Source organism: Streptomyces sp. NPDC048590 (genome assembly GCF_043199535.1).
In the GTDB taxonomy this organism is placed as follows: domain Bacteria; phylum Actinomycetota; class Actinomycetes; order Streptomycetales; family Streptomycetaceae; genus Streptomyces.
Genome location: NZ_JBICWC010000003.1, coordinates 685,846 through 742,159, shown reverse-complemented (window position 1 = coordinate 742,159; position 56,314 = coordinate 685,846). Strand labels below are relative to the sequence as shown.

General features: G+C 71.0%; 51 protein-coding genes (2 of these 51 running past the window's edge). 35 read left to right on the top strand and 16 right to left on the bottom strand.

Features of this window, described 5'->3' with window-relative positions; translation table 11 throughout:
- A protein-coding gene (locus tag ACGFNN_RS11640; RefSeq protein WP_393554895.1) for a PspA/IM30 family protein crosses the window boundary here: on the bottom strand, window positions 1-679 show its 5' portion. 35 nt of this gene lie to the left of the window's left edge; the window shows 679 of its 714 coding nt (coding positions 1-679); it begins with the start codon at window positions 677-679; its stop codon lies off the left edge, out of view.
- Between the two features lie 69 nt (window positions 680-748).
- Window positions 749-2,842 (bottom strand): TPM domain-containing protein, encoded by a 2,094-nt coding sequence (locus ACGFNN_RS11635; RefSeq protein WP_393555124.1) that lies wholly within the window; start codon window positions 2,840-2,842, stop codon window positions 749-751.
- Window positions 2,843-2,996: 154 nt separating this feature from the next.
- Here ACGFNN_RS11635 and ACGFNN_RS11630 point away from each other — a divergent pair, with 154 nt between their 5' ends.
- The 16 genes from ACGFNN_RS11630 (at window position 2,997) to ACGFNN_RS11555 (ending at window position 23,976) form a co-directional block, all read left to right on the top strand.
- Window positions 2,997-3,473: a MarR family winged helix-turn-helix transcriptional regulator gene (locus tag ACGFNN_RS11630; protein WP_393554893.1), complete on the top strand. Its 477-nt coding sequence runs from the start codon at window positions 2,997-2,999 to the stop codon at window positions 3,471-3,473.
- Complete coding sequence (locus tag ACGFNN_RS11625) at window positions 3,470-4,897, top strand: MFS transporter (RefSeq protein ID WP_393554892.1); 1,428 nt, start codon at window positions 3,470-3,472, stop codon at window positions 4,895-4,897. The genes ACGFNN_RS11630 and ACGFNN_RS11625 overlap by 4 nt, the downstream gene beginning before the upstream one ends.
- Before the next feature lie 77 nt (window positions 4,898-4,974).
- Complete coding sequence (locus ACGFNN_RS11620) at window positions 4,975-5,526, top strand: isochorismatase family protein (RefSeq protein ID WP_393554890.1); 552 nt, start codon at window positions 4,975-4,977, stop codon at window positions 5,524-5,526.
- A gap of 194 nt (window positions 5,527-5,720) precedes the next feature.
- On the top strand, window positions 5,721-7,991 hold the full coding sequence (locus tag ACGFNN_RS11615) for an ABC transporter family substrate-binding protein (RefSeq protein ID WP_393554888.1): 2,271 nt from the start codon (window positions 5,721-5,723) through the stop codon (window positions 7,989-7,991).
- A gap of 425 nt (window positions 7,992-8,416) precedes the next feature.
- Entirely contained in the window at window positions 8,417-10,324 is a 1,908-nt protein-coding gene (gene typA, locus ACGFNN_RS11610; RefSeq protein ID WP_362539160.1) for a translational GTPase TypA, read from the top strand.
- A gap of 441 nt (window positions 10,325-10,765) precedes the next feature.
- On the top strand, window positions 10,766-12,391 hold the full coding sequence (locus tag ACGFNN_RS11605; protein ID WP_393554886.1) for an ABC transporter substrate-binding protein: 1,626 nt from the start codon (window positions 10,766-10,768) through the stop codon (window positions 12,389-12,391).
- Between the two features lie 120 nt (window positions 12,392-12,511).
- Entirely contained in the window at window positions 12,512-13,441 is a 930-nt protein-coding gene (locus ACGFNN_RS11600; RefSeq protein ID WP_362539164.1) for an ABC transporter permease, read from the top strand.
- Window positions 13,434-14,378 carry an ABC transporter permease gene (locus tag ACGFNN_RS11595; RefSeq protein ID WP_362539166.1) on the top strand — a complete coding sequence of 315 codons (945 nt, stop codon included), beginning with the start codon at window positions 13,434-13,436 and terminating at the stop codon, window positions 14,376-14,378. The genes ACGFNN_RS11600 and ACGFNN_RS11595 overlap by 8 nt, the downstream gene beginning before the upstream one ends.
- An 11-nt stretch (window positions 14,379-14,389) precedes the next feature.
- Window positions 14,390-15,445 carry an ABC transporter ATP-binding protein gene (locus ACGFNN_RS11590; protein WP_393554883.1) on the top strand — a complete coding sequence of 352 codons (1,056 nt, stop codon included), beginning with the start codon at window positions 14,390-14,392 and terminating at the stop codon, window positions 15,443-15,445.
- The gene (locus ACGFNN_RS11585; RefSeq protein ID WP_393554881.1) at window positions 15,438-16,580 is read left to right on the top strand and encodes an ABC transporter ATP-binding protein; all 1,143 of its coding nucleotides are present in this window, start codon (window positions 15,438-15,440) and stop codon (window positions 16,578-16,580) included. The genes ACGFNN_RS11590 and ACGFNN_RS11585 overlap by 8 nt, the downstream gene beginning before the upstream one ends.
- 157 nt (window positions 16,581-16,737) lie before the next feature.
- Entirely contained in the window at window positions 16,738-18,366 is a 1,629-nt protein-coding gene (locus ACGFNN_RS11580) for an ABC transporter substrate-binding protein (RefSeq protein ID WP_393554879.1), read from the top strand.
- Window positions 18,367-18,551: 185 nt separating this feature from the next.
- On the top strand, window positions 18,552-19,475 hold the full coding sequence (locus tag ACGFNN_RS11575) for an ABC transporter permease (RefSeq protein ID WP_362673165.1): 924 nt from the start codon (window positions 18,552-18,554) through the stop codon (window positions 19,473-19,475).
- Entirely contained in the window at window positions 19,468-20,460 is a 993-nt protein-coding gene (locus ACGFNN_RS11570; RefSeq protein WP_362539178.1) for an ABC transporter permease, read from the top strand. Before ACGFNN_RS11575 ends, ACGFNN_RS11570 begins: the two co-directional genes overlap by 8 nt.
- Window positions 20,461-20,473: 13 nt before the next feature.
- Window positions 20,474-21,451 carry an ABC transporter ATP-binding protein gene (locus tag ACGFNN_RS11565; RefSeq protein ID WP_393554877.1) on the top strand — a complete coding sequence of 326 codons (978 nt, stop codon included), beginning with the start codon at window positions 20,474-20,476 and terminating at the stop codon, window positions 21,449-21,451.
- Window positions 21,441-22,649, top strand: coding sequence for an ABC transporter ATP-binding protein (locus tag ACGFNN_RS11560; protein ID WP_393554875.1), 1,209 nt, complete (start codon window positions 21,441-21,443; stop codon window positions 22,647-22,649). Before ACGFNN_RS11565 ends, ACGFNN_RS11560 begins: the two co-directional genes overlap by 11 nt.
- Window positions 22,650-22,851: 202 nt before the next feature.
- Window positions 22,852-23,976 carry a hypothetical protein gene (locus tag ACGFNN_RS11555; protein ID WP_393554873.1) on the top strand — a complete coding sequence of 375 codons (1,125 nt, stop codon included), beginning with the start codon at window positions 22,852-22,854 and terminating at the stop codon, window positions 23,974-23,976.
- 12 nt (window positions 23,977-23,988) lie between these two features.
- Here the strand turns inward: ACGFNN_RS11555 and ACGFNN_RS11550 are convergent, their stop codons facing one another.
- Complete coding sequence (locus ACGFNN_RS11550) at window positions 23,989-26,115, bottom strand: prolyl oligopeptidase family serine peptidase (RefSeq protein ID WP_393554871.1); 2,127 nt, start codon at window positions 26,113-26,115, stop codon at window positions 23,989-23,991.
- Window positions 26,116-26,281: 166 nt separating this feature from the next.
- Between ACGFNN_RS11550 and ACGFNN_RS11545 the strand changes: the two genes are divergently transcribed.
- The 5 genes from ACGFNN_RS11545 (at window position 26,282) to ACGFNN_RS11525 (ending at window position 30,691) form a co-directional block, all read left to right on the top strand.
- Entirely contained in the window at window positions 26,282-26,476 is a 195-nt protein-coding gene (locus tag ACGFNN_RS11545; protein WP_362539193.1) for a hypothetical protein, read from the top strand.
- Between the two features lie 95 nt (window positions 26,477-26,571).
- The gene (gene mshB / locus ACGFNN_RS11540) at window positions 26,572-27,483 is read left to right on the top strand and encodes an N-acetyl-1-D-myo-inositol-2-amino-2-deoxy-alpha-D-glucopyranoside deacetylase (protein WP_393554869.1); all 912 of its coding nucleotides are present in this window, start codon (window positions 26,572-26,574) and stop codon (window positions 27,481-27,483) included.
- Complete coding sequence (locus tag ACGFNN_RS11535; RefSeq protein ID WP_393554867.1) at window positions 27,480-27,941, top strand: DUF6113 family protein; 462 nt, start codon at window positions 27,480-27,482, stop codon at window positions 27,939-27,941. Before mshB ends, ACGFNN_RS11535 begins: the two co-directional genes overlap by 4 nt.
- A gap of 429 nt (window positions 27,942-28,370) precedes the next feature.
- Window positions 28,371-30,170 carry a hypothetical protein gene (locus tag ACGFNN_RS11530; RefSeq protein ID WP_393554865.1) on the top strand — a complete coding sequence of 600 codons (1,800 nt, stop codon included), beginning with the start codon at window positions 28,371-28,373 and terminating at the stop codon, window positions 30,168-30,170.
- A gap of 83 nt (window positions 30,171-30,253) precedes the next feature.
- Window positions 30,254-30,691: a VOC family protein gene (locus tag ACGFNN_RS11525; protein WP_393554863.1), complete on the top strand. Its 438-nt coding sequence runs from the start codon at window positions 30,254-30,256 to the stop codon at window positions 30,689-30,691.
- Window positions 30,692-30,781: 90 nt separating this feature from the next.
- Here the strand turns inward: ACGFNN_RS11525 and ACGFNN_RS11520 are convergent, their stop codons facing one another.
- The 3 genes from ACGFNN_RS11520 to ACGFNN_RS11510 form a co-directional block, all read right to left on the bottom strand.
- Window positions 30,782-32,572, bottom strand: a complete 1,791-nt coding sequence (locus ACGFNN_RS11520; protein ID WP_393554861.1) for a coagulation factor 5/8 type domain-containing protein — start codon at window positions 32,570-32,572, stop codon at window positions 30,782-30,784.
- 334 nt (window positions 32,573-32,906) lie between these two features.
- Window positions 32,907-33,758 carry a transglutaminase-like domain-containing protein gene (locus ACGFNN_RS11515; protein ID WP_393555122.1) on the bottom strand — a complete coding sequence of 284 codons (852 nt, stop codon included), beginning with the start codon at window positions 33,756-33,758 and terminating at the stop codon, window positions 32,907-32,909.
- Window positions 33,759-33,788: 30 nt separating this feature from the next.
- Window positions 33,789-34,790 carry a GNAT family N-acetyltransferase gene (locus ACGFNN_RS11510; RefSeq protein WP_393554859.1) on the bottom strand — a complete coding sequence of 334 codons (1,002 nt, stop codon included), beginning with the start codon at window positions 34,788-34,790 and terminating at the stop codon, window positions 33,789-33,791.
- Between the two features lie 117 nt (window positions 34,791-34,907).
- On the opposite strand from ACGFNN_RS11510, the gene fdxA reads away from it, so the two are divergent.
- Together fdxA and ACGFNN_RS11500 are read left to right on the top strand one after the other, a co-directional pair.
- Window positions 34,908-35,228 carry a ferredoxin gene (gene fdxA, locus ACGFNN_RS11505; RefSeq protein ID WP_014154250.1) on the top strand — a complete coding sequence of 107 codons (321 nt, stop codon included), beginning with the start codon at window positions 34,908-34,910 and terminating at the stop codon, window positions 35,226-35,228.
- A gap of 120 nt (window positions 35,229-35,348) precedes the next feature.
- Entirely contained in the window at window positions 35,349-36,452 is a 1,104-nt protein-coding gene (locus ACGFNN_RS11500) for a bifunctional succinyldiaminopimelate transaminase/glutamate-prephenate aminotransferase (protein WP_393554857.1), read from the top strand.
- An 86-nt stretch (window positions 36,453-36,538) separates the two neighbouring features.
- On the opposite strand, the gene ACGFNN_RS11495 is transcribed toward ACGFNN_RS11500, so the two are convergent.
- Together ACGFNN_RS11495 and ACGFNN_RS11490 are read right to left on the bottom strand one after the other, a co-directional pair.
- The gene (locus tag ACGFNN_RS11495) at window positions 36,539-36,856 is read right to left on the bottom strand and encodes an ATP-binding protein (RefSeq protein ID WP_385035612.1); all 318 of its coding nucleotides are present in this window, start codon (window positions 36,854-36,856) and stop codon (window positions 36,539-36,541) included.
- A 308-nt stretch (window positions 36,857-37,164) separates the two neighbouring features.
- Window positions 37,165-38,064 carry a hypothetical protein gene (locus ACGFNN_RS11490; RefSeq protein ID WP_393554855.1) on the bottom strand — a complete coding sequence of 300 codons (900 nt, stop codon included), beginning with the start codon at window positions 38,062-38,064 and terminating at the stop codon, window positions 37,165-37,167.
- A 61-nt stretch (window positions 38,065-38,125) separates the two neighbouring features.
- On the opposite strand from ACGFNN_RS11490, the gene dapE reads away from it, so the two are divergent.
- Together dapE and ACGFNN_RS11480 are read left to right on the top strand one after the other, a co-directional pair.
- The gene (gene dapE, locus ACGFNN_RS11485; RefSeq protein WP_393554854.1) at window positions 38,126-39,205 is read left to right on the top strand and encodes a succinyl-diaminopimelate desuccinylase; all 1,080 of its coding nucleotides are present in this window, start codon (window positions 38,126-38,128) and stop codon (window positions 39,203-39,205) included.
- Window positions 39,206-39,290: 85 nt separating this feature from the next.
- Complete coding sequence (locus ACGFNN_RS11480) at window positions 39,291-40,076, top strand: TIGR00730 family Rossman fold protein (RefSeq protein ID WP_362556292.1); 786 nt, start codon at window positions 39,291-39,293, stop codon at window positions 40,074-40,076.
- 243 nt (window positions 40,077-40,319) lie between these two features.
- Here ACGFNN_RS11480 and folP read toward each other — a convergent pair whose 3' ends face one another.
- On the bottom strand, window positions 40,320-41,192 hold the full coding sequence (gene folP, locus ACGFNN_RS11475; protein WP_362556290.1) for a dihydropteroate synthase: 873 nt from the start codon (window positions 41,190-41,192) through the stop codon (window positions 40,320-40,322).
- Between the two features lie 114 nt (window positions 41,193-41,306).
- On the opposite strand from folP, the gene ACGFNN_RS11470 reads away from it, so the two are divergent.
- Together ACGFNN_RS11470 and ACGFNN_RS11465 are read left to right on the top strand one after the other, a co-directional pair.
- Entirely contained in the window at window positions 41,307-41,699 is a 393-nt protein-coding gene (locus ACGFNN_RS11470) for a DivIVA domain-containing protein (protein WP_362556299.1), read from the top strand.
- Window positions 41,696-42,280, top strand: a complete 585-nt coding sequence (locus ACGFNN_RS11465; RefSeq protein WP_362556288.1) for a DNA-3-methyladenine glycosylase I — start codon at window positions 41,696-41,698, stop codon at window positions 42,278-42,280. The genes ACGFNN_RS11470 and ACGFNN_RS11465 overlap by 4 nt, the downstream gene beginning before the upstream one ends.
- A 60-nt stretch (window positions 42,281-42,340) precedes the next feature.
- Here the strand turns inward: ACGFNN_RS11465 and ACGFNN_RS11460 are convergent, their stop codons facing one another.
- On the bottom strand, window positions 42,341-43,153 hold the full coding sequence (locus ACGFNN_RS11460; protein ID WP_393554851.1) for an enoyl-CoA hydratase/isomerase family protein: 813 nt from the start codon (window positions 43,151-43,153) through the stop codon (window positions 42,341-42,343).
- A 374-nt stretch (window positions 43,154-43,527) separates the two neighbouring features.
- Here ACGFNN_RS11460 and ACGFNN_RS11455 point away from each other — a divergent pair, with 374 nt between their 5' ends.
- On the top strand, window positions 43,528-43,695 hold the full coding sequence (locus ACGFNN_RS11455; protein WP_003966491.1) for a DUF3117 domain-containing protein: 168 nt from the start codon (window positions 43,528-43,530) through the stop codon (window positions 43,693-43,695).
- Window positions 43,696-43,836: 141 nt separating this feature from the next.
- On the opposite strand, the gene ACGFNN_RS11450 is transcribed toward ACGFNN_RS11455, so the two are convergent.
- Window positions 43,837-44,502: an O-methyltransferase gene (locus ACGFNN_RS11450; RefSeq protein WP_362556284.1), complete on the bottom strand. Its 666-nt coding sequence runs from the start codon at window positions 44,500-44,502 to the stop codon at window positions 43,837-43,839.
- Between the two features lie 178 nt (window positions 44,503-44,680).
- Here ACGFNN_RS11450 and sigE point away from each other — a divergent pair, with 178 nt between their 5' ends.
- The 5 genes from sigE (at window position 44,681) to ACGFNN_RS11425 (ending at window position 49,711) form a co-directional block, all read left to right on the top strand.
- Window positions 44,681-45,442 carry an RNA polymerase sigma factor SigE gene (gene sigE, locus ACGFNN_RS11445; protein WP_393555120.1) on the top strand — a complete coding sequence of 254 codons (762 nt, stop codon included), beginning with the start codon at window positions 44,681-44,683 and terminating at the stop codon, window positions 45,440-45,442.
- Window positions 45,439-46,386 carry an anti-sigma factor family protein gene (locus ACGFNN_RS11440; protein ID WP_393554848.1) on the top strand — a complete coding sequence of 316 codons (948 nt, stop codon included), beginning with the start codon at window positions 45,439-45,441 and terminating at the stop codon, window positions 46,384-46,386. Before sigE ends, ACGFNN_RS11440 begins: the two co-directional genes overlap by 4 nt.
- A gap of 88 nt (window positions 46,387-46,474) precedes the next feature.
- Complete coding sequence (locus ACGFNN_RS11435) at window positions 46,475-48,358, top strand: trypsin-like peptidase domain-containing protein (protein WP_393554846.1); 1,884 nt, start codon at window positions 46,475-46,477, stop codon at window positions 48,356-48,358.
- Window positions 48,359-48,478: 120 nt separating this feature from the next.
- Window positions 48,479-48,922: a sec-independent translocase gene (locus ACGFNN_RS11430; RefSeq protein WP_362556278.1), complete on the top strand. Its 444-nt coding sequence runs from the start codon at window positions 48,479-48,481 to the stop codon at window positions 48,920-48,922.
- A gap of 126 nt (window positions 48,923-49,048) precedes the next feature.
- On the top strand, window positions 49,049-49,711 hold the full coding sequence (locus ACGFNN_RS11425; protein WP_362556276.1) for a hypothetical protein: 663 nt from the start codon (window positions 49,049-49,051) through the stop codon (window positions 49,709-49,711).
- A gap of 64 nt (window positions 49,712-49,775) precedes the next feature.
- On the opposite strand, the gene ACGFNN_RS11420 is transcribed toward ACGFNN_RS11425, so the two are convergent.
- Genes ACGFNN_RS11420 through ACGFNN_RS11410 form a run of 3 tightly spaced genes read right to left on the bottom strand, consistent with a single transcriptional unit; the run spans window position 49,776 to window position 52,776 of the window.
- Window positions 49,776-50,909: an Mrp/NBP35 family ATP-binding protein gene (locus tag ACGFNN_RS11420; RefSeq protein WP_393554844.1), complete on the bottom strand. Its 1,134-nt coding sequence runs from the start codon at window positions 50,907-50,909 to the stop codon at window positions 49,776-49,778.
- Window positions 50,910-50,933: 24 nt separating this feature from the next.
- Window positions 50,934-51,512, bottom strand: a complete 579-nt coding sequence (locus ACGFNN_RS11415; RefSeq protein WP_393554842.1) for a DUF1003 domain-containing protein — start codon at window positions 51,510-51,512, stop codon at window positions 50,934-50,936.
- On the bottom strand, window positions 51,502-52,776 hold the full coding sequence (locus ACGFNN_RS11410) for a magnesium transporter MgtE N-terminal domain-containing protein (RefSeq protein ID WP_362674797.1): 1,275 nt from the start codon (window positions 52,774-52,776) through the stop codon (window positions 51,502-51,504). Before ACGFNN_RS11410 ends, ACGFNN_RS11415 begins: the two co-directional genes overlap by 11 nt.
- Before the next feature lie 172 nt (window positions 52,777-52,948).
- Between ACGFNN_RS11410 and ACGFNN_RS11405 the strand changes: the two genes are divergently transcribed.
- The gene (locus tag ACGFNN_RS11405) at window positions 52,949-53,701 is read left to right on the top strand and encodes a hypothetical protein (RefSeq protein WP_393554840.1); all 753 of its coding nucleotides are present in this window, start codon (window positions 52,949-52,951) and stop codon (window positions 53,699-53,701) included.
- Window positions 53,702-53,709: 8 nt separating this feature from the next.
- On the opposite strand, the gene ACGFNN_RS11400 is transcribed toward ACGFNN_RS11405, so the two are convergent.
- The gene (locus ACGFNN_RS11400) at window positions 53,710-54,228 is read right to left on the bottom strand and encodes a hypothetical protein (RefSeq protein ID WP_393554838.1); all 519 of its coding nucleotides are present in this window, start codon (window positions 54,226-54,228) and stop codon (window positions 53,710-53,712) included.
- A gap of 12 nt (window positions 54,229-54,240) precedes the next feature.
- Window positions 54,241-55,356: a magnesium and cobalt transport protein CorA gene (locus ACGFNN_RS11395; RefSeq protein WP_362555694.1), complete on the bottom strand. Its 1,116-nt coding sequence runs from the start codon at window positions 55,354-55,356 to the stop codon at window positions 54,241-54,243.
- 412 nt (window positions 55,357-55,768) lie between these two features.
- Here ACGFNN_RS11395 and ACGFNN_RS11390 point away from each other — a divergent pair, with 412 nt between their 5' ends.
- Window positions 55,769-56,314: the 5' portion of a suppressor of fused domain protein gene (locus tag ACGFNN_RS11390; protein WP_362674800.1), read on the top strand. Its footprint extends 39 nt past the window's final position; the window shows 546 of its 585 coding nt (coding positions 1-546); it begins with the start codon at window positions 55,769-55,771; the stop codon falls past the right edge of the window.

Sequence of the window (56,314 nt, the reverse complement as noted above, 5' to 3'; positions counted from 1 at the left end):
CGATCTCCGCGCTGTCCCCGAGGCTGTCCAGCTGCTCGAACTGGGCGTCCAGGGACGACGCGGCCAGCTCCTGCTTCCCCACCGCCTTCGCCTCCTCGCGCCGCACCTTGTCCTCGAAGCGGGCGAGCTCGCTCGTCGGGTCCATGACGTCGATGCTCTTGACGGCGTCCATCATCCGGTTCTGCGCCTGCGCGGAGGCGGCCCGCGCGACCAGTTCGTCGCGTTTCGACTTGAGCTGGTTCAGCTTCTCCTTCATCTGGTCCAGGCCCGACTTCAGCTTGTCCACCACCACAGTCTGCGAGGCGATGGCCGGCTCGGCCGTCCTGGCCTCCTCCTCCGACCGGAGCTGGCGGCCCAGTGCCACCTTCGCGAGGTTGTCGAAGGTGTCGGCCTCGGCGGCCGCGCCCCCGGCCCGCAGCTCGTCGGCCTTCCTGCTGGCGGCGAGCGCCTTCTGCCCCCACTCCCTGGCCGCGTCCACGTCCTCGCGGTGGTCCTCCTCCAGCAGTCTGAGGTTGCCGATGGTGGCGGCCACCGCCTGCTCGGCCTCCGCGATGTTGTCGGTGTAGTCGCGGATCAGCTGGTCCAGCATCTTCCGGGGATCCTCGGCCTGGTCCAGCAGTGCGTTGATGTTGGCCCGCGCCAGCTGAGTGACGCGGCCGAGGACGGTCTGCTTGGTCATGGCACCTCTCCTTGTGCGTGATTCGTGGTGGGAAGCGGGCCGGGGGAGGGGGAGCGAGGAGCCGGCGCGTCAGAAGCGGCCGCCGCCGCCCCTGCGGCCGCGTGTCCCCCCGCCGCCGAAGCTCCCCGGCCCTCCGAAGCCTCCGCCGAACCCCCCACCGGGACGGCCGAAGCCGCGCCCCATGCCTCCGCGCCTGCCGCCGCCCAGCAGCCCGCCGAGGAGGATGCCGCCCAGCACCGCGCCACCGGCACCGCCCCCGCCGCGCGGGCCGCCGTAGCCGCCCTGGCCGTGGTAGCCGCGTACGTCCTGCTCGGCCAGGCTCCTCGCCTGCGCGGCAAGGGCGTCCGCCTGCTGCGCCTCGGCCAGGGCACCCTGCGGGTCGTTCGCCTCCGTGAGCTGCCCCGCCCGCTCCCAGTGCCGCTGCGCCTCCGCGAGCCGGGTGCGCGCCTGGCTGCCGACCGCGCCCCGGTTGGTGGTGATGAAGTCTGCGGCGGCGCCGATCGCGGCACGGGCGGTGAGCATCGCCTGGTCGAGCAGGGCACGGGCCCGCCGGCCCCCGTGCTCCTGTTCACGGGCCCCGGCCAGCGCCTCGTCGAGCGCCGCGTCGGCCTCCTCCACCCGGCGCAGCGCGTCGACCGGGTCGTACGGGCCGGAGCCGATCTCTCTCCGTACGTCGCCGACCACCGCCTCCGTGCGAGCCACCCGGCCCCGCAGGTCCGCGGTGGACACGCCCTCGGGCGTGCCGCCGAGCAGGCCCCCGGCGTCGGCCAGATCCGTCTCCGCCTCCGTCAGCGCGCCCGGCAGCCTGTCCGCCGCCTCGGCCAGCTCCCCGGCCCGGCGGCCGACGGCCTCGACGAGCGTGGTCACCTGCCTGATCGCCCCCTCGGCGGCCCGTACGTAGACGGCGGCCGCGGCGTTGTCCCCGCCGTCCACGGCCTGCCGCGCCCGGCCGAGAGCCGAGGTGGTGAAGGCCAGCCGGTCCTTGGCCTGTTCGACGTCCCCGGCCGAGGGGGCCACCGCCGACTCGGCGTACCGCTCGCGCATCTCCGCCAGGCCGGCCTCCGAGGCGGAGACGCGAGCGGCGAGATCCCGGAAGGCGGTCTCGGCCGTCGTCACGGCCTGCGGGGCGTTCTGTTCCAGGGCGCGCAGACGGTCGAAGTCCTCGGACACCGCGTCCAGGCGGGCGTTGGCGTCCGCGCACCGGCTGACGATCTCGTCGAGCATCCGGCGCCTCGTCGCGTCGTCCTCCGGGTAGGCGTCGTCGAGCTGCTGCCTCAGCCGGAAGGCCTCCGTCAGCTCGGACCTCGCGTGGCGGACCGCCTCGGCGAAGGGGGCGGCGGTCTCCTCGCCGAACTGGGCCGTGGCGAAGCCGAGCTCCTCGTCGCTGGTGCGTACGGCGTCGTCCGTGTCGACCAGGTCCGCCTTCGCCCGCGCGTCCAGCTCCGGCAAAGGGGCGAGCGGCGCCGCCGGGGTGCCGTCCCCGCCGCCCCATCCGGTGGCGGCCGGGGTGGTCCTGGTCGCCGCGCGCCGTCTGCGGCGGGTGAACGCGTACACGGCGACCGCGGCCACGACGACGAGCAGCGCCACCGGCACGAGCAGGCCGGCCGAGACACCGCCGTCCCCGCCACCGGGGTCCGCCGGGCCGGGGGTGATCGCGGGGGCCGGGACGGGTTCGCCCGCGAGCACCGCGGCGTAACCGTCGGCGGCGCCGATCGCCGCACCCGCCCAGTCGTTCTGCCGCAGGGCGGGTTCGATCGCGGTGTTCGCCACATCCAGCAGCTGGGCGTCGGTGAGCCGCGATCCGCGGTCCACGGAGTACGCGTACTGCCGGTCGTGCGTGGCCACCGCCAGCAGCACGTCGTCCTGGCCGAGGCCGTTGCGGTTCGCGGTCTCGTCCGCCCAGGTCTGGGCGGAGCGGCCGGAGAAGTCGCGTACGTACACCACGAACAGCTGCACCCGGTGCTCTTCGTACAGCCGGTCGAGGGCTTCCCCGACCTGGGCCTCCCGGTCCCCGAGCGCGTCCACCCGGTCGGTGACCTGCCCGTCCCGGGAGAGCGGAACGGGGTTCTCGGCGAGGGCGGCACGGCCGCCCGCCGGAGCGATCCAGAAGAGCGCCGCCAGCGCGGCGACGAGGACCCTGCCGGGTATCGGAAGCCGGGACATCCCGGTACGGCTCGCAGGCGACGTCACACGTCGGAGGCTATGTCCGCCTCCGGCCGCCCGCGACCGGGGCGCCGTGCGGGCCTCCGTACCCGGCTTTGCCGAGAAATGGGCAGGGCAACTTGCAAGGTGCCCTGCCCATCTTTACGGTGGAGGCATGTCCGAAACGTCCCGGGGCTCCGCACCCCTCCCGCCGTCGTCCCCCGCCGATCCCGGCGTGGAGAGCGTGGCCGCCGATCTCGCGGCCGTGGTCGGAAGGCTGCTCAGGAGGCTGCGCAGCTCCTCCGCGGACAGTCTGCTCACCCCCTCCCAGCGCTCGGTCCTCGCCCGGCTGCAGGACGGCGGCCCCGCCACCACGGCGGCGCTGGCCCGCGCCGAGCTGGTGCGGCCCCAGTCGATGAGGCTGACACTCGGCGCCCTGGAGAGCCAGGGCTTCGTCACCCGCGCCCCCGACCCCGCCGACGGCCGCAAATCAGTCGTCTCGATCACCGAGGACGGCAGCATCACCCTCGCCGGGGTACGCGCCGCCAAGCGGAACTGGCTCGCCGAGGCCATCGCCGCCGAGCTGGACGGCACCGAGCGCCGCACCCTCGCCGAGGCCGTCGAGCTCATCGGCCGTCTGGTCGACAAGTGACCCGGTACGCGACGAAGCCGGCGGAGACGGCCGCGGGAACCCGGGAGCCCGTCCACCAGGCGGAGCCCGAGCGGGGATTCGGCGCACGGCTCACCGCGCCGCTGCTGATGGGCTCCCTGCTCAACCCGCTGAACACCACGATGATCTCCACCGCCCTGGTGGCCATCGGGCACTCGTTCGGCATCGGGGCCGCCGACACGGCCTGGCTCATCTCCGTGCTCTACCTCGCGAGCGCCGTCGCCCAGCCGGTCCTCGGCAAGCTCGCCGACACCCTGGGACCGCGCCGGGTCTTCCTGGCGGGCCTCCTCGTCGTGATCGCCTCAGGGCTGGTCGGTGCCCTGGCACCCGGATTCGGAACCCTGATCCTCTCCCGGGTGCTGCTCGGCATCGGAACGTCGGCCGCCTATCCGGCCGCCATGGCCGTCCTGCGTGACGAGTCGGCGCGCCTGGGCCGCCCCACTCCCCGCCCCGTGCTCGCCCGGCTCTCCTTCGCGGGTCTCGGCAGCGCCGCCGTCGGCCCCGCGCTCGGCGGGCTGCTGGTGTCGGTCGTCGGCTGGCGCGGCATCTTCGCCGTCAACGTGCCGGTCGCGCTGATCGCCCTGGGCGCCGCGCTGCTCTGGGTGCCCGCCGACCCGCCACGCGGGCGTACTCCGGCAGGGGGCGCGCCGAGGCTGTCCCTGGACCCCCTGGGCATCGGTCTCTTCACCACCGCGCTGACGGTGCTGGCCTTCTTCCTGCTCGACCTCGCCGACCCGCGGTGGTGGCTGCTCGCGCCCTTCGCCGTCCTGACGGCCGTGCTCGTCCGCTGGCAGCTGCGCGCCCCGCGGCCCTTCATAGACCTCAGGATGCTGGCCGGCAACGGACCGCTGCTGCGTACGTACGCCCGTCACGGCCTCGGCTATCTCCTCGTCTACTGCGTGATGTACGGCTTCACGCAGTGGCTGGAGGAGGCGCGAGGCTTCTCCTCGGGCCAGGCCGGTCTGCTGATGCTGCCGATGTCCGTCACCGCCCTCGTCTGCTCGCTGCTCGGGGCCCGCACGAAGGGCCTGCGCGGACCGCTGGTGACGGCGTCGACGCTGCTCGCCGTCGGCGCGGGCCTGCTGCTGTTCCTCCAGGACGACACCCCGACGGCCGTCCTGATGCTGGCCGGTGCCTGCTTCGGCGCCCCGCAGGGGCTGATCGGCACGAGCAACCAGGCGGCCGTGCAGGCGTACGCGCCGCCGGAGGACATCGGAGCGGCCGCCGGACTCCAGCGCACCGCCCAGTACATCGGGGCCATCACGGCGTCCAGCCTGATCGCCCTCGCCTACGCGGACGCGGCGACCGACGCCGGACTGCACCTGATGGCGGCGGTCTCGGTCGTCCTGGCCGTCCTGCTGACCGTCCTGACCCTCACCGACCGCGCCCTGCGCGCCCGTACCTGACCTCACCCCCCTCGACTTATCCCCCCGCGCGCCCCGCGCGGACGCACCTGATCGACAGCACCTCAAGGAGTACGCACATGACCGCCACCACCCTGGACCCCCGCACCGCGCTCGTCGTCGTCGACCTGCAGAAGGGCATCGTCGCCCTGCCCACGGCGCACCCGGCGGCCGACGTCATCGCCCGCTCGGCGACCCTCGCCGACGCCTTCCGGGCCAAGGGCCTCCCGGTCTTCCTGGTCCGCGTGACCGGTGGGGCCCCCGGCCGCACCGAGGGTCCCGCCCGCTCCGGGCAGCCCGCAGCGGACTGGGCCGACATCGTTTCCGAGATGGGACCGCGAGAGGGCGACACCGTCGTCACCAAGCAGCAGTGGGGCGCCTTCCACGGCACGGCGCTCGACCTCGAACTGCGCCGCGCGGGTGTCACCCAGGTCGTGCTGACCGGTATCGCGACCAGCATCGGCGTCGAGTCCACCGCCCGCGCCGCCCACGAGCTCGGCTACCACGTCACGATCGCGACCGACGCCGTCACCGACATGGACGCGGACGCCCACCGCAACAGCGTCGAGAAGATCTTCCCGAGGCTCGGCGAGACCGACACCACCGACGCGATCGTCAAGCTGCTGGGCTGATCGCCGCAGGGCCGGGAGCCGGGGCCGCACGGGTGATGTGTGCGGCCCCACCGGCCGCGCCTCCCTCCGCCCGTGCGCGCCGGTGCGTTCAGTGGATCAGCGGATCAATCTGATCAACTGCAAATGCCACCAGAACGCATCATCCGGTCCATTCCGGTACGGGGTGGACCGGGCCGGCCCCGGAGGTATCAGCCATGGCCCACGTCGGCGTCCCCAGCGGGACGGCCCGAAAGCGCCGCTCGGTCGCGCTCCTGGCGACAGGCGTGCTCACGATCCCGGTCCTGGCGGGCTGCACCTCGGACAGCGAGGAACCCACCTCGGTGGCCGTCCAGCAGGACATCGCCCCGGCCTCCCGGGACCGGATCGCCGACGGCTCCACGCTCGACTGGGCGATCGACGCGGTGCCCGCGACGCTCAACGCCTACCAGGCCGACGCCGACAGCGCGACGAGCCGTGTCACCGGCGCCCTGCTGCCCTCGCTCTTCCCCCTGGACGCGCAGGGGGAGCCCACCCTGAACCCCGACTACCTGGAGTCGGCGAAGGTCATCGAGCGGGAGCCCAAGCAGGTCGTCCTCTACAAGCTCAACCAGCAGGCGGTGTGGAGCGACGGCCGGGAGATCGGCGCCCCCGACTTCGTGGCCCAGTGGCGTGCGCTGAGCGGCAAGGACTCGGCCTTCTGGACGGCGCGCAACGCGGGCTACGAGCGGATCGAGAAGATCGAACGGGGCAAGGACGACCTCCAGGTCCGGGTCACCTTCTCCAAGCCCTACGCCGACTGGCGCTCGCTCTTCTCCCCGCTGTACCCGAAGGAGGTGACCGGTTCCCCCGCCTCCTTCAACGACGGCGCCAGGACCACCCTCAAGAACACCGCCGGTCCCTTCCGGCTGCGCAGCGTGAGCAAGGCCAAGGGCACGGTCGTTCTCGACCGGAACCCCCGGTGGTGGGGCGACAGGGCGAAGCTGGAGTCCCTGGTGTTCCGCGCGGTGAAGCCGGAGGACCGCACCGAGGCGCTGACCAGGGGCACGGTCGACGTCGCCGACGTCGACGCCGCGGCGGCCCACAGCGTCACCCTCGCGGCCCGCTACCGCGGCGGCAACGGGCAGCCGCCCGCCCACGGCCCCGGGTCCGACACCACACCGGCCTCCGCCCTGAGGTCCTGGGCGCTCGCCCACGGCTCGGACGAGGAGGCCGCCGAGGCCGCCCAGGCGGCCCGGGAGAAGAACCGGGAAGCCATCGCGGTGTACGCCGCCGACCAGAAGGCGCTGAGCGCCTTCGCCGTACGCAAGTCCCTCGAGCCCGCCTACACGCAGCTAGCGCTGAACGGTGAGTCGGGGCCCCTCTCCGACGACCGGGTGCGCCGGGCGATCGCCCGCACCCTGGACCGCCAGGAGCTCGCCGACACGGTGCTGAAGCCCCTCGGCCTGCCCGCGAACCCTCCCGGCAGCCACCTGGCCCTCGCCGGCCAGCCCGGCTACAAGGACGGCAGCGGCGCACTGGGTGACCGCGACACCAAGGAGGCGCGGGCGCTCCTGGCCGACGCGGGATGGACCCCGGGCGGCGCGATCCGAAGGACCGAGGACGTCAAGGCGGGCAGCGAGGCCGAGAAGACCGGCAAGGACGCGAAGAAGGACGCGGAGGACGAGGCGTCCGAGGCGAAGAAGTCTCCGAGCCCCAGCGCCTCCGACAAGGCCGGCAAGGAGAAGGGCGCCGACAAGGCGGAGAAGGACGACAAGGCCTCGCGCGACGAGGGGACCTACATCGTCGGCGACGACAAGCCGGGGGAGCGCCCGGCCGGTGACTCCGAGGTCAACGCCCAGGACAGGCAGACCGGCGGCGCCGCGGGCGCCTACGCCCCTGCGGGCACCGCGGCCCCCGCCGCAGGCTCCGCCAAGACCCGCCTGGGCAAGGACGGCAAGCCCTTGACCCTCCGCTTCGTCCTGCCGTCGGGCCCCGGATCGCAGTCGCTGCGCGCGGTCGGCGACCGGATCGTCGCGATGCTGGACTCCATCGGCATCAGCACCCAGATCACCAAGGTCGACGACGACAGCTACTTCAAGGACCACATCGCGTCCGGGGCGTACGACATGGCGCTGTACTCGTGGCCCGCCACCGCCTACCCGGCGACCGACGGCCGCCCGATCTTCGCCAAGCCGGAACCCGCCACCGACGGTTCGCTGCTCGTCGAGCAGAACTACACGCGGGTCGGTTCCGACCACATCGACCAGCTCTTCGACCGGGCGGTGGCCGAGCTCGACACGGACGCCTCGCGGGACCTGCTGAAGCAGGCCGACGCCCGGATCTGGGCAGCGGCCGGATCGATCCCGCTCTACCAGCGGCCGCAGCTGGTCGCCGTCGACAAGAAGCTGGCCAACATCGGAGCCTTCGGCTTCGCCTCACCGCGCTACCAGGACATCGGCTTCATCGGCCAAGAAGCGGCAGGTTCCCCCGCGAATCGGAAGAAGTAGCAGGTCAAAGCCGCAATCGAAGCTCAGATACAGCTCAATTCCCTTGCCCGCCGGTGTCCCCGGCGGGCAAGGTGTTGTCCGCCCAGACCCGGGCCGCTCCTTACACCCCACACCCCCGAGGCCGGTCGTCGCACCCCGCCGTCACCGACGAAGACGGCCTCCCCGGACGTCCTCCGGCCGACCGGGCCCCCCAGGCACGGCTCCGCCCGCCCGGTCCGCCGGGCTCCCGGAAGAATGGCGCGGACCAGCTGAACACCGGCTGAATTGTTGCGGTGCCCGAGCCCCGGACACCGGGCCGGGAAGCCCCGCACTCGTCGGGCCCGTACGATGGGACTAGCCGTGGCGTGCCGCCCGGCGGGCGTACGAGGACTCGAAGACCGACTGAGACGCCTGATCCCACGATCCGAGAGAAGCGCAAGCCACCCATGCCCACGCGCCACGACATCCGTAACGTAGCCATTGTCGCCCACGTCGACCACGGCAAGACCACGCTGGTCGACGCCATGCTCAAGCAGGCCGGCTCCTTCGCCGCGCATGCCGCCGAGTCGCTCGACGACCGCATGATGGACTCGAACGACCTGGAGCGTGAGAAGGGCATCACGATCCTCGCCAAGAACACGGCGGTGAAGTATCACCCCAAGGACGGCGGGGACCCCATCACGATCAACATCATCGACACCCCCGGCCACGCCGACTTCGGTGGCGAGGTCGAGCGCGGTCTCTCGATGGTGGACGCGGTCGTCCTGCTCGTCGACGCCTCCGAGGGCCCTCTGCCCCAGACCCGCTTCGTCCTGCGCAAGGCGCTGACGGCCAAGTTGCCGGTCATCCTCTGCATCAACAAGACGGACCGCCCGGACTCCCGCATCGCCGAGGTCATCGACGAGACGTACGACCTCTTCCTCGACCTGGACGCCGACGAGGACCAGATCGAGTTCCCGATCGTCTACGCCTGCGCCCGTGACGGCGTCGCCTCGCTGACCAAGCCGGAGGACGGCACGGTCCCGGCCGACAGCGACAGCCTGGAGCCGTTCTTCTCGACGATCCTCTCCGCGGTCCCGGCCCCCGAGTACGACGAGGCCGCCCCGCTGCAGGCCCACGTCACCAACCTGGACGCCGACAACTTCCTCGGCCGTATCGCGCTCTGCCGCGTCGAGCAGGGCGAGCTGCGCAAGGGCCAGACGGTCGCCTGGATCAAGCGCGACGGCAGCATCAGCAGCGTGCGCATCACCGAGCTCCTGATGACCGAGGCGCTCACCCGCAAGCCCGCCGAGTACGCCGGCCCCGGTGACATCTGCGCCGTCGCCGGTATCCCCGACATCATGATCGGCGAGACGCTGGCCGACCCGGAGAACCCGATCGCGCTGCCGCTGATCACGGTGGACCAGCCGGCCATCTCCATGACCATCGGCACGAACACCTCGCCGCTGGTCGGCCGCGGCGGCACGGGCAAGGGCGCCGCCGCCAAGTCGGGCGTCAAGGACCGCAAGGTCACCGCCCGTCAGGTCAAGGACCGCCTGGACCGCGAGCTGATCGGTAACGTCAGCCTCCGGGTGCTGGACACCGAGCGCCCCGACGCCTGGGAGGTCCAGGGCCGCGGTGAGCTCGCGCTCGCCATCCTGGTCGAGCAGATGCGCCGCGAGGGCTTCGAGCTGACCATCGGCAAGCCGCAGGTCGTCACCAAGCAGGTCGACGGCAAGACGCACGAGCCGGTCGAGCGCCTCACGGTCGACGTCCCCGAGGAGCACATGGGCGCCGTCACGCAGCTCATGGGCGTCCGCAAGGGCCGCATGGACAACATGTCGAACCACGGCTCCGGCTGGGTCCGCATGGAGTTCGTCGTGCCGTCGCGAGGCCTCATCGGCTTCCGTACGGAGTTCCTCACCAACACCCGCGGTACGGGCATCGCCCACTCCATCCACGAGGGCCACGAGCCGTGGTTCGGCACGCTGACGACCCGTAACAACGGTTCGCTGGTCGCCGACCGCGCCGGTGCCGTCACCGGGTTCGCGATGACGAACCTCCAGGAGCGCGGTGTGCTGTTCACCGACCCCGGCACCGAGGTGTACGAGGGCATGATCGTCGGCGAGAACTCCCGCGCCGACGACATGGACGTGAACATCACCAAGGAGAAGAAGCTCACGAACATGCGGTCCTCGTCGGCCGACTCGTTCGAGGCGATCGTCCCGCCCCGCAAGCTCTCCCTGGAGCAGTCCCTGGAGTTCTGCCGCGACGACGAGTGCGTCGAGGTGACCCCGGAGGCGATCCGCATCCGCAAGGTCGTCCTGGACCAGAAGGAGCGCGGCCGCTCGGCCTCGCGCGCCAAGCACGGCTGACAGCCCTGAGCGGGGCCTGAGAGCCCCGTCAACCGCCTGCACGAGCCATTGACACGAGGCCCGGCCCCCCGCGGACACTGTGGGGGACCGGGCCTTTCGTCAACGTCATTTCCTGACCGACGTGTCCGGATATCGGGCAGCGCTCTCCGGAACATGTGTTAACAGTCCGTTTCGGGGGTGTCTGTCTGGGATCACTTTGTCCGGATTTCGGGCAACAGGGCCTTCCTGATGTTGTCAAACCGAGACCCTTTAAGTGTGGTTTACAGCCCGGGGTTCCTTAATAGTTGGCTCCGTTGAGCTCGGGTCAATGGGTCGTCGCACTGTGGGGAGTGCGGACTCACGAGCACACTCGGGGCACTGAAAACGATCGCCGTCAGGGGTGTCGGTGGATCTCTCCAGTGCCCTCTTGAAGTCAAAAGTGGACTCATGAGGAGGAAACCCATGCGCGGTGCCAAGAGCGCCAAGTGGGTCGCGGGAGCGGCAATCATCGCCCTGGCCGCGACCGCCTGTGGCGGGGGCGACAGCGACGACAGCAGCAACTCTGCTTCGAAGGAGAAGGGCAAGCCCGCGGGCTACGTCTCCGTCGACGTCGGTGAGCCGCAGAAGCCGCTGATTCCGGCCGACACCAACGAGTCGCTGGGCAGCTACGTCATCCAGGCCGTCTTCACCCAGCTGCTCGAGTTCGACGGCGAAGGCAAGATCGTCTACACGAACGCGGAGTCCGTGAAGTCGGACGACAACAAGACGTGGACGGTCAAGCTCAAGCCGGGCTGGAAGTTCCACGACGGCACCCCGGTCACCGCCGAGTCCTACGTCAAGGCGTGGAACTGGTACGCCAACATCAAGAACAACCAGCAGAACGCCTTCTGGTTCGAGGACATCGCCGGCTACGCGGACGTCCACCCGGAGAAGGGTGACCCGAAGGCCCAGGAGATGTCCGGGCTGAAGGTCGTGGACGACAACACGTTCACCATCGAGCTGACCAAGCAGGTCCCGTACTTCGAGTACAAGCTCGGCTACTACACCTTCGCCCCGCTGCCCGAGGTGTTCTACAAGGACACCAAGGCGTTCGGTCAGGCCCCGGTCGGCAACGGTCCCTACATCTTCGAGAAGTGGGACCACAAGAAGCTGATCCGCGTCAAGGCCAACCCTGACTACCAGGGTCCGAACAAGCCCAAGAACAAGGGCATCCTGTTCAAGAACTACGCGACCGTCGAGGCCGCGTACCAGGACCTGCTCTCGGGCAACCTGGACATGATCCGCCAGATCGGCCCGAAGGACCTGCCGAAGTACAAGCAGGACCTCGGCGACCGCACGGTCGACCAGCCGTACGCGGCCGTCCAGTCCCTGGTCCCGACCTTCTACTCGAAGACCTTCAAGGGCATCGACCCGAAGGTCATCCAGGGTCTGTCCATGGGCATCGACCGTGACACGATCACCAAGACCGTGCTCAACGGCACCCGTGAGCCCGCCACCAGCTTCACGCCCCCGGGCGTCGCGGGTAACCAGCACCTGGACACCGACGTGTTCAAGTTCAACCCGACCGAGGCCAAGGCCCTCATCAAGGAGGGTGGCGGTGTCCCGGACAACAAGATCTGGATCCAGTACAACGCCGACGGTGGCCACAAGGAGTGGGTGACCGCGGTCTGCGAGTCCATCCGCAACTCCACCGGGGTCGACTGCATCCCGGACGCCAAGCCGGACTTCCAGACCGACCTGGAGGCTCGTGACAACGACCAGGTCAAGTCGATGTACCGCGGTGGCTGGGTCGCCGACTACCCGCTGAACGTCAACTTCATGCGCGAGCTGTACGGCACGACCGCCGAGGCCAACAACGGCCGGTTCTCGGACAAGGAGGTCGACGCCGAGTTCAAGAAGGGCGACAACGCGGCCTCCCTGGACGAGTCGATCAAGGCGTACCAGGAGGCGGAGAAGCTCGTCCTGCAGAAGATGCCGGCGATCCCGCTCTGGAACTACAAGATCAACGGTGGCTACGGGAAGAACGTCGACAACGTCGCGATCGACTTCCGTGGTGACTACGTCATGACCGACGTCACCGTGAAGTAACCACGCCTGAGGGCCTACTCGGCCATCAGCCCGCCCATACAGGCACGTAGGTCCCGGGGGCCGCGCTCCGCTATCCGGAGCGCGGTCCCTGGGCTGCATTCCCCCCAATCGGAGGCAAACATGGGGCGTTACGTCGCGCGGCGACTGCTCCAGATGATCCCGGTCTTCCTCGGGTCGACCTTGCTGGTCTTCGCCATGATGTACGCGCTGCCCGGCGATCCCGTGCGCGCGCTCGCAGGTGAACAGACCGTCGACCCCGCGCAGATCGCGGCCATGAAGAAGCACCTCGGTCTCGACCTGCCACTCTGGCACCAGTACTGGAACTACCTCACAGGACTCTTCCAGGGGGACTTCGGTACCCAGATCGCCAGTGGGCGACCGGTGGCCGACATCATCTCGGAGTCCTTCCCGATCACGATCCGGCTGGCCCTGTTTGCCTTCCTGTTCACGGTCCTCGTCGGTATCTCCATGGGTGTCTTCGCCGGCCTGAAGGCCGACACCCTCCGCGACCGCGGACTGCTCATCATCACGCTCCTGCTCATCTCGGTGCCCTCCTTCGTGCTGGGCTTCCTCGGGCAGTACTTCTTCGCCTTCCAGCTCGGCTGGGTCGACCCCAACGTCAGCCTGGAGGCGAACTCGAGCGAACTGATCCTCCCGGCCGTGGTGCTGGGGTCCCTGTCACTCGCGTACGTGGCACGGCTGACCCGTACCTCGGTCGCGGAGAACCTCCGCTCCGACTACATGCGCACCGCCGTGGCCAAGGGCCTCCCGCGCCGGCGCATCATCGGTGTCCACCTGATGCGCAACTCGATGATCCCCGTGGTCACCTTCCTCGGTACCGACCTCGGTGCCCTGCTCGGCGGCGCCGTCATCACCGAGGGCATCTTCAACATCAAGGGCGTGGGCTCCGCGGTCTTCGACGCGCTCCGTCACCGTGAGGGCGCCACCGTCGTCGGCATCGTGACGCTGATCGTCATCGTGTACCTCGCCGCCAGCCTGATTGTCGACCTGCTCTACGCGGTCCTGGACCCGAGGATCCGGTATGCCTGAGACGCTCAAGGAAACCTCCGCGGACGCCTCCGCACCCATCGCCGCCGTGCCTGCTCCCACGGCCGAGGTCGGCAAGCCCCGCAGCCTCTGGTCCGACGCCTGGCACGACCTGCGGCGCAGCCCGCTCTTCGTGGTCTCGGCGATTCTGATCGTCTTCCTGCTGGTCATGGCGATATTCCCCGGCCTGTTCACCAGCGCGGACCCGCGCTACGCGGACCTGGCCCACCACTACCTGCAGAAGCCCAAGTGGGGGAACTTCTTCCAGCCTGACTGGTTCGGCTACGACATCCAGGGCCGTTCGATCTACGCACGTGTGGTCTACGGCGCCCGCGCCTCGATCACCGTCGCCGTGGTCGTCACCGTCCTGGTGACCGTCCTCGGCACCGTGGTCGGCATGCTCGCCGGGTACTTCGGCGGCTGGATCGACACCATCCTGTCCCGGGTCACCGACATCTTCTTCGGCGTCCCGTTCATCCTCGGCGCGATGGTCGTCCTGACCTCGTTCGAGGAGCGGCACATCTGGGTCGTCATCCTGGCCCTGGCCTTCCTCGGCTGGACCCAGGTCGCCCGAGTCGCCCGCGGCTCGGTGCTGACGATCAAGCAGGCCGACTACGTGATGGCGGCCAAGGCGCTCGGCGCCTCGACCACCCGGATCCTGATGAAGCACATCCTGCCCAACGCGATCGCCCCGGTGATCGTCGTCGCGACCATCGCGCTCGGCGGCTACATCTCGGCGGAGGCGTCCCTGTCCTTCCTGGGCATCGGCCTCGCCGAACCGACCGTGTCGTGGGGTGTCGACATCTCCTCCGGCCAGGAGCAGCTGCGTAACGCCGCGTTCGTGCTGATCATCCCGTCGGTCATGGTGTCGATCACCGTTCTGGCGTTCATCATGCTCGGCGATGCGGTGCGCAACGCCCTCGACCCCAAGCTGCGCTGAGGGAGGCGTACATGACCATCATCGACAAGACGGCGGATGTTCCTGCTCCGCGTGGTTCGGACGAGAGCGGCCCGCTGCTCGAGGTCCGCGACCTGCACGTGGAGTTCCACACCCGCGACGGCGTCGCCAAGGCCGTCAACGGCGTCAACTACAGCGTCAGCGCGGGCGAGACCCTCGCTGTGCTCGGCGAGTCCGGCTCCGGCAAGTCCGTGACCGCCCAGGCCATCATGGGCATCCTCGACATGCCCCCCGGCCGCATCCCCAAGGGCGAGATCTTCTTCCGCGGCCAGGACATGCTCAAGATGTCCAACGAGGAGCGCCGGAAGATCCGTGGCCAGAAGATCGCGATGATCTTCCAGGACGCCCTCTCCTCGCTCAACCCGGTCCTCTCCGTGGGCTACCAGCTCGCCGAGATGTTCCGCGTGCACCAGGGCCTCTCCAAGAAGGAGGCCAAGGTCAAGGCCATCGAGCTGATGGACCGCGTGCGGATCCCGGCGGCCAAGGAGCGGGTCAACGACTACCCGCACCAGTTCTCCGGCGGTATGCGTCAGCGCATCATGATCGCGATGGCGCTGGCCCTGGAGCCCGACCTGATCATCGCGGACGAGCCCACCACGGCTCTGGACGTGACGGTCCAGGCGCAGGTCATGGACCTGCTCGCGGAGCTCCAGCGCGACTTCAACATGGGTCTGATCCTGATCACCCACGACCTCGGCGTCGTCGCCGACGTGGCGGACAAGATCGCCGTGATGTACGCGGGCCGGATCGTCGAGACCGCCCCGGTCCACGAGATCTACAAGCGCCCCGCGCACCCCTACACCAAGGGGCTGCTGGAGTCGATCCCGCGCCTGGACCAGAAGGGCCAGGAGCTCTACGCGATCAAGGGCCTGCCGCCCAACCTGCTGCACGTGCCGTCCGGCTGCGCCTTCAACCCGCGCTGCTCGATGGCGCAGGACATCTGCCGTACCGAGATCCCGGCGCTGCGCCCGGTGACCGAGCAGGACGGCACCGAGCTGGCCGGCCGCGGCAGCGCCTGCCACTTCTGGAAGGAGACGATCCATGGCTGAGCTCGACAAGAAGTCCGTGGACGCCACCCCTAACGTCACCGAAGTGGCGACCGTCAACGCGGGAAGCGAGACGGAGTCCGTCGCCGCCCTCGACGTCCCGGTGTCGCGTGGGGAGCCGATCCTCCAGGTGCGCAACCTGGTCAAGCACTTCCCGCTGACCCAGGGCATCCTCTTCAAGAAGCAGGTCGGCGCGGTCAAGGCCGTGGACGGGATCTCGTTCGACCTGTACCAGGGCGAGACCCTCGGCATCGTGGGCGAGTCCGGCTGCGGCAAGTCCACGGTCGCGAAGCTCCTGATGACGCTGGAGCGGGCCACCGCCGGCGAGGTCTTCTACAAGGGCCAGGACATCACCAAGCTGTCCGGCCGCGCCCTGAAGGCCGTACGCCGCAACATCCAGATGGTGTTCCAGGACCCGTACACCTCGCTGAACCCGCGTATGACGGTCGGCGACATCATCGGGGAGACCTTCGAGATCCACCCCGAGGTGGCCCCGAAGGGCGACCGGCGCCGCAAGGTGCAGGACCTCCTGGACGTCGTCGGGCTGAACCCGGAGTACATCAACCGGTACCCGCACCAGTTCTCCGGCGGTCAGCGCCAGCGCATCGGGATCGCTCGCGGTCTCGCGCTCAACCCGGAGATCATCATCTGCGACGAGCCGGTCTCCGCGCTCGACGTGTCGGTGCAGGCGCAGGTCATCAACCTGATGGAGAAGCTGCAGGACGAGTTCAACCTCTCCTACCTCTTCATCGCGCACGACCTGTCGATCGTCCGGCACATCTCCGACCGGGTCGGCGTCATGTACCTCGGCAAGATGGCCGAGATCGGTACGGACACGCAGATCTACGACCACCCGACGCACCCCTACACCCAGGCGCTGCTGTCGGCGGTCCCGGTGCCGGACCCGGATGCCCGTGAGGGCCGCGAGCGGATAATCCTCGCCGGGGACGTCCCGTCGCCGGCGAACCCGCCGTCGGGCTGCCGCTTCCGCACCCGGTGCTGGAAGGCACAGGACAAGTGCGCCACCGAGGTGCCGCTGCTGGCGATCCCCGAGCGCTTCAAGGCCTCGGACACGCCCGCCGCGCACGAGTCGGCGTGCCACTTCGCCGAGGAGAAGGACGTCGTCCACGCGGCGTAGCACCTGATCGGCACCAGGAGGACGCCCGGCACCCGAGAGGGGGCCGGGCGTCCTCGCGTTCCGGCTGCCTCGTACGGCGGACGAAGACATGCGACGGAGTGTCATATGGGGTGATATGAGGCATTGAGCCACTCAAGGGAACCCTAGGAGGCACTCGATGCGCGGAGCCACACAGGCCAGGTGGGCCGCATGCGCCGTCGCCGTGGCCCTGACCGCCACGGCTTGCGGCGGAGGCGACAGCGGCGGGGGCGGTGGCGACGACGGGATCGTGAGCTCCTCATGGGGGGACCCGCAGAATCCGCTGGAGCCGGCGAACACCAACGAGGTCCAGGGCGGCAAGGTCCTCGACATGGTCTTCCGGGGCCTCGTGCGCTACGACCCCAAGACCGGCGAGGCCCAGAACGAGATCGCCCAGAAGATCGACTCGTCGGACTCGCAGAACTTCACCGTCACCATCAAGGACAACTGGACCTTCAGCAACGGCGAGAAGATCACGGCGAAGTCCTTCGTGGACGCCTGGAACTACGGCGCCGCGCTCAAGAACAACCAGAAGAACGCCTACTTCTTCCAGTACATCGACGGCTACGACAAGGTCCACCCCGAATCGGGCTCCGCCTCCGCCGCCACGCTGTCCGGCCTGAAGGTCGTCAACGACACGACCTTCACGGTCAAGCTGTCCCAGAAGTTCTCGCTCTGGCCCGACACCCTCGGCTACGCGGCCTTCGTGCCGCTGCCCAAGGCCTTCTACGACGACCACGACGCCTGGCTCTCCAAGCCGATCGGCAACGGTCCCTACACCATCGAGAGCTACGCCAAGGGTTCCTCGATGAACCTGCGCAGGTGGGACGACTACCCCGGTGCGGACAAGGCGCAGAACGGCGGCATCGACCTCAAGGTCTACACCGACAACAACACCGCCTACACCGACCTGACGGCCGGCAACCTCGACCTCGTCGACGACGTACCGGCCTCGCAGCTCAAGAACGTCGAGGCGGACCTGGGCGACCGGTACATCAACACCCCCGCCGGGATCATCCAGACCCTCGCCTTCCCCTTCTACGAGAAGGCCTGGGACACCCCCGGCGCGGTGAAGGTCCGCCAGGGGCTGTCGATGGCGATCAACCGCGACCAGATCACCGACCAGATCTTCCAGAAGACCCGCACCCCCGCATCCGACTGGACCTCGCCGGTCCTCGGCGAGGAGGGCGGCTTCAAGAAGGGCCTCTGCGGGCCCGCCTGCGTCTACAACAAGGCGGAGGCCAAGAAGCTGATCGAGGAGGGCGGCGGCATCCCCGGAGGCCAGCTGAAGATCTCGTACAACGCCGACACCGGCTCCCACAAGGAGTGGGTCGACGCGGTCTGCAACAGCATCAACAACGTCATGGGGAACAACAAGGCGTGCGTCGGCGGCCCCGTCGGCACCTTCGCCGACTTCCGCAGCCAGGTCTCCACCCAGAAGCTGACGGGCGCCTGGCGCGCCGGATGGCAGATGGACTACCCGCTGATCCAGAACTTCCTCCAGCCGCTCTACTACACCAACGCCCCGTCCAACGACGGCAAGTGGAGCGACAAGAAGTTCGACGACCTGGTCGACAAGGCAAACGCGGAGAGCGACAAGGCCACGGCGGTCAGCACCTTCCAGGACGCCGAGAAGGTCCTCGTCGAGCAGATGCCCGTCATCCCGCTCTGGTACCAGAACGGCAGCGCGGGCTACTCGGACAGGGTCGAGAACGTCTCGCTGAACCCCTTCAGCGTCCCGGTGTACGACCAGATCAAGGTCAAGTGACCCCCTGAGGCCGGGTGGCCGGTGCCGCACACGCACCGGCCACCCGGCCTTCCGGTCCCTCCGCCCGCCCACCCGAGGGGTGCCCTGCCGGGCTCGCGTGCCCCGGTGCCGCGCCTCGGCCCCCGGTCTCGCCCGGCCAGGGGAGGCCGATTCGCCAGACACCCCCGAGACCCCCGGAGCCCCACATGGGACGTTATGTGATCCGGCGGCTGCTGCAGATGATCCCCGTCTTCTTCGGCACCACGCTGCTGATCTTCCTCATGGTGAACGTGATGGGCGACCCCATCGCGGGCCTCTGCGGCGACCGCCAGTGCGACCCGGCGACCGCCGCCCAGCTGCGCAGCGAGTTCGGCCTCGACAAGCCGGTGTGGCAGCAGTACCTGACCTACATGGGCAACGTCTTCACCGGCGACTTCGGCACCGCGTTCAACGGTCAGAAGGTCACCGAGCTGATGGCGACCGCCTTCCCCATCACCATCAGGCTCACCATCGTCGCGATCGTCTTCGAGATCGTCATCGGCATCACCCTCGGCGTCGTCACCGGCCTGCGCCGAGGCCGGCCCATCGACACCACGGTGCTGATCCTGACCCTGGTCGTCATCTCCGTGCCGACGTTCGTCACCGGACTCCTGCTGCAGCTCCTCCTCGGCGTCGAGTGGGGCATCATCAAGCCGTCCGTCTCCTCCGAGGCGCCCGTCGACGAGCTCATCGTGCCCGGGCTCGTCCTCGCCTCCGTCTCGCTGGCCTACGTCACCCGGCTCACCCGCACCTCGATCGCGGAGAACGCCCGCGCCGACTACGTCCGCACCGCGGTGGCCAAGGGACTGCCCCGCCGCCGGGTCGTCGTGCGCCATCTGCTGCGCAACTCCCTCATCCCCGTCGTCACCTTCATCGGTACGGATGTGGGGGCCCTGATGGGCGGCGCGATCGTCACCGAGCGGATCTTCAACATCCACGGAGTCGGCTACCAGCTCTACCAGGGCATCCTCCGCCAGAACTCCCAGACCGTCGTCGGGTTCGTGACCGTCCTGGTCCTCGTCTTCCTGGCCGCGAACCTGATCGTCGACCTCCTGTACGCCGTACTCGACCCGAGGATCCGCTATGCCTGAGCAGAAGCCGTGGGACGACGCGACCGGCAGTGGGGCCATCTCCGGGGCCGGTGCGGGCGGTGCGATGGACCTCGCGGTGGACGAGGGCACCACACTGGAGAAGACGCCCGGCGGCCCCGAGGGCACCGGGCCCGCAGGCAAGCCGCGCAGCCTGTGGTCCGACGCCTGGCGCGACCTGCGCCGCAACCCGGTCTTCATCATCTCCGCGCTCGTCATCCTCTTCCTGGTGATCATCTCGATCTGGCCGTCCCTCATCGCCGACCAGGACCCGCTCGACTGCGACCTCGCCAAGGCCCAGGAGGGGTCCCAGCCGGGCCACCCCTTCGGCTTCGACGGGCAGGGCTGCGACGTCTACACCAGGACCGTCTACGGCGCGCGGACCTCCGTGGCGGTCGGTGTCCTGTCCACCCTCGGCGTCTCGCTCCTGGGCGGCCTGCTCGGCGGGCTCGCCGGCTTCTTCGGCGGCACCTGGGACGCCGTGCTCTCCCGGATCACCGACATCTTCTTCGGCATCCCCGTGGTCCTGGGCGGACTGGTCTTCCTGTCCGTGGTCACCAGCTCGACCATCTGGCCGGTGATCGGCTTCATCGTGCTGCTGGGCTGGCCCCAGATCGCGCGTATCGCACGGGGGTCCGTCATCACCGCCAAACAGAACGACTACGTCCAGGCGGCCAGGGCGCTGGGGGCCTCCAACTCCCGCATGATGCTGCGCCACATCACGCCCAACGCCGTCGCCCCCGTCATCGTCGTGGCGACGATCGCCCTGGGCACGTACATCTCGCTGGAGGCGACCCTCTCCTACCTCGGGGTCGGTCTCAAGCCGCCGGCCGTCTCGTGGGGCATCGACATCTCCGCTGCGTCCCCGTACGTCCGTAACGCACCGCACATGCTGCTCTGGCCCGCCGGAGCGCTGGCCGTCACGGTGCTCGCGTTCATCATGCTCGGCGACGCGGTGCGCGACGCCCTCGACCCCAAGCTGCGCTGAGGAGTTGGCCGCCATGTTGCTCGAAGTGCGCGACCTGCATGTGGAGTTCCACACCCGGGAGGGCGTGGCCAAGGCCGTCAACGGGGTGAACTACAGCGTCAGCGCGGGCGAGACGCTCGCGGTGCTCGGTGAGTCCGGCTCCGGCAAGTCCGTGACCGCCCAGGCGATCATGGGCATCCTGGACATGCCTCCGGGGAAGATCAGCGGGGGAGAGATCCTCTTCAAGGACCGCGACCTGCTGAAGCTCAAGTCCGAGGAACGCCGCAGGATCCGTGGCCAGGAGATGGCCATGATCTTCCAGGACGCCCTGTCCTCGCTCAACCCCGTGCTCAGCGTCGGGCAGCAGCTCGGCGAGATGTTCGTCGTGCACCGCGGGATGTCCCGGGGCGACGCCAAGGCCAAGGCCGTCGAGCTGATGGACCGCGTGCGCATCCCGGCCGCCCGGCAGCGGGTCGGTGACTTCCCGCACCAGTTCTCCGGCGGTATGCGCCAGCGCATCATGATCGCGATGGCGCTGGCCCTGGAGCCCGACCTGATCATCGCGGACGAGCCCACCACCGCCCTGGACGTGACGGTCCAGGCGCAGGTGATGGACCTGCTCGCGGAGCTGCAGCGCGAGCTCAACATGGGTCTGATCCTGATCACCCACGACCTCGGCGTCGTCGCCGACGTCGCCGACAAGATCGCCGTGATGTACGCGGGCCGGATCGTCGAGACCTCCCCCGTCCACGAGATCTACAAGGCACCCGCTCACCCGTACACCAAGGGCCTCCTCCGCTCGATCCCGCGCCTGGACCAGAAGGGCCAGGAGCTCTACGCGATCAAGGGCCTGCCGCCCAACCTGCTGCACATCCCGCCCGGCTGCGCCTTCAACCCGCGCTGCCCGATGGCGCAGGACGTCTGCCGCACGGACGTGCCCCCGCTGTACGAGGTGGACGAGGAACGACGGAGCGCCTGCCACTTCTGGAAGGAGACGCTCGATGCACGCTGAGGACACGGGGCGCGGGAGCGGCGCCGGAGGATCCACGCTGCTCTCGCACGCACGGCTGACCGGCCGGACCGGGCCCTACGCCGAGGGCGACCCGATCCTGGAGGTGCGCGGCCTGGTCAAGCACTACCCGCTGACCCAGGGCATCCTCTTCAGGAAGCAGATCGGCGCGGTCAGGGCCGTCGACGGAGTGGACTTCGACCTCGCGGCCGGAGAGACGCTGGGGATCGTGGGGGAGTCCGGCTGCGGGAAGTCGACCGTCGCCAAGATGCTGGTGCACCTGGAGCCGCCGACCGGAGGCGTGATCCGGTACAAGGGCGAGGACGTCACCAAGCTGTCAGGCCGCGCGCTGAAGGCGGTGCGCCGCAACATCCAGATGGTCTTCCAGGACCCGTACACCTCGCTCAACCCCCGTATGACGGTCGGCGACATCATCGGGGAGCCGTACGAGATCCACCCCGAGGTGGCGCCGAAGGGCAGCCGCAGGCAGAAGGTGCAGGACCTGCTCGACGTCGTCGGGCTGAACCCGGAGTACATCAACCGCTATCCCCACCAGTTCTCCGGCGGTCAGCGCCAGCGCATCGGGATCGCCCGCGGCCTCGCGCTCAACCCCGAGATCATCGTCGCGGACGAGCCGGTCTCGGCACTCGACGTGTCGGTCCAGGCCCAGGTGGTGAACCTGCTCGACCGGCTGCAGGCCGAATTCGACCTGAGCTTCGTCTTCATCGCGCACGACCTGTCGATCGTCCGGCACATCTCAGACCGGGTCGGCGTCATGTACCTCGGGCGGATCGTCGAGATCGGCACGGACCAGGAGATCTACGACCACCCGACGCACCCCTACACCCAGGCGCTGCTGTCGGCGGTCCCGGTGCCCGATCCGCACGCCCGTGAGCACCGCGAGCGGATCATCCTGCACGGCGACGTGCCGTCCCCAGCGAACATCCCCTCCGGCTGCCGCTTCCGCACTCGCTGCTGGAAGGCGCAGGAGCGGTGCGAACGCGAGGTGCCGCTGCTCGCGGTGCCGGCGGCGCTGCGCGACTCGGACACACCGGCCCGGCACGACTCCGCCTGCCACTTCGCCGAGGAGAAGCAGGTCGTCCCCCACGAGACGCCCGGAGCCCAGGACGTGCCCCCGCCGTCCGAGGGCACCCCCGACGGGAGGACGCAAGGGTCGGGCGAGGGTGACAAAGAAGGATAAGTAAGCCTCATGTCCGTTAACACAGAGGCAACTTGACTGTCGCCACACCGATATACGAACGCCCCACCATAGAGAGCGTACGGCCGTGCGGGTGCCGTGAACCGGCCGGGGCGTTCATCACGTCGCCCCGGCCGGTTACCCGCGCCCCGGGCTCCCCGGAGGTCCCCTTGTCCAACCGCGGACGGCGGTGGACCATCGACGGGTGATACTCACACGGGGAGCAAGAGTCACCGGAGCCGTCCTGTCCGCCGTGCTCGCCGCCATGGTCCTGGCCTGGATCGTCCGGGACATCCGCGCGGTGGGTGATCCGCTCGACCTGTTCCGCTACTGGGCCGGGTACACCGACACCCGCCCGAAGGCACTTCCCGCCACCCTCAGCGCCGACCCGGTGCTCCTCGTCGTGTACGTCTGCGCCTTCTTCGCCGCCCTGCGTTCCTCGGTGGCGGCCGCCGCGCTGGTCGCCACCGGACTGGTCACCGTCGCCCTCCGGCTGCCCGGTGTGTGGACCGTCGGCGCGTCCTGGACCGACGCGCGGTACGGGGACGAGTTGCGCACCCGCGCCCTTCTGGGGACCTTCGTCGCCCTGGCCGCGGGACTGGCCCTGATCATCACGGGTGCGGCGGGCCGCCGCGGGCCCACCGACTCGTACGAGCCGCTGCCCACCAGGCCCGGACGGGCGGCCGGCGTCACCGTGTTCGTGGTGCTCGGAATCTCGGGGGCCGTGGTGATCGCCTGGGAGGTCCGCCAGTTCCTCACCCTGCCCTCCGTGCTCTACCCCGACTGGTTCATCGGCGGACGGGTCGTCTCGATCGGGCTGACCGCCGCCCCGCCCGGCTGGAGCAGCGCGGTCCTGGCCGTGGTCTGCCTGGTGGTGGCCTGGACCGCGCTCTTCCGGGCGGTGCACGCGCGGCCCCTCGGCATGATCGCGGCCGCCTTCCTGCTGGTCTCCGGGGCGGCCGGGATCGCCCGCGCCTTCCACCACCGGGTGATCGACCGGATCGGGGACCTCGGGACCGAGCAGCAGTTGATGGTGCTCACCTCGTTCCTCTTCGCGCTGGCCGGGGCGGTGGCCCTCCCGGCCCTCGCCCGCCGCGGGTTCGAGGACGTGGAACGGCCACCGCGGGACGACCGGGGGTACGGATACCCGCACACCGGTGAACCGGGGTACGGATACCCGCGGCCGGACGCCCCCGGGTACGGCTACCCGCAGAGCGGCGGTCAGGGGTACGGATACCCGGGTTCGGGTTCGCCCGGATACGGATACCCGCAGTCCGGGGGAAGCCCCGGCTCACCGCCGCCGCCCGCGTCCCCTCCGCCCGGCTGGTGACAGGGCCGGGGTTCACGCCCGGGGCAGCCCCAGGGAACGCCTGAGGAAGTCCACCTGGAGCAGCAGCAGATTCTCGGCCACCTGCTCCTGCGGGGTCATGTGCGTCACCCCGCTCAGCGGCAGCACCTCGTGCGGGCGGCCGGCCGACAGCAGCGCCGAGGAGAGCCGCAGCGCGTGCGCGACCACCACGTTGTCGTCGGCCAGGCCGTGGACGATCATCATCGGCCGCGCGGTGGCGGCCGCCTCGGAGAGGCCTTCGTCGGTCACCAGGGAACTGTGCGCGTAGGCCTCGGGCTGCTTCGCGGGGTCGCCGAGATACCGCTCGGTGTAGTGGGTGTCGTAGAGCCGCCAGTCCGCCACCGGAGCCCCCACGACCGCGGCGTGGAAGACGTCCGGGCGTCGCAGCACGGCCAGCGCCGAGAGGTAGCCGCCGTATGACCAGCCGCGCATCGCGACCTTGGAGAGATCCAGCGGAAAACTCCCGGCCAGGGCGTGCAGCGCCTCGACCTGGTCGTCGAGGGTCAGGGTGAAGTCGTCCCTGATCGCCTTCTCCCAGCCGGGGGAGCGGCCGGGGGCGCCCCGGCCGTCCGCGACGACCACCGCGAAACCCTGGTCGGCGAACCACTGGGAGGTGAGATACGCGTTGTGCGCGGCGACCACGCGGCGGCCGTGCGGCCCTCCGTAGGGGTCCATCAGCACCGGAAGCGGACCGTCTGATTCCTGGTAGCCGGCGGGGAGCAGCACGGCGCACGGGATCCGCCGTGCGCCCCCTTCGGCGAGGCGGACCCTCGCGCTGAGGACCGGCTCCTGCGCGAGGTTGGCCACCGTCGCGATCCGCTTGCCGCCACGCATTACCCGCACGGATGTCCCGGGGCTCTCCAGGGACGCAGACACCAGCACCGTCACCTCACCCGCGCGTACCGCGGAGTGCACTCCCCGGCCCTCGCTGACCCGTTCCACACCCAGCTCGTTGACCCGGTACACATGGCTCTGGCCCGTCTCCGGGTCAGCCGCCCCCTCACCTGCGGTGGCCTGCACCAGGATGTCCGAATCGCCGATGTCCAGCACCGCCTGGATGTGCAACTGGCCGCCGGTCAGCGGCCGGTCGCCGACCGAGAGCACGCGCGCGCCCCCCTCGTCGGCGATCCGTACGAGCCGGCCGTCCGGGGCCCACGCGGGCACCCCGGCGAAGAGATCCAGCCATACGTCGTCCTCGTCGACATGCACCGTGCGTGTCGTGCCGCTCTCCGTGTCGACGGCCAGATGCAGCTGACTGCGCTGGTCACGGGCCTGCACCAGGATCAGCGGGGCGCCGTTGGGCGACCAGTGCACCCGGGCCAGGTACGGGAACCGGCCACGGTCCCAGACGACCTCCGTGCGGGTCCCGTCCAGATCCGTCACGAAGAGCCGCACCTCCGCGTTGGCCGTCCCCGCCGCCGGGTAGCCCACCTCGGCGGGCCTGTTGCCGGGCTGGGCGGGATCGGCGATCCACCACCGCTGTACGGCGCTGTCGTCGACCCGGGCGACCAGCAGGCGGTCCGACTCCGGCGACCACCAGAAGCCGCGGTAGCGGCTCATCTCCTCGGCCGCGAGGAACTCCGCCAGCCCGTACGAGACATGGTCGCTCTCCGGCTCGGCAACCGCCCGGTCGCCCTCGCCGTCCGCGCCCACCACCCTGAGCGTGCCCTTCGACACGTAGGCGATGTGCCGGCCGTCCGGGGAAGGGCGCGGGTCGATCACCGGTCCGGGCACCGGCAGGGCGTGCGCCGTGCCCGCCCGCAACTCGGCGACGTACGCCTTGCCGGAGAGCGCGAAGGCCGCCAACTCGACCGCGTCGTCGACCGCGTAGCCCACGACGCCGGCCGACCCCTCCCGCGTCCGCTCGCGCCGGGCCCGCTCCTGCGGGGACAGCTTCTCCGTCGAACCGCCCAGCAGGGAGCCGGGATCCACCGCCACCCGCTCCTCGCCCGTCGCGGTGTCCAGGACCATGAGCCGGTTGGCCCGGTCGGTGCCCGAGGCCGACCTGAGGAACAGCACCCGCGTCCCATCCGGTGAGACGGTGAAGGCCCGGGGTGCGCCGAGAGTGAACCGCTGGGTCCGGGCGTGCTGGCGGGGAAAGGACAGCTTCTGCGAGGTCATGGGTCCGAACCTAGCCCGCGACCGCCAATCCGTGCGCCCCTCGTGCTGCTGTGCCCCGATCAATGCGTCGGCACGGATAGTTATGATCCGTAGCGCTCGGTGGGTATATCCCCGCTGGCTCCATGTGTGCTGCCCGTCCCGACCGTACTGATGGAGGTGTACCGCCGTGGCGCTCTCGATTTCGGTGGTGGTGCTGCTGGCGATCGTCGTCTTCCTGCTGATCCGGAAATCCGGACTGAAGGGCGGACACGCGGTGGTCTGCATGCTGCTCGGCTTCTACCTCGCGAGCTCGTCGATCGCACCGACCATCTCGGAGGTGACGTCGAACGTGGCAGGCATGATCGGGGGGATCAAGTTCTGACGTACCGGGCGCCCCCGGCGCCCGGGAGACCTCCGGGCGCCCCCGGCGCAGTGGTGCGTTCGGCCCGGAGGGCGGTGTGCTCGTAGGGTGGTCCCATGAAGGACCTTCCCGCCCGGCGTCTGCTCCTGGTGCACGCGCACCCCGACGACGAGTCGATCAACAACGGCGCCACCATGGCGAGGTACGCGGCCGAGGGCGCGCACGTCGCCCTCGTGACGTGCACCCTCGGCGAGGAGGGCGAGGTCATCCCGCCGGACCTCGCCCACCTCGCCGCGGACCGCGACGGCGGCCTGGGCGAGCACCGCGTCGGCGAACTCGCCGCCGCGATGCGAGAGCTCGGGGTCACCGACCACAGGTTCCTCGGCGGCCCCGGCCGGTACCGCGACTCCGGGATGATGGGCACCGAGCAGAACCACCGGCCCGGCGCCTTCTGGGCGGCCGACCTCGACGAGGCGGCCGGCCACCTCGTCGAGGTGATCCGCACACTGCGTCCCCAGGTCCTGATCACCTACGACCCCGACGGCGGATACGGCCACCCCGACCACATCCAGGCCCACCGCGTCGCGATGCGCGCGGCGGACCTCGCGGCCGACCCCGCGTACGGCGCCGGCGCCGCCCACACCGTCTCCAAGATCTACTGGAACCGGGTGCCCCGTTCGGTGGCCGAGAAGGCCTTCGCGGTGCTGCGGGACACCGCCCCCGAAGCCTTCCCGGGGATCGCCCGGATCGACGACGTACCCGGAGTCGTGGACGACGCGGAGATCACCGCGGAGGTCGACGGGTCGGCTCACACCGGGGCGAAGACCGCGGCCATGCGCGCCCACGCGACCCAGATCGCCGTCGACGGACCGTTCTTCGCTCTTTCGAACGACCTGGGGCAGCCCGTCTTCACCACCGAGTACTACCAGTTGGTGCGGGGCACGCACGCCGGTGGCGGCGCGGGCCGGGAACGTGACCTCTTCGCGGGCGTGCCGGACGGCACCCCGGCGGCCGGAGCGCGCTCATGAGCAGCCGGCAGAGGCCGCGCGCGGCGTCGCACTCGCCACGCACCAACGCCCCGCCGAGGGCCCCCGAACCCACCGGTATCGCCGCGCCGCTCAACCCGGCGCGGATCCCTCTGTACGTGGGCCTCGCTGTGGTCGGCGCGGCCGTCGGCATCGCCGGCACCCTGGTCCAGGCGGCCCTCTTCCCCGGCGGGCTGCTGCTCGCGCTCGCGGCCTCCGCGGGGCTGTTCGTCGGCGGGCGCGTGCTCACCGGCCGACAACTCGGCGCGCTGGCGCCGGCGGCGGGCTGGCTCGTCTCGGTCGTCGTCCTCCTGGGCGGGCGGCCCGAGGGGGACTACGTCTTCGGGGCCGAGCTCGGCCTGATCCTCTTCATGCTCGGAGGAATGGCCGTCGCTGTGATCTGTGCCACGATGTCGCGGTTGCCTTCTCCGGCCGGTGACACCGGCCGACCTGGCGAGTGATCTGGTATGTCCGCTCCCGTAATGTCCCTCCGCGCGGCCACGGGTGCGGCCTTGTTGCCACCGGCGCGGAGAGTCTTGCGGTGACGGCCAGTATGGTGGTGCGCGCGCCGAGCCGTCCCCTGGCCTGCGGCATGGGGGAAGTACGGGCGGCGGAGCCAATCGGGAGAACCTGCTTTGAGTCGTGAAACTGACAGTTCGTCCTCCGGGCCCCAGGGGCGCGGCGGAGCCGCGTACCCCTCGGGTACGCCGCCGTACGGATCACGCCAGTATCCGTCGCTGCACCCGTCCCAGGACGGGCCGGAGGGAGCTCCGGAGCCTGCGGATCCGCCTCAGCCCGAGGAGCCCAGAACAGAGACGACGCTGACGACGCGCGTCCGGATCAACATCCCGGGATCGCGTCCGATCCCCCCTGTCGTCATGCGTACGCCCATGAGCGAGACGGACCCCTCCGGCGGCCGCCCCGATCCCGAGCGCACCGGCAGCACCCCGGCCCCCGGTTCGGCGGCGCAGCCGTCGGGCGGCGCGGCCGCGGCCCGGCCGGAAGCGCGCGACGGCGGTCCGGCCGCCGACGGCCCGGCGGAGAAGCCGGCCCGTGAGAAGAGCGGCAGCGACTGGTTCGCCCCGCGCAAGGCCCCGGCCCCCGGCTCGGGTGCGACCCCCGCGGCGGGCACACCCCGCCCCGGTCAGGGCCCCGGTCCCGGTCAGGGCCCCGGCGGCCCGTCCGGTGCGGCGCCGACCCCGCCCCGCCCCGACTCGCCGTTCTTCTCGGACGCCCCGCAGCGCCAGGGCGCCCCGCGTCCGGGGCGCAGCGCCCTCGACGACCTCGACGGCGGCGGGCCCACCGGACCGCGTCCCGCGCCCGGCCCCGGCGGACAGGGGCCCTCCGGCCCCACCACCGGCCCGGCCACCGGGAGTTCGTCGCTGACTCCGGACCTCGACCGTCTGCCCGGGGCCGGTTCCCAGGCGGGCCCCGGCGCACCCTCGGGCCCCAGGCCCGGCGGCGTACCGCCCCGGATGTCCGACGACACCGCGATCCTGACTCCGCAGGCGCCCGCCCCGTCCCCAGGCCCGGGTGGCAACGTCCCCGGCGGGAACGTCTCCGGTGACACGCTGACCAGCGGTATCCCAGTCATTCCCGCGGAGCCCCGTTCCGCCTTCCCCGGCGGCCCCGGCGGGGTCCGTCGGCCCGAAGGCCCCATGGGCGGCGGTCCGGTGGACCCGGGCACCCCCGCGCCGGCTCCCGCGCCCAGGCCCGCTCCGAAGCAGGCGGCGCCCGCCAAGAAGGGCCGCTCCAAGCTGGTCCTCCTGGGCGCGGGTGTCGTCGTGCTGCTGGGTGTCGCCTACGGGGCCGGTCTGCTGATGAACCACTCCGAGGTCCCCAAGGGCACCACGGTGCTCGGTGTCGACATCGGCGGCGGCACCAAGGAGGAGGCGGTCACCAAGCTCGAGGCCGCGCTGGGCAAGCGCGCCCAGGCGCCTCTGCAGCTGTCCGTGGACGGCAAGGAGGAGAAGCTCGATCCGGAGAAGGCCGGTCTCACCCTGGACAGCCAGGAGACCGTCCGCGGCGCCGCCGGCAGTGACTACAACCCGGTCTCCGTGATCGGCTCGCTCTTCGGTGGCGCGCGCCCGGCCGACCCGGTGATCCCGGTCGACGAGGAGAAGCTCGGCCACGCCCTGAACGACCTGGCCGGCACGGCGGGTTCCGCCACGGACGGCACGATCAAGTTCGAGCCGAACAAGGCCGTCGCCGTCCCCGGCAAGACGGGTCAGTCCCTGGACGTCAACCGGTCGATGATCTCCGTACGGGACGCCTACCGCGCCCAGGTGCAGACCGGTGAGCCCGCTTTCGTCGAACTCCCGGTCGCCTCACGCGAACCCACCGTCACCGCGGCCGAACTCGACCGTGCGATGAAGCAGTTCGCCGAGCCGGCGATGTCCGGACTGGTCACCATCAAGGCGGGCCCCAAGCAGATCGACTTCGGCCCGGCGAGGTCGCTGCCGCAGATCCTCTCGATGAAGCCCGTGGACGGGAAGCTGATCCCCGTCTACGACACCAAGGCGATCGACACCCTGCTCGACGGTGTCTTCGACGGCATCATGATCACCAAGGGTGACGGGCAGCAGCACGAGGTCTCCTCCAAGGACGTCGCCCAGGCCATGCAGGGCGCGCTCCTCGGCAAGACCCCCGCCGAGCGCACCGCGGAGATCGATCTGACCGGCCAGGGCTGACCGCCCTCCGCCTCCGCACGACCGCCTCCGCCCGGCCCCGGGCGGAGGCGGAGCCGTACCGGCCGACCACGCAGGAGCGCCTGATGTCCACCCGGTGGAGCCTGACGATCGACTGCGCGCACCCGAAGGCGCTCGCGGCGTTCTGGGCGTCGGCCCTGGGGTACGTGGAGAAGCCGCCGCCCGCCGGTTTCGCCGGCTGGGAGGAGTGGTACGCCCACCATGGCGTGCCCGAGGAGGAGTGGGACGACGGCGCCGCCCTGACCGATCCGGACGGCGCGGGTCCCGATCTGTCCTTCCTGAAGGTGCCCGAGCCCAAGACCGTCAAGAACCGCCTGCACCTCGACGTGCAGGCCGGGGGCGGCCGCGCGACCCCCTGGGAGACCAGATGGCCGCGCGTGAGGGAGGCGGTGCGCCGGCTGACCGCGGCGGGCGCCACGGTGATCCGGGAGTACGAGCTGGACGGCAGGCCCGACCACGTGCTGATGGCCGACCCGGAAGGCCACGAGTTCTGCGTGCTCTGACCGCCGGGCGGGAGTGAGGACGTACGTGAGCCCGGCCGCGGTGTGCGCGGCCGGGCTCACGTCCTTCCTTCGAGGCTGCTGCCTTCCGGACTACGGGAAGGAGACCACCTGGGACGGAACGGTGTCCGTGCCCGACGTGGGCGATCCGGTGTCGTTGATGACGTGGTCGTACTGTCCCTGTCCGCCGAGGGAGACGACGAGCAGGTCGTGGAACTTGACTCCGGGCTTCACCGGAGCCTGGAACCCGTGCTGCTGACGGATGGTCGGGTCGACGTTGAAGTAGCAGTAGCTGCCCATGCCCCAGCCCTCGTGGGTGGTGACGGAGTCGTCGACCTTGTAGGCGGCGTACCCCTTGATGTCGCCGTTCTGGATGGCGGCCTGGTCGGGGGCGTCGTAGGCCTTCTCGTTCTGGAAGAAGATCGTCTTCCCGTTCTCGCCGGACCACTGCACGTCGTACTTGTTGAAGTGCTCGACGAACAGGCCGGTGGCCAGCACGTCGTCACCCTTGACATGGACTCCGTAGTCGGCCCTGTTGGTCTCCCAGCCGACGCCGTCGCCGTGGTCGGCACGCCAGACCCAGGTGTGGTCGATGATCGTGTCGTCGCTGTTGACGACGATGCTGGTGGTCGCCTTGCCGGGGCCGGCGCCACCGACCCGGACGAACACGTCCTGGAGGCTGGTCGGGTTGCCCGCGTGGTCGGCCGAGGCGCCGTGGGGGCCGACCTCCACCAGCGTCTCGGAGTTGACCGGGCCCGCATCGACGAGGAGTCCGGCGAGCTTGACGCCGTCGACGTCGCCGACCTTGATCGCCGTGACCCCGTTGTCCGGGATGATCGTGGCGAGGCCGAGTCCGAGGGCGACCGTGTTCGCGCGGTCGATCTCGATGGGCTGGTCGACGTGGTAGACGCCGGGGGTGAAGAGCAGGTGCAGCCCCTGGTCCACGGCCGCGTTGATGGTCTGCGCGGTGGCGCCGGGCTTGACCACGTAGAACTGGCTGAGGGGGATGGACTCGCCCTGCGGGGTGCCGTTCCAGGAGACGCCGCGGGCGTTGGTGCGCTTGGCGGGGACGAAGACCTTGTAGGCGTCGCCGTCGAGGTAGAGGAAGGGCTTCTCGCGGGAGACCGGGGTGTTGTCCAGGGTGGTGTAGGGGGGCTCGGGGAAGCTCTGGGCGGGTGCGCCCTCGACGCCGGAGAAGGTCATGTTCCAGACGCCGTTGCCCCAGCTGCCGATGGAGCTGTCGCGGGTGTACCACTGCTGCTGGGAGTAGGGGCCGACCTGGCCGTCGATCTTGCTGTCTGCGATGTAGCCGCCGCTGGCCCAGCCGTAGCCGTCAGGCGCGAGGTTGAGGCCGCCCTTGACGTGCATGCGGCGGAAGGGGGCGGCCTGGGAGACGGCCCAGCGGTTGGTGCCGCTGACCGGGTTGAGGGCGAGGTTCTCGGCGGAGCGCCAGAAGTTCTGGGTGGCGTTGCCGTTGAACCAGCCGGCGTCCACGGTGACATCGCCGTTGAAGGTGGTGTCGTCCGGCTTGAGGCCGAGACCCGCGATCTGGGTGTAGAAGCCGATCTGGGCGTTGATGTTGTCGTAGGTGCCCGGCTTGAACATCAGCGCGTAGCGGTCGGTGCCGAACTGCGCGGACTCCTGCTTCTTGAAGATCTCGTCGACCTTGCCCTGGATGTCGGGCGTCGAGGGGTCGAAGACCAGGACGTTCGGTCCGAGGTCACCGCCACCCGGCAGGTCCGCGGCCTCGTCGCCGAACGCCGACTGGGCCGTGGGGAAGGCCATGAGCAGCGAGACGGCGAGTGCGGCGAAGCCGAACGCCCTGGACCTGCGGTGTCTGCGCGGTGCCGTGGGGGGCACGGTGTGCGTGGGGGGAACGTGCATGAATGACGTCTCCTGAGTCGTGGTACGGGTGCACGACGAACTGCGAGAAAGCGAGAGAGCGCTCTCTCTCGTTTCGCCGATGTAACCGCTGTCGCCCTGGACACGTCAAGAGGTGTGCGTCAGGAGTCTCCGCGGATCGCGGAGGGGGCAACAAATAGCGCCGCTCGTAAGGCAATTGGGCTGATTCGGTCCGAGATCGCGGCAGTGGCGGCTTCAGAAGGTGACCGCACCGCAGGCCGAGGACGTGCGGGCCGGGCCCGCCGACACAGGTGCCGAGCGGATGCGGGTCGTCGGGTCCACGCGGCCGGGGTCCGGACCCCGGCCCGCCGCACGCTCAGTTCAGCAGCGCCCTCGCGGCCTGGGCGCGGTGGCGGACGGCCTCGGCAGTGGCCGGCTCGACCCCGTCGACGATCTCGGCGTACTCCTCCATCTCCGCGGCCCCGCGCAGGAACTCCCCACGCTGCACCAGCAGCTGGGCCCGCTCCAGGCGGAGCCTGGCGGGATGCGAGGGGAGCAGCAGGGAGAGTTCGAGCGCCCACAGGGCGACATCCGTGCGCTCGGGGCGGGCGGCCGCCCAGGCCCGGACGTTGTTGAGGATCCGCAGCACCGTCTCCAGCGGCCTGGCGGGCACCGGTGTCAGTGCCGTCGGCGGCGTTCCGGTGGCACCCGCCACCAGCAGTTCCGCGTCCTGCCCGCTGAGCGGCGCGCCTCCCGCGAAGGGGTCGGCCAGGACCCGCTCCTCCGGGTCGCCGAAGCCGACGACGTAGTGGCCCGGGAGCGCCAGGCCGTACACCGGCGCCCCGGCTCGCCTGGCGACCTCGATCCAGACCACGGACAGCAGGATCGGCAGACCTCTGCGGCGCCGCAGCACCTGCTGGAGCACCGAGGACTCGAGCCGCTCGTAGTCCGGGGCCGAGCCGGCGAAACCGCAGCGCTCGCCCAGGAGTTCGGCGAGCGCCGACGCCCACACCCGGGGGCCGCGGGCGCCGTAGGGGAGGAGGCCAGCGAGCCGGTCCAGCTCGATCTGCGCCTCGTCCACACCGTAGGGATCGGCGTCCCCGGGCGAGGGCGGTGAGGTCTCCGCGCCCAGCAGCAGGCAGAGCAGCGCGAGGTCGGGCCGCTCGGTGCGGGCCTCCTCGGCGAAACGCTCCCGCCGCTCGGCCCTGCCCGGATCTCCGGCGCTCATCTCAGACATCTGTCCCCGCTGCCGTCTTAGCTACGCGGACCTGAAGTGGTGGTAGCTGTGGTGGGTGGCGAAGCCCATGCCGTCGTAGAGCGCACGGGCACCTTCATTGTCCGCCTCCACCTGGAGCCACGCGGCCGAGGCACCCTCGTCCAGTGCCCTGCGGGCCAGGGCCGCCATCACGTCGGTCGCGATACCGCGGCGGCGGTACTCGGGCGCCACCTCGACCGCCATGAAACCGGCCCAGCGGCCGTCCACCACGCAGCGTCCGATCGCCGCCGGGATCCCCGACGGGTCGTTGCCCGGCACGGAGGCGAACCACACCGAGGGGCCGCTCCCCAGCACCTTCAGCACATGGGGGCCGGGGGTCTCGAAGCGCTGGTAGCGCGAGAGCCACGCCTCGTCGGCTTCCCGGGCCATCCGTACGGCGGACACGTCGCGGTCGAGGTCGCCGATCGGGGCGAGCGAGGCGATCCGCACCTCGGCCGTCACCTCCCGCCGCCACCCGTGTTCCTCCAGGCCGGCGCAGAGTTCCTCCTGTGTGCCCTCGGCACCCGTGGAGGTCTGGACGTAGGCGGGCAGCCCGCGTTCCCCGTACCAGCTCCGGACCCTGTCCAGGGCGTCACCGAGCGGCACGCCCGGATCGCCGAGCGGGAGCACGGAGTTGGCGCGGCGGGTGAAGCCGCCGGCCGCGCGCAGCGTCCACCCGCCCAGCGGCTCGCTCTCGACGGGCTGCCAGGCCCGGGCGGTGGCCAGGGCGAGTTCGGCGAACGTGGCGGCCGGGCCGCGGCGGCGTGCGGGAGCCGGGGGCACGACCTTGCCCGCCACCAGCGCGGCCGCCTCGATGCGCACGTTCTCCCCCCTCCGCGTCGTGACGGAGAGCACGCCCTCGTCCCAGGATGTGAGAACCCCGACCGTGTCGGTGAACTTCGCGCCCTGACCCCCCGCGTTGACGCCGGACCTGACGGAAACGCGTTTGCCCACGTCAGCGGGGGTGATGCGAACCTCTAGTCGTCCGCCGATAGTGAATTCCACAGCTCTGTCAGCCCCTCCTGTTCGGATCGTGCCCCGGAACGGAGATACTAGGGGCGGGCATCGACGACGCCGCGCTCCCGCGCGAGAGCCAACGCCCTACCGAGGAGGAACGACAGCGTGACCTACGTCATCGCGCAGCCTTGTGTCGACGTGAAGGACAAGGCCTGCATCGAAGAGTGCCCCGTCGACTGCATCTACGAGGGCTCACGGTCCTTGTACATCCATCCGGACGAATGCGTCGACTGCGGAGCCTGTGAGCCGGTCTGCCCGGTGGAGGCCATCTTCTACGAGGACGACACCCCGGAGGAGTGGAAGGACTACTACAAGGCGAACGTCGAGTTCTTCGACGACCTCGGCTCGCCGGGTGGCGCCTCCAAGCTGGGCCTCATCGAGCGCGACCACGCGTTCATCGCCGCGCTGCCGCCGCAGAACCAGTAATCAGCGGCCGCACGAGCGCCGCCCGGTCCCGTACGGCTCGTCACCGTGCGGGACCGAGGTGTTTCCAGGCCGTCCCCGTGCGGCACCCGCGGCCGCCCCCGTACGAGAAAGCAGAGTTCCGTGTCCGCAGCAGTTCCCGTCTCCTCCCGTCTCCCGGTCTTCCCCTGGGACCGGCTCGAGCCCTACAAGGCGACGGCCGCGGCCCACCCGGACGGCATCGTGGACCTCTCGGTGGGCACGCCCGTCGACCCGGTGCCCGAGCTGATCCAGCAGGCGCTCGTCGCGGCCGCCGACAGTCCCGGCTATCCGACGGTGTGGGGCACCGAGGCCCTGCGTGACGCGCTGACCGGCTGGGTCGTGCGCAGGCTCGGCGCGGCAGAGGTGACCCACCGCAACGTCCTGCCGGTCGTCGGTTCCAAGGAGCTCGTGGCCTGGCTCCCCACGCAGCTGGGGCTCGGCGCGGGCGACAAGGTCGCCTACCCCCGCCTCGCCTACCCGACGTACGAGGTCGGCGCGCGGCTCTGCGGAGCCGAGCCCGTCGTCTACGACGACCCGACGGAGCTGGACCCGGAAGGCCTCAAGCTGCTCTGGCTCAACTCCCCGTCCAACCCGACGGGCCGCGTCCTGCCGAAGGGCGAGCTGACCCGGATCGTGGCATGGGCGCGCGAGCACGGGGTGCTGCTCCTCAGCGACGAGTGCTACCTGGAGCTCGGCTGGGAGGCGGAACCCGTCTCCGTGCTCCACCAGGACGTCTGCGGAGGCACGTACGAGGGGATCGTCGCCGTCCACTCGCTCTCCAAGCGCTCCAACCTCGCTGGTTACCGCGCCGCGTTCATCGCGGGTGACGCGGCGGTCCTCGGCGAGCTGCTGCAGATCCGCAAGCACGGCGGGATGATGACGCCGGCTCCGGTGCAGGCGGCCACCGCCGTGGCGCTCGGCGACGACGCCCACGTCGAGGAGCAGCGGGCCCGCTACGCGCGGCGGCGCACCGCGCTGCGCGCGGCGCTGGAGGCCCACGGCTTCCGGATCGAGCACAGCGAGGCCAGCCTCTACCTCTGGGCCACGCGCGACGAGGCGTGCTGGGAGACCGTGGCGCACCTGGCGGAGCTCGGCATCCTCGTGGCACCCGGCGACTTCTACGGTCCGGCGGGTGACCGCTTCGTGCGCGTCGCCCTCACGGCCACGGACGAGCGGGTGGACGCCGCGGTCAAGCGCCTGTCCTGAGCTTCTCCCGGACGCCGAGGGGCCTCGAAGACGCGACGCGTCTTCGAGGCCCCTCGGCGTTCCGGACGGCGTGGGCCGCCCGCGGATCAGCCGATCGGCAGGTTGCCGGCGGACAGCTCGCCGCCCGCGGCGCCGCCGGCCGTCTCCAGGGCCTTCCCGGCGGCGGGCAGGGTCGTGCCGACGACCTTGCCGCCGGTCTCGTCGGCCACCGAGGAACCCTGCTTCGCGGCGGAGTCCAGCGTGCTGCTGACGCCGGCGCCGTCGAGCGAGGTGAGGCCGCCGAGAGCGGGGGTCTGCGGGAGCCCCGCGGCACCGGCGGCTCCGGCCGCGCCGACCACGGGGGCCGCACCAGCGGCGATCAGCAGCGCGGCACGGGCGATCCGACGGGTCAGGGGGAGGGACATGATGCTCCTTCGGCGGGACGTCAACGGGTTCGCGGCGGATACGGAATCCGCCTGTCCGGTGATCGGACGCACTGAACAACCGGTCCGGGGGCGGGGAAGGTTGCGGGGCACCGAGGTAAAGACTGGGTAATGCGTCAGATAATCCGCAGCGGAGGCTCCCTGGTGGCAGGGGGTGTTCGCGCGGAGTTGGTGAATCGTCACTCCTCCTTTCCCGCAAGGGGATCGGCCTTTCCCGCCGGGGTGCCGGGGGAGCGGTGGAGTTGACGATCGGGCGTAGGCGGAACGGCCCGTTCGGATGATGGGCCGTACTACTGAGCGAGCCGCATTCGGACGGTGCCGGAGCCCGACCCCTCGCGTTCGGTCCGCCATCCGGTGCCGGCCGTCCAGACCCGTCCCGCGTAGGAGACCTCGTCGATCCGCAGCGTGCCTGCGCGCGCGACCGCCCAGTGGGCGAGCTCCCAGCCGCGCCGCGCCGTCGCGTCGTCATCGGCCCGCACGGGAACCGACACGGTGCTCGCGGCCGCCGCGCCGGCCGAACCGGTGGAGGGCAGGACGTCCTTCCCGAAGGCCCGCACCAGATCGGCCCTCACCTCCGAGGCGTCCCCGGGTCCCCCGGCCGCCTCGGACGGCAGCGAGCAGCTCAGCGAGGCCGGCGCGCTCCCGGTCAGCGCGGCGGACAGCAGGGCCGCGTCCGGCTCGTGCTTGGCGTACGCCTGGGGGAACCCGCTCTTCTGGACCCGCTGGGCGGCGACGGTCAGCGGCAGCCTCGAATAGCCCGGGACCTCCGCCAGATGCTCGTAGAACTTCCCGGACGAGTACACCGGGTCCATGATCTGCTCGGGCGTCCCCCACCCCTGGGAGGGGCGCTGCTGGAAGAGCCCGAGGGAGTCGCGGTCCCCGTGGTCGATGTTGCGGAGCGCGGACTCCTGCAGCGCGGTGGCCAGGGCGATGGTCACTGCGCGCTCCGGCAGCCCGCGGGTGGTGCCCACCGCGGAGATCGTCGCGGCGTTGGCCGCCTGGTCCGGGCTCAGCTCGTACGTACGCCCCTCGCCCTCGCCCACGGGGCCCACGGTGCACCGGGGCGCCCCCTTGTGCCCGGAGAGGTACTGCACGGCCATGTAGCCCGCCAGGGCCACGAGCACGGCGAGGGCGGCCGCGGCGCGGAGGAGGCGGCTGCGGCGTCGGGGTGAGGAACTGGTCCTGGGCACGGGGCAACCGTACTGGAGGGTACGAGCGGGGCCGGGACCGAAGTCCCTTAGGCTCTTGACCATGGACGGACACACGATCGATCTCTCCCTGCCCGGCCCCGAGCTCACCGCCCGGCTGGTCGACTTCCCGTCGGTCAGCGGACAGGAGAAGGACCTCGCCGACGCCATCGAGGCGGCCCTGCGCCCGCTGCCCCATCTGCGCGTGGACCGCCACGGCAACAACATCGTGGCCAGGACACAGCTGGGCCGCGCCGAGCGCGTCGTCCTCGCGGGGCACATCGACACCGTCCCGATCGCGGACAACGTGCCGTCCCGGCTGGACGGGAACGGCGTGCTCTGGGGGTGCGGCACCTCCGACATGAAGTCGGGCGTGGCCGTCCAGCTGCGCATCGCCGCGACGGTGCCGGAGCCCAACCGCGACCTCACGTTCGTCTTCTACGACAACGAGGAGGTCGCCGCCCACCTCAACGGCCTGGGACACGTGGCCGATGCACACCCCGAGTGGCTGGAGGCGGACTTCGCGGTCCTCCTGGAGCCCTCCGACGCCCAGGTCGAGGGCGGCTGCCAGGGCACCATCCGGGTCCATCTGCGTCTCGAGGGGGAGCGGGCCCACTCGGCTCGCAGCTGGATGGGCTCCAACGCGATCCACGCCGCCGCACCCGTGCTCGCCCGGCTCGCCGCCTACGAACCGCGCCGGCCGGTGATCGACGGCCTGGAGTACCGCGAGGGGCTCAACGCGGTGGGGATCGAGGGCGGCGTCGCCACCAACGTCATCCCCGACAGCTGCACCGTGGTCGTCAACTACCGATACGCGCCCGACCTCAGCGCGGAGCAGGCCGAGGCGCACGTCCGGGAGGTCTTCGCGGACTGCGGAGTCGTCGGATTCACCGTCGACGACCACTCCGGTGCCGCCATGCCCGGCCTCTCGCACCCGGCGGCCAAGGCCTTCATGGAGGCGGTCGGCGGCACCGCGCAGCCGAAGTTCGGCTGGACGGACGTCTCCCGGTTCGGCTCGCTCGGGGTGCCCGCGGTGAACTACGGACCCGGGGACGCGCTCTTCGCGCACAAGCGTGACGAGCACGTGGCGGTCGACCGGATCACCCACTGCGAGGACCGCCTCCGCTCCTGGCTCACCAGCTGACTCACGGCATTCCCCTGCGCGTAACCTCCGCCGATCTACGCTGAAGCGACACACGCACAACGCAGGTCGGCGGAGGGAGCAGGTCATGGGCAACCCGGAGGACGCGAGGATTTCCGAGGGCGCGCAGATTCCCGAGGGTGCGGTCCCGCCCGAGGAACAGCGACTGGGCCCGGTTCTGCGTCGCAGGGAGCAGGTCCAGCCGGGCACGACCGATCAGCGGCTGCTGGATTCCGAGGGGGACTCCGAGTGGGTCCACACGGACCCGTGGCGCGTCATGCGGATCCAGTCGGAGTTCGTGGAGGGGTTCGGCGCCCTGGCCGAACTCCCCAGCGCCATCAGCGTGTTCGGCTCGGCGCGCACGCCGGCGGACGGGCCGGACTACGAGGCGGGCGTACGGATCGGCAAGGCGCTCGTGGAGGCGGGCTTCGCCGTCATCACCGGCGGCGGCCCGGGAGCCATGGAGGCCGCCAACAAGGGCGCGCGCGAGGCGAAGGGCGTCTCGGTCGGACTCGGTATCGAGCTGCCCTTCGAGTCGGGGCTGAACCCGCACGTCGACATCGGGGTCAACTTCCGCTACTTCTTCGTCCGCAAGACGATGTTCGTGAAGTACGCCCAGGGATTCGTCGTGCTGCCCGGGGGCCTCGGCACGCTCGACGAGCTGTTCGAGGCGCTGACCCTGGTGCAGACCGGCAAGGTCACCCGCTTCCCGATCGTGCTCTTCGGCACGGAGTACTGGAGCGGGCTCGTGGACTGGCTGAGGGACACCGTGGTCGCCGGGGGCAAGGCCTCCGAACGCGACCTGATGCTCTTCCACGTCACGGACGACGTTGAAGAGGCGGTACGGCTGGTCACCAAGGAGGTCGGCCGGTAGGGCCTGGCCGGCGGATCATGGCCGGTGCCTGGCACGGCACCGCCGTGTTGCCGAACGTCCCGGCAGCTCCGCCGTCGAGCCGCTCCAGCGTCTTGCGATGCACCGCACCGGACGCCGCGGCCCGTTCGACCCTGATCCGCCGGGCAGGCCCAGGAGGTGCGCCGGGAGGGGACCGCCGGCCCGCGGTCCCCTCCCACCCGCGCGTCGTGGGGCGACCGCCGGGGGAGGCCCTGCCCCGGGTGTCTACGCCAGACCGCGCCGGGCGACGGCCGGGGGCCGGTGGCCGGCGATCGAGGCCACCATGTCGAGCACCTGCCGGGTCTCGGCGACCTCGTGCACCCGGTACACCTGGGCGCCCAGCCAGGCCGACACGGCCGTGGTCGCGAGCGTCCCGATCACGCGTTCCTTCACCGGCCTGTCCAGGGTCTCCCCGACGAAGTCCTTGTTGGAGAGCGAGACCAGGACCGGCCAGCCCGTGGCCGTCATCTCGTCCAGCCGCCGGGTGGCCTCCAGGGAGTGCCGGGTGTTCTTCCCGAAGTCGTGCCCGGGATCGATCATGATCCCGTCGGGCCTGACACCCAGCTCCACCGCCCGCTCCGCCAGCCCCACGGTCACTCGCAGGATGTCCGCCATCACGTCCTCGTAGACGACCCGGTGCGGCCGGGTGCGGGGCTCGGCGCCGCCGGCGTGCGTGCACACGAGGCCGGCCCCGTACCGCGCGGCCACCTCCGCCAGCTTCGGATCGACACCGCCCCACGCGTCGTTCAGCAGATCCGCCCCGGCCTCGCAGACGGCCTCACCCACGTCGTGGCGCCAGGTGTCGACGCTGATCACCACGTCGGGGTGGCGGCGCCGCACCTCCGCGACGAAGCCGACCGTGCGGCGCGCCTCCTCCTGGGCCGTCACCTCCTCGCCGGGGCCGGCCTTGACACCGCCTATGTCGATGATCGCGGCCCCTTCGGCCACGGCCTGCTCGACCCGGGACAGCGCAGGTTCGTCCCGGAAGGTCGCGCCCTGGTCGTAGAAGGAGTCGGGCGTACGGTTCACGATCGCCATGATCACCGGTTCGTCCGGACCGAACTCCCGCCGCCCCAGCCTGAGCGCCCCGTTTCGCATCCCTGGTTCCTCCTGTAGCTCGCCCCGCGCCTGCCACGACGGGGCCGGACCGACCCTAACTGTCGGTGGCGCATGGCACGATCTGACCCGGACAGGTATTCCGCTCCCGGGGAGATGCACGTGTTCTGGTTCTTGCTGCTCACGATGGTCGTGGTCGTGGCCGCGGTCACCCTGGCGGTCGTCGGCGGAGGCGGTGGCGCGGTGCTGCGGGACGTCGAGCCCGAGCGGCTCACGGACCCGCTGCCCGCAGGCCGTCCCGTGGGCCGCGCGGACGTGGAGGCCATGCGGCTGCCCATGGCCGTACGCGGCTACCGCATGGCGGACGTCGACGAGGCGCTGGGCAGGCTGGGGGCCGAGCTCGCGGAGCGGGACGCCCACATCGCCGAGCTGGAGTCGGCGCTCGCGGGTGCCCAGGCGACCGCGGTCAACGGCCCCGACCTGCTCAAGCGGCCGGCCGACGCCCCCGAGGCCGAGGACGGCCCGCGGGGCGGGGAGGAGGGACGTTGAGCGGCGCCGAGCCCGCCGCCGACGGGCGCCCGCGCTGCCCGTGGGGTCTCTCCACGGACGACTACCTCGCCTACCACGACACCGAATGGGGCCGGCCGGTCCACGGGGACGACGCCCTCTTCGAGCGCCTCTGCCTGGAGGCGTTCCAGTCCGGGCTGTCGTGGCTGACGATCCTGCGCCGCCGCGAGGGCTTCCGCGAGGCGTTCGCCGGCTTCAGCATCCCGGCCGTCGCGAAGTTCACCGACGCCGACAAGGAGAGGCTCCTCGCCGACGCCGGGATCATCCGCAACCGCGCGAAGATCGACGCCACACTGGCCAACGCGAAGGTGCTGGCCGGCTGGGGCGAGGGCGAGCTGGACGCCCTCATCTGGTCGTACGCCCCCGACCCGGCGACCCGCCCGGCCCCCCGGGTCCTCGGGGACGTCCCCGCGGTCACCCCGGAGTCCACCGCGCTGGCCAAGGAGCTCAAGAAGCGGTCCATCCGCTTCGTCGGCCCCACCACCGCGTACGCCCTGATGCAGGCCTGCGGTCTGGTCGACGACCACCTGGCCGACTGCGTGGCCCGGGGCGGCGGGCGGTAGGGGCCCCGCCCGTTCCCTCACGGACCGGACGGGGCGGGAGCCCGTCGGTGCGGGCCCGGCCTACCGGCCGAGGTACTTCGGCCGCTGCTTGGCGAGGAAGGCCTCGACCGCGATGGTGTGGTCCTGCGAGGCGCCCGCCTTCGTCTGGAGCTCGTCCTCCTTCTCCAGCGTCTCGGCGAGCGAGTGCCCGGCCCCGTAGGCCACCGAGGACTTCAGGGCCGCGTAGGCCACCGTCGGTCCGTCCGCCAGGGCGCGTGCCACCGCGTGGGCCTCCTTCGCGAGGTCGGCGGCGGGCACCACCTTGTTCGCGATGCCGAGGTCGTACGCCTCCTGGGCGGAGATCGAACGAGGGAAGAACAGCAGGTCGGTGGCGCGGCTCGCGCCGATCAGCCGGGGAAGGGTCCAGGAGACGCCCGAGTCCGCGGTGAGTCCCACGCCGGCGAAGGAGGTGTTGAAGGAGGCGGTGTCCGCGACCACGCGGTAGTCGGCGGCGAGCGCGAAGCCGAATCCGGCCCCGGCGGCGACCCCGTTCACCCCGGCGACGACGGGCTTCGCCATCTCCGTGAGGGCCCGGACGATCGGGTTGTAGTGCTCCCGCACCGTGCTCAGCGCGTTGCCGTCCTCCTGGCCGCGCGCCTCGGAGAGCTTCCCGACGTGTTCCTTGAGGTCCTGGCCGACGCAGAAGGCGCGCCCGGTCGCGGTGAGCAGAACCGCCCGCACGGCGGTGTCGTCGGCGACCGCACGCAGAGCGTCGCGGAGCGCGACCTTCGCGGCGGTGTTCATGGCGTTCATCGCGTCGGGCCGGTCGATCGTGATCGTCGCGAGCCCGTCGCTCACGTCCGTGAGTACGGCGTCAGCCATGGTGTCGGCCATTCCTCTGTCCCCTTAGAAGCTGTTGTCTTACTCCGGCCGCCTCAGCCCCGACCGGGGTAGGACAACAGCTTCTTGCGGCTCCGGCGTCGTGCCTGTCCAGGCAAGCATGGCGGAGATCGGCCGGGCCGGACATGTGACCTGCGTCTAACGATTGGAGTTCGGCCGGGGGCCGACGGTGGCGCAGTATCGCAGCTGGATCGCCGTATTGGGTGGTTTTGGGAAAGCGCGTTGCGCAAGCGATGCCGACCGATGTTGGTCATCGGGGTCATCGATGCGGGATAATGCGGAGGAAGCATTGTGTTCGACGCCGGTGAGGCAGCGCCTGTCATGGGGCCGCCGGCTGCGATGAGCTGGTTTCAGGAAGGGGAACGAGCATGGCGGCCATGAAGCCGCGGACGGGCGACGGCCCGCTCGAGGTGACAAAGGAGGGGCGGGGCATCGTCATGCGCGTTCCGCTCGAAGGCGGCGGTCGGCTTGTCGTCGAGCTGACACCGGACGAGGCCGATGCACTCGGTGACGCGCTGAAGAAGGTCGTCGGCTGAGGCGGCGCCCACACTTCACTGCTGCCCCGGCACGGGTTCCGTGCCGGGGCAGCAGTGCGTAGGGGCGAGCTCCGGGGGCGGCTCGCCCAGGGGCACTCGCGGTGCGCGCCCGGTACTCCTCAGGAGCGGGACCTGCCGGGGTCAGCCGCGCCGCACCGCGCAGAGCAGGCCGTCACCGACCGGCAGCAGCCCCGCCATCAGCTCCTGGCTCTCGCGCACCGCCCGCAGCAGCTCGCGCAGCCGCAGCACCTCGGCGGGCTGTGCGGCGGAGTCGATCGTCCGGCCGTCCGCGAAGACGCCCTCGAAGCAGACCAGGCCGCCCGGCCGTAGAAGGCGCAACGATTCAGCGAGGCAGTCCATGCTCTCGAGCCGGTCGCCGTCGCAGAAGACGAGGTCGTACCCACCGTCCGCGAGGCGCGGCAGCACGTCCAGGGCGCGCCCGGGGATGAAGCGGGCGCGGTTGGTGGCGAAGCCCGCGGCGCGGAAGGCCTGCCGGGCGAACTGCTGCCGCTCGGGCTCCGGATCGACGGTGGTCAGCACGCCGTCCGGGCGCATCCCCTGCAGCAGATAGATGCCGGACACGCCGGTGCCGGTGCCGATCTCGGCCACGGCCTTGGCGTCCGCGGTGGCAGCGAGCAGGCGCAGTGCCGCACCGGTGCCCGACGACACCGGGCGGAGCCCTGACTCACGGGCCCGGTCCCGGGCCCAGAGCAGAGCTTCTTCCTCGGCGACAAAGGCGTCGGCGAATGCCCAGCTCGTCTGCCGGTTGGCGGTAATGACCCTCTCCTGTCCCCGTAGTTGGCGCAACGGTGACTGTATCCGCTGCGCTCGGGAACCCGCAGATGGGACCAGGCGTTAGGCAAGGACGTGGAGGGACGTGCGGACCGGGCCCCGTGGCCGGGACCGGAATGTGCCTCTTGCCCCCGGGGACACCGGGGCAACAGCAGGTAAAAAGGCTTATCCGGAGCTAACGGGCGAGGTGGCTATGGTAGGGGCTCCGCTGGACACCACCAGAGCCGATAGGGGAGGTGCGGCTGCGCCTGTGGATCGGAGAGGAGTGCTGCGGCGCTTCCTCGGATCGGTTGGTGAGCCGAAATCCGTGACCGACATTGCTGACCGTTCTTCCGACAAATCCGCACCGACCGCGACCTTCGCCTCAGATGCGGATTCCCAGGCGTGGACCCCGCCCTCATGGGAAGAGATCGTCAGCACGCACAGCGCCCGGGTGTACCGCCTGGCCTACCGGCTGACGGGTAACCAGCACGACGCCGAGGACCTCACCCAGGAGGTCTTCGTACGCGTCTTCCGTTCGCTGTCGACCTATACACCCGGCACCTTCGAGGGCTGGCTGCACAGGATCACGACGAATCTCTTCCTCGACATGGTCCGCCGCAAGCAGCGGATCCGTTTCGACTCCCTGGGCGACGACGCGGCCGAGCGCCTGCCGAGCCGCGAGCCCTCCCCGCAGCAGGTCTTCAACGACACGCACTTCGACGCGGACGTGCAGCAGGCGCTGGACACCCTCGCGCCCGAGTTCCGCGCGGCGGTCGTCCTCTGTGACATCGAGGGCCTCTCGTACGAGGAGATCGCCGCCACCCTGGGCGTCAAGCTCGGGACGGTGCGCAGCCGCATCCACCGCGGCCGCTCGCACCTGCGCAAGGCGCTCCAGCACCGTTCACCCGAGGCCCGTGCCGAACAGCGCTCGCTGGCGGACGCGATCCTGGCAGGGGAGGGCGGTACGGCGTGAGCGGCACAGGTCCGACCCCTGCGGAACAGCATCTGGGGGACCGCCTCGCCGCGCTCGTCGACGGCGAACTCAAACACGACGCGCGCGAGCGGGTCCTGGCACACCTGGCGACCTGTGCCAGGTGCAAGGCGGAGGCGGATTCCCAGCGGCGGCTGAAGAGCGCCTTCGCGACGTCGGCCGCCCCCTCCCCGTCCGAGGGTTTCCTCGCCCGCCTGCAGGGCCTCCCCGGGGGGCCGAGCGGCGACGGCCCCGGGGACGGCTTCGGCGGCGGCCGGAGCTTCGGCGAGGGAGTCTTCCCCGTCTCGCGGCCCGGACGCCCCGGGGAGAACCGGCGATCACCGCTGGACGGCCTCGGGTACCTCCCCACGCCCCACGGCTCGACCGCCGTGCTGCCGGGCGGTCCGTCGGCCTCCGGTTTCCGCATCCACGACGTGGCGAGGGAGGCGGAACGCTCGCCCTGGCGCGCCCGGCGCTTCGCCTTCGTGGCGGCCAGCGCGGTCTCGCTCGCGGCCATCGCGCTCGGAGGCTCGCTCCCGCTCGACCAGGGACCCGAGCCTCAGCTGAGCGCCGAGGGCGCGGGCAGCAGCACCACCCCGCTCGACGCGGAGGACCGGACCGGAGCGGCCGCGGTGGTCAGCCGCGGCGGCGGAGGCGCCCTCGCCGTCGGTGAGGACGCGCGCGTCCGGCCCGGTGCGACGCCGACGGCCCCGGCACCGTCCGCTCTCGCCTCGGCACCCTCACTGCTCGGCACCCCGACGCTGACCGGCTCCACCGGCGCCTTCCCGGTGCTGAACGTCGCCGTGCCTCCGCTGATACGTCCGACCGACGCCGGCCCGCTGTACTCGGCCGCGCTCGGCCCGGGAGCGGACCCGGTGCCGTCCGCGACGGCCGCCGCCTCCGCCTCGCCGCGCGACCACGCGGTGTCGCTCACCCCGCTGCGCTGAACAGGGCCCTGCGCGCCGATTCGCAAACCTGGTTGAATTCCGGCAGGGACGCCCCGCGGGGCGTGCAAGGGCCAGTGGCGGGGAGAGCATGGACGACGGGAAGCCCAGCGGGCCGAAGGCGAAGTGGTGGAGCCGCCCCTCGGCGGCGGAACGGAATCGTCCGGCCGGTCCGGAGCACACCTCCGCTCCCTCCGGGGCGGCGAGCACACCCGAGGTGGCGCCCGCGGGAGGCGGCGAGCCTGCCGGACCCCCGGCGCCGTCCGCGCGGCCGGCCGATGGAGGCGGGACGGTCGTCGCGCCCACGGCACAGCGCACACACATGACGGTGGACGGGGACTTCACGCCCGCTCCGCCCGCTCCCGCACGCCCGCAGGCGGAGCCGGAAACGTCCGCCGACCCCGGACCGGTGGCGGAGGCCGCGCCGGGCGCCCCGGAGCCCCTGGCCACCGCCCCGGGGACGACCCGGGCCCGGCCCCTGCACGCTCCCGACGAGTACAGCACCCCGCCGTACGGCGGTCCGGGGCCGTGGGCGCCCGCGCCGCCCGTACAGCGCCCCGTACCGACTCCCGCCCACGGCACCTCCGTACCGCCGCCCTACGCGGGCACCGACGGCCATGGCGCACCCGCGCAGGGCTTCCACGGCCACTCCGCGGACGGCCGCACCGGCCCCTACGCGCCGACGGCGCACGCCGTGCCGCAGCAGCCCTCGGCAGGGCATCCCGCCGCGCCGGCCCCCGTACCGGTGCCCCCGGCCCAGGAGAACCACCCGCACGGGGCCTCGCAGTGGCCGCGGTACGACCCCTGGAGCGCCCAGCAGCAGCCGCTGAGCCACCACGGCCAAGGCCCTGACGCCAGGCCGCGCAGGAGCCGCCGGGGGGCCGCGCTGGCCGGAGCGGCGCTCCTCGCCCTCGTCGCGGGCGGGATCGGCGGCGGCATCGGTGCCTACGTCGAGCGCAACGGCGGCCTCACCACGGTCGAACTGCCCCAGTCGGCGAAGGACGACGGCGGCCGCGCACCCGACAGCGTCGCCGGTATCGCCGCCAGTGCCCTGCCCAGTGTCGTCACGCTCCACGTCAGCGGCTCCGCGGAGTCCGGCACGGGCACCGGCTTCGTCCTCGACGACCGGGGCCACATCCTGACCAACAACCACGTGGTCGCGCCGGCCGGTGACAGCGGCGACATCACCGTCACCTTCAGCGGCGGCGAGAGCGCCCCGGCCGAGATCGTGGGCAAGGACAGCGGCTACGACCTGGCCGTCGTCAAGGTCAGCGGCGTCTCGGGCCTCAAGCCCCTGCCGCTCGGCAACTCCGACAACGTGCGGGTGGGCGACCCCGTGGTGGCGATCGGCGCCCCCTTCGACCTGTCCAACACGGTCACCTCGGGCATCATCAGCGCCAAACAGCGCCCCATCACCGCGGGCGGGGAGAAGGGGGACGGCAGCGACGTCAGCTACGTCGACGCCCTGCAGACCGACGCACCCATCAACCCGGGAAACTCCGGCGGCCCGCTGGTGGACACCGAGGCCCGGGTCATCGGCATCAACAGCGCCATCCGCGCCGCCGACAGCGCGGCCGGGGCGGAGGGCGGCCAGTCCGGCTCCATCGGGCTCGGTTTCGCCATACCGATCAACCAGGGCAAGCGGGTCGCCGAGGAGCTGATCAACACCGGCAAGGCGACACACCCGGTGATCGGCGTCACCCTGGACATGGAGTTCACCGGTGACGGGGCCAAGGTCGGCGGAGCCTCCGCGGGCGGCGGACGGGCGGTGACCGAGGGGGGACCGGCCGACAAGGCGGGCATCCGTGAGGGCGACATCATCACCGAGGTGGAGGGCGGCCGGGTGCACAGCGGGGAGGAACTGATCGTCAAGATCCGCGCCCACCGCCCCGGTGACCGGCTGGGACTCGTCCTGACCCGGGGCGGCAGAGAACTGTCCATGACGTTGACGCTGGGTTCGGCGAGCGGCACCTGACGGCCACCGGCAGGTACCGCCCGGACAGCTTCGCCGGGTACCGTGGAGCGGTCCGGGCCCCTGCCGACCTGGCGACGGAGACCACGCGGAGAACACGCGGAGAACACGAGGAGCAGCAAGGTGTTCAATGACATAGGCGCACTCGAGCTGCTGACGCTCGTGGTTCTCGCCGTGCTCGTATTCGGCCCGGAGAAGCTGCCGAAGGTCATCCAGGACGTCACGCGCACCATCCGCAAGATCCGCGAGTTCTCGGACAGCGCGAAGGAAGACATCCGCTCGGAGCTCGGACCGCAGTTCAAGGACTTCGAGTTCGAGGACCTCAACCCCAAGACGTTCGTCCGCAAGCAGCTGATGGACGGCAACGACGACCTGGGGCTCAAGGAGATCCGAGAGAGCTTCGACCTGCGCAAGGAGATGGCCGAGGTCACCGACGCGGTGAACGGCCGGGAGAGCGCGTCGTCGAACGGCGCGGCGGCCACCGAGGGCTCCAAGCCCGACCTCCTGAAGAAGCCCGCGCAGCCGGCCAAGGACGAGCGCCCGCCCTTCGACGCCGACGCCACCTGAGACCCGTCAATCCCGACTCGTCCGGACGGTATGGCTATTCTCCATCTGTCCGGTTGCGAGGTTGCCCATGCCCACGGGGGGAGGGCCGCTCCGGATCAGCGGGAGATCGAGGAGGCGGCCGGGCAGATGGAGACGACGAGTCGGGCAGGGGCGGATGATGCGCCCAGCGCAGTCACCGGGGAAGGGGTGCCGGCGTCCCGGCGTACGGTCGACGGCTATCTCAAGGCGCCGTTCCCCTGGTACGGGCTGGACGAGGCCTTCACCGGGCCGCGCTGGCTGATGCAGGTCACCGCGGGTGCGGGCGACACCGTGCACCACGGTTCCACCGGGCACGGCGAGGAGCCCGTCGTGCGGGCGGACGCCGGCGCGGAGAAGGCACGTTTCGCGGTGGTGGTGACGGTGGGCAGCAGCCCCGTCCGGGACAGCGACGACGGTACGGGCGTCCTGGACGCGACCACGGTCTCGTCGGCGGCCTGGCTGGCCGGCTCAGGCCTGCTGGACTGCACCTGGCCGCCACAGATGGACCACACCCTGCGTGGTGAATGGCTGAACCAGCAGACCGAGACCGCGTTCGAGCTCGCCGACGAACTCGGCGAGGAACCCTGGTCGACGCTGTCGCTCCCGGTCGACGGAGTGCCGGTGGACTTCCACTACCGCGAGTCCGAGTTCGGCTGGGTCCTCGCCGGTTCGGCCCCGGACGGGGTCCACATCGGCGCGTACGGGCGCGGCATGAGCGCCTACGGCCTGGGCTTCGCGGTGATCGGCGACATCGCGTCGTACGAGAACTGAGCCAAGCGGCGGTACGCGGGTGGGGGCGGCCTCCTCGGGAGGCCGCCCCCACCCGCACGCGGGCTCAGAACTTGTTGCGCGGGGTGAGCCCCAGCGACATGCCGGACAGGCCGCGCTGACGGCCGCTCAGCTTCCCGGCGATGGTGCGCAGCGCGGCGCCCGCCGGAGAGTCCGGGTCGGACAGCACGACGGGCTTGCCCTCGTCGCCGCCCTCCCGCAGCCGTACGTCGATCGGGATGGAGCCGAGCACCGGAACCTCGGCGCCGACGGTCTTCGTCAGCCCGTCGGCGACCCGCTGCCCACCGCCCGAACCGAACACGTCGACCATCTCGTCGCAGTGCGGGCACGGCATGCCCGACATGTTCTCGACGACGCCCACGATCTTCTGGTGGGTCTGCACGGCGATGGAGCCGGCCCGCTCGGCGACCTCGGCGGCAGCCTGCTGCGGGGTCGTGACGACCAGGATCTCGGCGTTCGGGACGAGCTGGGCCACGGAGATCGCGATGTCACCGGTGCCCGGGGGAAGGTCGAGCAGCAGGACGTCCAGGTCGCCCCAGTACACGTCGGCGAGGAACTGCTGCAGCGCGCGGTGCAGCATGGGCCCCCGCCACACCACCGGGGCGTTGCCCGGGGTGAACATGCCGATGGAGATCACCTTCACGCCGTGCGAGGACGGCGGCATGATCATGTTCTCGACCTGGGTGGGCTTGCCGTCCGCGCCCAGCATCCGGGGCACGCTGTGCCCGTAGATGTCCGCGTCGACCACACCGACCTTCAGGCCGTCGGCCGCCATCGCCGCCGCGAGGTTGACCGTCACGGAGGACTTGCCGACACCGCCCTTGCCGGAGGCCACCGCGTACACCCGGGTCAGCGAGCCCGGCTTGGCGAAGGGCACCTCGCGCTCGGCGGTGCCGCCGCGCAGGGACGAGGCGAGCTCCTTGCGCTGCTCGTCGCTCATCACGTCGAGCGTGACCTCGACCCGCGACACGCCCTCGACGCGGGAGACCGCGTCGGTCACGTTCCTGGTGATCGTCTCGCGCATCGGGCAGCCGGAGACCGTGAGGTACACGGTGACAGCGACCACACCGTCAGGATCGATCTCGACCGATTTCACCATGCCGAGCTCGGTGATCGGTCGGTGGATCTCCGGGTCGTTCACTGTCGCCAGTGCTTCGCGCACCGCGTCTTCCGTAGCCATACGACGATGGTACGGCTCGGTAGCCTACGGGCGGGCAGGCCCCGGGTGGTCGGCTTCGTCACTCTCGGAGGGGATGAACACGCGGCGCTCCTCCATGTCCTTCACCATCGCCTCCAGTTCCGAGCGGATCCAGTCACGGGTGGCGACCTCCCCGAGACCCATCCGGAGTGCGGCGATCTCCCGGCTGAGGAACTCGGTGTCCGCGATCGACCTCTCGTTCTGCTTGCGGTCCTGCTCGTGGGTGACCCGGTCCCGGTCGTCCTGGCGGTTCTGTGCCAGCAGGATCAGCGGAGCCGCGTACGAGGCCTGGAGCGACAGCATCAGCGTCAGGAAGATGAACGGGTACTCGTCGAAGCGCAGGTTCCCGGGCGCGAAGATGTTCCACACCACCCACAGGACGATGATCAGCGTCATCCAGACGATGAAGCGTCCCGTCCCCAGGAAACGGGCGATGCGCTCGGAGAACCGGCCGAAGGCCTCGGGGTCGTACTCGGGCAGCAGCCGGCGCCGCGGGGCCTTCGGCTGGTCGAGCCGGGGGCGGGGCGGGCGGACGATCCCCGTGGCACCGGTCGGCGTGGCCCTCGCGCGGTCCTCAGCGGCCACCGGTGATCCCCTCCTCACCCTGGAAGTCGGTCTCGCGCCAGTCCTCGGGCAGCAGGTGGTCCAGCACGTCGTCGACGGTGACCGCGCCCAGCAGCGAACCGCTCTCGTCCACCACGGGCACCGAGACCATGTTGTACGCGGCCAGATAGCTGGTCACCTCGGGAAGCGGGGTGTCCGGGGCCAGCGGGACGAGATCGCTGTCGACGATCGAGCTCACCAGGGTGAACGGCGGATCCCTCAGCAGCCGCTGGAAGTGCACGGTGCCCAGGTACTTGCCGGTGGGCGTCTCGTCGGGCGAGCGGCAGACGTAGACCTGCGCGGCCAGCGCGGGCGACAGGTCCTGCTGGCGTACCCGGGCCAGGGCGTCCGCGACCGTCGCGTCGGGCCGCAGGATGATCGGCTCGGTCGTCATCAGCCCGCCCGCGGTGCGCTCCTCGTACGACAGCAGCCGTCGCACGTCGGCGGCGTCGTCCGGCCGCATCAGGGCCAGGAGCCGCTCCTTGTCCGCCTCCGGGAGCTCCGACAGCAGGTCGGCCGCGTCGTCCGGGTCCATCGCCTCCAGGACGTCCGCGGCACGGTCCTCCTCCAGCTTCCCGAGGATCTCCACCTGGTCGTCCCCGGGCAGCTCCTCCAGGACGTCCGCGAGCCGGTCGTCGTCCAGTGCCGCGGCCACCTCCGCGCGGCGCTTGGGCGTCAGATGGTGCATGGCGTTGGCGACGTCGGTGGGGCGCAGCCGCTCGAAGGTCGCCACCAGGCTCTCCGCGCCCTGCCCGTGCTCCTCCAGCGAGAAGCCGCTGATCGCCGACCACTCCACGGTCAGCGCCTCACCCTTGCGGCGCAGCGCCCCGCCCCGGCCCTTGCGGACGAAGAACTTGTCGATCTCCCAGTCACGGCGGGCCGGGAGCTGGTGGATGGCGACGTCGAGGACGGTCACCTCCTCCTCGGTCTCGACGAGCCGCACCCGCCGGTCGAGGAACTCGCCGAGGACGAGCCGCTCGGTCGGGCGCTGCTCGAAGCGCCGCATGTTGACCACACCGGTGGTGATCACCTGACCGGACTCGACGCCCGTCACCCGGGTCATCGGCAGGAAGATGCGCCGCCGGCTCACGACCTCGACGACCATCCCCAGCAGCCGCGGCGGCCTGCCGCCGACCCTGAGCATCGCCACCAGATCCCGGACACGACCGACCTGGTCACCGTTCGGGTCGAACACCGGTACGCCGGACAGGTGTGAGACGAAGACTCTGGGAGTACCTGCCGCCATCCTGTGCGCTCCCTCCGCCCTCCGCGTCCTCGTCTGCCGTGATCAGGCTAGCCCGTACCCGTCGGGGACGCCCTGGCGGACCGTCCGTACGGCGCTCTGCCGAATGGCGTACGCGGCACGGGTACGCTGCCGTCTGCCAACCCCCGACACACAGACGAGAGGCAGTGCGCCCGTGACCTCTTACGCCCCGGCCGTACGGGCCCGCCGCCGGAACGCCTTCGCCGTGCTGCTCTGTGCGGGGCTGACCGTCGCACTCACGGCCTGCGCCGGAGAGGACCCGGACAAGGGGACCAACGGCGTCGGCAAGCTGACGGCCGAGCAGATCGACCGGAAGGCGCGGGCCGCCGCCGACGCCGCGGACGCGGTGCGGCTGACCGGCAAGCTGGTCAGCAAGGACGGCAGCTACTCCCTGGACATGCGGCTCAGCGGCAAGGGCGGCAGCGGATCGGTCACCTCGAAGCAGAACACCTTCGAGATCCTGCGTGTCGGGGACGAGGTCTACCTCAAGGCCGACGCCGGCTTCTGGAAGGACGAGGCCGCCGACGACGAGGGCGCGCAGGCCGCCGACAAGCTCGACGGCAAGTACGTGAAGGTGCCCGAGGACGACCCCACCTACCGTCAGCTGCGCGGCTTCACCGAGAAGAAGACCCTCCTCGACGGGATGCTGACCCTGCACGGGAAGGTCGGCAAGGGCGAGCGGAAGACCGTCGGCGGGGTGCGCACCGTGCAGATCATGGGCGGAAGTGGTGAGGGAGGCGCGCTGGACGTCTCCCTGGAGGGCACGCCTTACCCGCTGCGCGTGGCACGCGGAGGGGGCGGCGGCACCGTCACCCTCGCCGACTGGGGCGAGAGCTTCCCGCTGGAGGCGCCGGCCGACGACGACACCGTCGACTACGGCGGCGAGCTGCCCAAGTCGTCCGGCTGACGCCCGGCTCAGCGCTTCCCGCGGCGCTTCAGCAGCAGTCGGGGGAGCGCGGCCGGCGCGGTCTCGCGGGTGATCGCCGCGGTGGGCAGCGGAACCGCGGCCAGGGAGTCGTCCGGCAGGTCCGTGCGGGGCTCGCCCGGCGTCAGGCGCAGGACCCGGCACTCACCGGCCCAGCGTTCCGTCAACTGCTCCGCGTCCGGGGCGTTCAGCCGCTTGCCCTTCAGCTCGGCGACCGCCGCCTCCCACTCCTCGGACCGCGGCTCCAGCACCGCCACGGACGCGGTCCAGGCGATGATCCGGCCGCCCTTGTCCTTGCTGCGCACGGTCACCTCGGCCGGTGAACCGGCCTCCAGCCCCGCCGGGAGCGGCTGCTCCCCGGGGCCGTCGCCCACCAGTACCGCGGCACCCTCGTGCCACACGTGCCACAGTGCCCGGGAGGGGCCGGTGCCCCGGACCCAGATCAGGCCGGACTTCTTGGTGGCCTCCTCGACGAGAGCCCGGGCCAGCGACACGTCAGCAGCAATCATGCCGGAACTCTATTAGAGCCAGCCGTTGCGCTTGAGCGTGCGGTGGATGGAGAAGCAGACGACGCCGATGAGCGCCAGCACCATCGGATACCCGTACGTCCATCCCAGCTCGGGCATGTGCTTGAAGTTCATGCCGTAGACCCCGCAGATCATCGTCGGCACGGCGATGATCGCCGCCCAGGAGGTGATCTTGCGCATGTCCTCGTTCTGCGTGACCGTGGCCTGGGCCAGGTTGGCCTGGAGGATCGAGTTGAGGAGCTCGTCGAAGCCGATGACCTCCTCGTGGACCCGGGCCAGGTGGTCCGCCACGTCTCGGAAGTACTTCTGGATGTCGGGGTCGATCAGCCGCATCGGGCGCTCGCTCAGCAGCTGCATCGGCCGCAGCAGCGGGGAGACGGCGCGCTTGAACTCCAGGACCTCACGCTTCAGCTGGTAGATCCGGCCCGCGTCGGAACCGCGGGGGCCGCCCTTGGCGGGCGTGGAGAATACGTCGATCTCCACCTCGTCGATGTCGTCCTGCACCGAGGACGCCACCGCGATGTAGCCGTCGACGACGTGGTCGGCGATGGAGTGCAGCACGGCGGAGGGACCCTTGGCCAGCAGCTCGGGGTCCTCCTGGAGGCGGTGGCGCAGGGCGCGGAGCGAGCCCTGTCCGCCGTGCCGGACGGTGATGACGAAGTCGGGGCCGGTGAAGCACATCACCTCGCCGGTCTCGACGACCTCGCTGGTCGCCGTGAGCTCGGCGTGTTCGACGTAATGGATCGTCTTGAACACCGTGAAGAGGGTGTCGTCGTACCGCTCCAGCTTGGGCCGCTGGTGGGCGTGGACGGCGTCCTCCACGGCCAGCGGGTGGAGGCCGAACTCCCGTGCGATGCCTGCGAACTCCTCCTCGGTCGGCTCGTGCAGGCCGATCCAGGCGAAGCCGCCCTCCTCGCGCACCCGCAGCATCGCCTCACGCGGCGTCAGGCACGAGCCGTCGGTGAGCCGGCGCCCGTCCCGGTAGACCGCGCAGTCGACGACGGCGCTGGAGGCGGACGGGTCCCGGGTGGCGTCGTAGCTGTTGTACGGGGTGCTGCTCTTGCGCAGGGACGGGCGCACGGCGGCGCGCAGGTCACGGATCATCGACATGGCTGGCTCCTCTTCACGGAGGGCCGTCGGGTGGGCACGTGGAACAGCCCGGAATGAGGACGTGCGCTCACGTCCGCAAAGCGGGCGGCACCGCGTGGGCACGATGACGGCGTTCGCTACAGACAGACAGAAACGAGGGCTCTTCCGTGCGCGAACTGCCGTGGCGAGGGCCTGGAAAGGGCGTCAGGCCACAGAAGGAAGGCGTCGGGCGGAAGAGCGGTTGGTACTGCACGGTCGACTTGGATCCACCGCGGCCCCACCTCCTCCAGCCGGTCCCCCGTGGGGGAGCACGTGTTGTCGGGACTGAGAGCGACGCTTCTGCGTGCTGTCCCGACCGACGCCTCAGGCTATCAGCAGGGTGAGGAGCCAATCCCTTCCTTTGCCCGTTCCCTACGCGTTCTATGCTCGCCGCATGGGAGAAATTCTTGATCTGGCCGAAGCCCGGCTCCGTACGGCGCTGGGGGAGCCGGACGCGCGCGCCGACGTGACGTTCCTCGGCACGGACCGCATCGAGGTGCTCCGCTTCGTCGACGGCGACGTGGTGCGTTACGCCACACTCGGCATGTCGGCCCAGCCGATGGCCGACCCGACGTCGCCCCTCGCCGATCCCGTGAAGGGACCGCGCGCCGAACTGCTCCTCTCCGTGCGGGCCGGCCTCGCCGACACCGACCAGGTGCTGCGGCCCCTCGCCGTCCTCGCGGCGTCCCCGCAGGTCGAGGGGCTGATCGTGGCCCCCGGCGCGTCGCTGGACCTCGGGCAGCCGCTCTGGCCCGGGGCACCCTTCAGCTCCGTCCTGGTCGCCGAACCCGGCGGCCTGGTCGAGGACCTGGAGCTGGATTCCCCGATGGAGCCGGTGCGCTTCCTCCCGCTGCTGCCGATGACGCCCAACGAGGCCGCCTGGAAGCGGGTCAGGGGCGCGCAGGAATTGCAGGAGCGCTGGCTCGCCCGGGGTACGGAC

Bases quoted from the DNA above. Each gene is read 5' to 3' on its own strand.
- dapE (WP_393554854.1), top strand. From the start codon at position 38,126: ATGGACGGACACACGATCGATCTCTCCCTGCCCGGCCCCGAGCTCACC.
- ACGFNN_RS11600 (WP_362539164.1), top strand. From the start codon at position 12,512: ATGGGGCGTTACGTCGCGCGGCGACTGCTCCAGATGATCCCGGTCTTC.
- folP (WP_362556290.1), bottom strand. From the start codon at position 41,192: ATGCGAAACGGGGCGCTCAGGCTGGGGCGGCGGGAGTTCGGTCCGGAC.
- ACGFNN_RS11635 (WP_393555124.1), bottom strand. From the start codon at position 2,842: ATGTCCCGGCTTCCGATACCCGGCAGGGTCCTCGTCGCCGCGCTGGCG.
- ACGFNN_RS11585 (WP_393554881.1), top strand. From the start codon at position 15,438: ATGGCTGAGCTCGACAAGAAGTCCGTGGACGCCACCCCTAACGTCACC.
- ACGFNN_RS11560 (WP_393554875.1), top strand. From the start codon at position 21,441: ATGCACGCTGAGGACACGGGGCGCGGGAGCGGCGCCGGAGGATCCACG.
- ACGFNN_RS11395 (WP_362555694.1), bottom strand. From the start codon at position 55,356: ATGTCGATGATCCGTGACCTGCGCGCCGCCGTGCGCCCGTCCCTGCGC.
- ACGFNN_RS11580 (WP_393554879.1), top strand. From the start codon at position 16,738: ATGCGCGGAGCCACACAGGCCAGGTGGGCCGCATGCGCCGTCGCCGTG.
- ACGFNN_RS11620 (WP_393554890.1), top strand. From the start codon at position 4,975: ATGACCGCCACCACCCTGGACCCCCGCACCGCGCTCGTCGTCGTCGAC.
- ACGFNN_RS11525 (WP_393554863.1), top strand. From the start codon at position 30,254: ATGTCCACCCGGTGGAGCCTGACGATCGACTGCGCGCACCCGAAGGCG.
- ACGFNN_RS11435 (WP_393554846.1), top strand. From the start codon at position 46,475: ATGGACGACGGGAAGCCCAGCGGGCCGAAGGCGAAGTGGTGGAGCCGC.
- ACGFNN_RS11425 (WP_362556276.1), top strand. From the start codon at position 49,049: ATGGAGACGACGAGTCGGGCAGGGGCGGATGATGCGCCCAGCGCAGTC.
- ACGFNN_RS11565 (WP_393554877.1), top strand. From the start codon at position 20,474: ATGTTGCTCGAAGTGCGCGACCTGCATGTGGAGTTCCACACCCGGGAG.
- ACGFNN_RS11615 (WP_393554888.1), top strand. From the start codon at position 5,721: ATGGCCCACGTCGGCGTCCCCAGCGGGACGGCCCGAAAGCGCCGCTCG.
- ACGFNN_RS11480 (WP_362556292.1), top strand. From the start codon at position 39,291: ATGGGCAACCCGGAGGACGCGAGGATTTCCGAGGGCGCGCAGATTCCC.
- ACGFNN_RS11515 (WP_393555122.1), bottom strand. From the start codon at position 33,758: ATGAGCGCCGGAGATCCGGGCAGGGCCGAGCGGCGGGAGCGTTTCGCC.
- ACGFNN_RS11400 (WP_393554838.1), bottom strand. From the start codon at position 54,228: ATGATTGCTGCTGACGTGTCGCTGGCCCGGGCTCTCGTCGAGGAGGCC.
- ACGFNN_RS11595 (WP_362539166.1), top strand. From the start codon at position 13,434: ATGCCTGAGACGCTCAAGGAAACCTCCGCGGACGCCTCCGCACCCATC.
- ACGFNN_RS11575 (WP_362673165.1), top strand. From the start codon at position 18,552: ATGGGACGTTATGTGATCCGGCGGCTGCTGCAGATGATCCCCGTCTTC.
- ACGFNN_RS11590 (WP_393554883.1), top strand. From the start codon at position 14,390: ATGACCATCATCGACAAGACGGCGGATGTTCCTGCTCCGCGTGGTTCG.
- ACGFNN_RS11535 (WP_393554867.1), top strand. From the start codon at position 27,480: ATGAGCAGCCGGCAGAGGCCGCGCGCGGCGTCGCACTCGCCACGCACC.
- ACGFNN_RS11605 (WP_393554886.1), top strand. From the start codon at position 10,766: ATGCGCGGTGCCAAGAGCGCCAAGTGGGTCGCGGGAGCGGCAATCATC.
- mshB (WP_393554869.1), top strand. From the start codon at position 26,572: ATGAAGGACCTTCCCGCCCGGCGTCTGCTCCTGGTGCACGCGCACCCC.
- ACGFNN_RS11470 (WP_362556299.1), top strand. From the start codon at position 41,307: ATGCACGTGTTCTGGTTCTTGCTGCTCACGATGGTCGTGGTCGTGGCC.
- sigE (WP_393555120.1), top strand. From the start codon at position 44,681: ATGGTAGGGGCTCCGCTGGACACCACCAGAGCCGATAGGGGAGGTGCG.
- ACGFNN_RS11460 (WP_393554851.1), bottom strand. From the start codon at position 43,153: ATGGCCGACACCATGGCTGACGCCGTACTCACGGACGTGAGCGACGGG.
- ACGFNN_RS11455 (WP_003966491.1), top strand. From the start codon at position 43,528: ATGGCGGCCATGAAGCCGCGGACGGGCGACGGCCCGCTCGAGGTGACA.
- ACGFNN_RS11420 (WP_393554844.1), bottom strand. From the start codon at position 50,909: ATGGCTACGGAAGACGCGGTGCGCGAAGCACTGGCGACAGTGAACGAC.
- ACGFNN_RS11520 (WP_393554861.1), bottom strand. From the start codon at position 32,572: ATGCACGTTCCCCCCACGCACACCGTGCCCCCCACGGCACCGCGCAGA.
- ACGFNN_RS11495 (WP_385035612.1), bottom strand. From the start codon at position 36,856: ATGTCCCTCCCCCTGACCCGTCGGATCGCCCGTGCCGCGCTGCTGATC.
- ACGFNN_RS11570 (WP_362539178.1), top strand. From the start codon at position 19,468: ATGCCTGAGCAGAAGCCGTGGGACGACGCGACCGGCAGTGGGGCCATC.
- ACGFNN_RS11630 (WP_393554893.1), top strand. From the start codon at position 2,997: ATGTCCGAAACGTCCCGGGGCTCCGCACCCCTCCCGCCGTCGTCCCCC.
- ACGFNN_RS11550 (WP_393554871.1), bottom strand. From the start codon at position 26,115: ATGACCTCGCAGAAGCTGTCCTTTCCCCGCCAGCACGCCCGGACCCAG.
- typA (WP_362539160.1), top strand. From the start codon at position 8,417: ATGCCCACGCGCCACGACATCCGTAACGTAGCCATTGTCGCCCACGTC.
- ACGFNN_RS11530 (WP_393554865.1), top strand. From the start codon at position 28,371: ATGAGCGAGACGGACCCCTCCGGCGGCCGCCCCGATCCCGAGCGCACC.
- ACGFNN_RS11410 (WP_362674797.1), bottom strand. From the start codon at position 52,776: ATGGCGGCAGGTACTCCCAGAGTCTTCGTCTCACACCTGTCCGGCGTA.